Here is a 57671-nt window from a genome sequence, read left to right on the forward strand (position 1 = left end):
TAGAACTATCTTTTAAGCTGCTGCTCGTAAGCTGGCGGATTCTGTGCCTGCGAAGCAGAATTGCACAGAATATGACAGTAGAGCTGTCTGCTTCAAAAGCTTGTTCTACAGACATTTACAATGAATTCTTGAAAATTACATATAAAACTAAAGACAAAATATTAATGAATAATATATCCATTATGATTGAACAATACTTGTTCTTTTTATATAGGATTCCAGAAACTTCATACAACTGATCAGTAATTATTCTTTCCATTTTTTTAATACTTAATGTTCTAGTTCTTTTCATTAGTTTAGATTTTGAGTTTAATGCTACATGCTCAAAATAATATAGGGAATAGTTATTCTTCTTATAATGCTTTGCATACCTTGGCTTAAGGATTTTATGTATAGAAAGAAATAGGATAGTAATTATAGAAATACAGAATATTAACCCAAAAAGAAATGTTGATATGCTAAAAAAGGATAAGTTATAGAAACTAAATTCTAAACTGTTAAAAATAGTAATGAATACAGAAATCTCTATTCCACATAATATAAGTACAGATCCTACTTTTTGATCTGTAAATCTTATTAGCTCTTGGGTATTATTGTAACTATTTAATAAAAAATCGATATCTTTCAATTTAAACTAACCTTTCATTCCATCATCTATCCATTTATCAAATGTTGATTTAACAATATTTGCATCATAAATAGTGCCATATTTATTAGTATTTCTTTTATTGAACCAATTTTTTGCCTCTTCCCCTGAATCTTTAACCATTTGATCAATTATATTATCATATGTACAATAAGAAATTACTATTGATTTATATCCATCTCTATTACCAAGAGATGATAGATTAGAAGCTTTTGTAACAGCATCGCCAATCCAAACTTTGCTATTGATACCAGTATCTTTTCTTCCAGCTTTAACAACTAGTTCCTTAGAAGTAGAGATACCAATTCCGACCTTGATGTTAGGAAAATCTTTATCATCCAGTAATTTATTAATCATTTTCATAAACGTATTGATATAAAATGACATCTGCAAAATATCATAAATATCGCTTTTCTGTGGTGTAGTGAATATTGAATATACACAGTCTCCCCTTATTCCAATTTCACGTAGATTTTCATTTTTTCTTAATATTTCTATAATTTCAGAAGAAAACGACCTTATTATTTTTGAAACCTTCTCTTTATCCTCATCAGTAAATAAATCAGAAGAATCCCTAATATCGATAAATATAGCAGTAACCCAACTATAGTAAGAGTTTGTGTATGTAAATTGATCATCGCCTGGCAATTTATCTACTTCGTTTACCTTCATTTTATTGTTGAGTATATTCTTTATTCTCGTTTTACCTTCTTTGTAATCGTAATCAGCCAATTAAACTTCCTTTTATTGTTCTACTGCGAGATATAATCTCTAACTTATATATTTCCGCACAATGTTTTTTTAATTAATATTTCTTATATATTTTGGATTATTTTTCAGATACTTTAGTACCCATGGCTGAATTGTATAAGGAAAACTTTGTAACGAACCTGGAATTCCTAATTGAGATGATCTAAAAATCAATCCCTTTGCTTCTAAACTTCCAGTTGTACCCTCACAAGGAGTCGCATGTATTGATGATAGATTTTCCTGTAAATACCGATTCATAAAGGATTTCTCATCATTTGATAATGATTTTATATGTGAACGTAGTGATTTGAAATAAAGTTGTTGCTCAATTTGATTTTGAATTATAAATCCTATGCTCAGGATAAAAAATATTGAAAAGATGGGTTTCAAAACTACTATTATTTGTTCAATTCCCATTTTCTCTAACACAATATTTGGGATAAGAAAAATTATAAAAAAATATAATAATATATAAGTTAATGAGACATGAACTGAAGGTTTAATTCTGTTAAAAAGGTTGATAATAAATTCTTTCAAATTAACAATCCTCATCTTCTTTAGAAAATGGATTTAACACAATAACTTCCTTCTTTTTAAAATCATATGTCATTATCAACTTGCCACTATACATAATATTCCCATTTTGTTTTATTACGTCTAAAACCCGAGTTTCATTCATCAAGCAAGATTCTATATATTTAGAAATAACTTCATTGGCAATTTGAAAATCTTTAAAATTAATCTCGCTTGGGAAAATAAATTTAAAATGAACCTTTGGTTGTACTTCATATAAAATAGAAAAATGATTTGAATATTTCTTTCTCACCTTTTTGGGTGAATCGGTTCCAGTATAAGTTTGAATGTTAACTATTTTATTTTTTCCTATTATTTTTTTACCCAAGCTATTAATTCCATTTTTCAATAGATAATAATGATCTTTGCCCATTTCACTAAAAAACGATTTCAAATATGGTTGTAAAATTATGACTGAAATTAATGAAGGCATTAACCACTCTATACCTGCATATGGACCTTTTTCCTGTTGTTTATATATTAGGATATCTAATTCTGAGTCTTGTAGATGTTTCTCAAAATCATCCGCCAATAGAGAAGGTAATTTTTCATTATAGATAAGAGCGATATCTTGTTTTGAAAAATCAATCTTCTCGTGATCAATAGAATCTAATTTATGGATCATTATTTGATATATCTCCTATTTCTCTTTTGTTCTGTAGAACTATCTTTTAAGCTGCTGCTCGTAAGCTGGCGGATTCTGTGCCTGCGAAGCAGAATTGCACAGAATATGACAGTAGAGCTGTCTGCTTCAAAAGCTTGTTCTACAGACATTTACAATGAATTCTTGAAAATTACATATAAAACTAAAGACAAAATATTAATGAATAATATATCCATTATGATTGAACAATACTTGTTCTTTTTATATAGGATTCCAGAAACTTCATACAACTGATCAGTAATTATTCTTTCCATTTTTTTAATACTTAATGTTCTAGTTCTTTTCATTAGTTTAGATTTTGAGTTTAATGCTACATGCTCAAAATAATATAGGGAATAGTTATTCTTCTTATAATGCTTTGCATACCTTGGCTTAAGGATTTTATGTATAGAAAGAAATAGGATAGTAATTATAGAAATACAGAATATTAACCCAAAAAGAAATGTTGATATGCTAAAAAAGGATAAGTTATAGAAACTAAATTCTAAACTGTTAAAAATAGTAATGAATACAGAAATCTCTATTCCACATAATATAAGTACAGATCCTACTTTTTGATCTGTAAATCTTATTAGCTCTTGGGTATTATTGTAACTATTTAATAAAAAATCGATATCTTTCAATTTAAACTAACCTTTCATTCCATCATCTATCCATTTATCAAATGTTGATTTAACAATATTTGCATCATAAATAGTGCCATATTTATTAGTATTTCTTTTATTGAACCAATTTTTTGCCTCTTCCCCTGAATCTTTAACCATTTGATCAATTATATTATCATATGTACAATAAGAAATTACTATTGATTTATATCCATCTCTATTACCAAGAGATGATAGATTAGAAGCTTTTGTAACAGCATCGCCAATCCAAACTTTGCTATTGATACCAGTATCTTTTCTTCCAGCTTTAACAACTAGTTCCTTAGAAGTAGAGATACCAATTCCGACCTTGATGTTAGGAAAATCTTTATCATCCAGTAATTTATTAATCATTTTCATAAACGTATTGATATAAAATGACATCTGCAAAATATCATAAATATCGCTTTTCTGTGGTGTAGTGAATATTGAATATACACAGTCTCCCCTTATTCCAATTTCACGTAGATTTTCATTTTTTCTTAATATTTCTATAATTTCAGAAGAAAACGACCTTATTATTTTTGAAACCTTCTCTTTATCCTCATCAGTAAATAAATCAGAAGAATCCCTAATATCGATAAATATAGCAGTAACCCAACTATAGTAAGAGTTTGTGTATGTAAATTGATCATCGCCTGGCAATTTATCTACTTCGTTTACCTTCATTTTATTGTTGAGTATATTCTTTATTCTCGTTTTACCTTCTTTGTAATCGTAATCAGCCAATTAAACTTCCTTTTATTGTTCTACTGCGAGATATAATCTCTAACTTATATATTTCCGCACAATGTTTTTTTAATTAATATTTCTTATATATTTTGGATTATTTTTCAGATACTTTAGTACCCATGGCTGAATTGTATAAGGAAAACTTTGTAACGAACCTGGAATTCCTAATTGAGATGATCTAAAAATCAATCCCTTTGCTTCTAAACTTCCAGTTGTACCCTCACAAGGAGTCGCATGTATTGATGATAGATTTTCCTGTAAATACCGATTCATAAAGGATTTCTCATCATTTGATAATGATTTTATATGTGAACGTAGTGATTTGAAATAAAGTTGTTGCTCAATTTGATTTTGAATTATAAATCCTATGCTCAGGATAAAAAATATTGAAAAGATGGGTTTCAAAACTACTATTATTTGTTCAATTCCCATTTTCTCTAACACAATATTTGGGATAAGAAAAATTATAAAAAAATATAATAATATATAAGTTAATGAGACATGAACTGAAGGTTTAATTCTGTTAAAAAGGTTGATAATAAATTCTTTCAAATTAACAATCCTCATCTTCTTTAGAAAATGGATTTAACACAATAACTTCCTTCTTTTTAAAATCATATGTCATTATCAACTTGCCACTATACATAATATTCCCATTTTGTTTTATTACGTCTAAAACCCGAGTTTCATTCATCAAGCAAGATTCTATATATTTAGAAATAACTTCATTGGCAATTTGAAAATCTTTAAAATTAATCTCGCTTGGGAAAATAAATTTAAAATGAACCTTTGGTTGTACTTCATATAAAATAGAAAAATGATTTGAATATTTCTTTCTCACCTTTTTGGGTGAATCGGTTCCAGTATAAGTTTGAATGTTAACTATTTTATTCTTTCCTATTATTTTTTTACCCAAGCTATTAATTCCATTTTTCAATAGATAATAATGATCTTTGCCCATTTCACTAAAAAACGATTTCAAATATGGTTGTAAAATTATGACTGAAATTAATGAAGGCATTAACCACTCTATACCTGCATATGGACCTTTTTCCTGTTGTTTATATATTAGGATATCTAATTCTGAGTCTTGTAGATGTTTCTCAAAATCATCCGCCAATAGAGAAGGTAATTTTTCATTATAGATAAGAGCGATATCTTGTTTTGAAAAATCAATCTTCTCGTGATCAATAGAATCTAATTTATGGATCATTATTTGATATATCTCCTATTTCTCTTTTGTTCTGTAGAACGCCCGCATCAGCTGCAACTTTGTCCCATAGGGTTGGCGCCCTTTTTGAGAATTCAAAAAGGGTGACAAAAAAGTTGTCAGTTGCATGCGATTGTTAGATTGCAACAATTAAATCAATATTTTTTCTATCAATGAATTTATGTCTTTATCTTCTATCTCTTTTATTGTTGTCGTATGAAACATTGAATGATGTACCTTATTAAAGAGTTCAAAAAAATTACTTAAATCAATACCGAATTTTGTTTTTGGTGGAGTAATATTTTCTGAGAATTGTATCATCTTCCATTCACCGTAATTACTGCCATCAATTTTCTGTAAAATCAAGTTAAATCCGAATTCATTATCACCAATCTTAAAACTGGTTTCAGCAAGACCAATTTGAATTATATTTTTTTCTATAAAAAAACTATCTTTTGGTTTTTGCATTATAAAACCTTGATTTCTTTGCTTTTGAAATTCTATTGATCGCTCTTTCTGCTCTTTATCATTTCTTTCAATTGCTTCATTATTCATGAATTCTATTTGTATGCTTTTGTTACCAAAAGAGATTGTCATCTTTCTTGTCGTTGAAAGTTCATTATACGATTGTTCTTTTATAGTCAATTTACCATCTTCAAGGCGTTCATTAATGGAATTAACTTTATTCTTAAATTGATTAAGTAGTTCGCTAATTTCGAAATTAATAAATTTTATCCATTCTTTCTTTTTTTCTGCTTCTTGTTGAGTTTTCAATTCAATTGCCTTGCTTTTCTGTAATGCAATATTTCCTAATTGAGCTAATCTTTCAGTGTCATTTTCATCCGTTTGATGTATTGATTTGGCACTATTAATAGCATCTATAATTTCATCAATAGTCTTATACCGTTGATTTGGCCTTTTATTTGACATTTTTTGTATGATCTGATCAAGTTTAATTAAGTTTCCATTTCGATTTTTTGAAATACTAGGAAATGGCGTAAAAAGGTGACATTCTCTCCACTCTAGTTCAGTATTTGCATTATAGGGTAGATGTCCTGTAACAATCTCAAAAAAGATAATTCCGAGGGAGTAAATATCCATTAATAAAGTATTAGAATCCCCAGTCCAACATTCAGGAGACATATATGGAATTGTTCCGCCCCCTTTAAAAGAACGAGTACGAGTTTTTTCATCAATATATTTAGCTAAACCAAAATCTGTTATGAGTAATGAATTATTCGAATCGACGAGAATGTTTTCTGGTTTAAGATCTCTATGAACGATATATTTATGGATCTCTCTCATTCCATTTAAAATATCGAAAAACATATCAAAACATCTATCTATTGATGTCTTTTCATTAATCAATGGTCGAAGATTACCATTCTCAAAATAGTCTTGGATCATAAAAAGATAATCATTTCCGTCTATTTCTATTTTTCCTGATTTTAATGATGAGACAACATTCATATGAGAAAATTTCTCACTTATATCTAGTTCCGTTTTAAGTAAAGATTCATAATCTGGTAAATCAATGAAAACTAATTTAATGACTATATCCTTACCTGATTTTTTTTCCTTTCCCTTATATATTTCTCCCATACCACCTTTTTTAAAGAAAGTAAAATCTTCATATATATTACCATTTTCATCATTAATTTCCGGAATAGTCATTTTTCCTCCAATCTGATACAAATTACATTTTTATTAGAAATAGTTTCTTGTCAATCTAACTACCAATTTACATGCGCTGGTGGCCTGGACGAAGGCCAGGTATTGGCGCCATTGTTGCCAGATAATTCATATGGAAACCAGACAAATTAACTGACTCATAAAAACCATCTCTCAGCAAAAGAACTGCAACAATGGTGACCATAACCAGTGTCAGGTACAATTTCTTGTTCTAAAGCCCATATCTACTGACCCGAGGCCATATCAGGCAAGGATCTTAATTCAACGTTTAGGCGAAGGCGAATTCCACATTCCTCTACTCCTGCCAGCCGCAGCCGGATAGGTTCCGCCAGGAATCAGTTCAACCTGGAAAAGCAGGCAATAAATTCACAATCCCACACAATATAACTTCCTCAAACCAAAAAATAATTAATAGCCTTTAGAACATAATTTCTTACTTGTTCTCTATAATTCCAGGGCCCCACTGCTCCAACCCTATCAACATGAAATATTACCGTATAACTCTGATATAAGTGCAACATATGCAATGATATTAACTTCTTATATTGATTCGGTATAATACTGGAATGCCTCTGTTATTTTACAGTGATTTCAGAATTTTCATATCAACCAAAAGGTACAAGTTGATGTCTAAAACCATAAAATATTGATCAAAAGACCATAATTTCCTGTTAATACATATGAACACATACCCAATTGCCCAAAGCTGTTTTTAGATCTGATAATTCTAAAAAACGTTTGAAGCAGGGTGATTGTTTTCCTTCTTAAACAGTTAGGGGGTATTTACAAATGACCTTTACTGAATATCTTGAAAAGAACACAAACATAAATCCCGGGGCCATTCCTTATTATCAGCAGTGGATTGTTCTGTATCAGAACTACATAAAGAAATCAGGGGAAAGTATGGTTGGCTTTCAAAAATCTCTGATGCATTTATACCAGGCCTGGCAGATTGATCAGGCCGTAGATGCTGTAAAATATTATGATTATTTTACATCCAGTCTGGAACATTCAAAGAAAATCTTGTCAGTTAATAAGGGTATTTTGCAGTGGGACTCTGCTAAGAAACAGATGCAGGAAGTGCTCCGTCTCAGGCAGAAATCTTATCAAACAGAGAAAACATATATGCACTGGTTAGTCCGCTTTTCAGAGTTTTCTGAGAAATCACCGGATAAATTGGAGAGCAGGGATTTAAAAGAGTTCATATCCTATCTGGCTGTTGAAAAAGCGGTCTCTCAATCCACTCAAAACCTGGCATTTAATGCCCTTCTTTTTTTCTATAGAAATATTATTGAGACTTCTGTTGATGGACTCGAGACAAGTATAAGATCAAAGATTCCGGCAAAACTGCCGGTTGTAATGGATAAAGGAGAAATAGAGGCCGTTTTTTCTCATCTCCCCCCTACTCACCTTTTGATGGGAGCTCTCATCTATGGAGGAGGACTGCGTCTCAATGAATGTCTTTCTCTACGCATCAAAGATCTGGATCTTAAAAAACACTGTATTACTGTTGTCCAGGGAAAAGGGAATAAAGACCGTCAGACTCTGCTACCCACAAAACTGATACCCTCCATTGAAGAGCAGATGAGTGTTTGCAAGTCTGTATACTGCAGCGACAGAAGGGAAAACAGGCCGGGTGTTTCCATTGCACCGGCCTTAAGACGTAAATATGTGAATGCTTCAACAGATTGGAATTGGTTCTGGTTGTTTCCATCAAGGGAGTTCAGCTTCTGCCCTTATACCTCACTGCCATTACGGCATCATATTCATCCTTCTACTCTGCAGCGAAGTTTTAAAACCGCCCTTAGAATTGCAGGAATACAGAAAAGAGCTACCATTCATACACTGCGCCACAGTTTTGCGACCCATCTGCTGGAGGCCGGATATGATATTAGAACGATACAGAGTTTGCTGGGACATGTCTCAGTAGAGACAACAATGATTTATACCCATGTAGCCGGCAAGAATAGAATGGGAGTTATCAGCCCCTATGATCGTTGAGAAAAAAACCCCGGATAGAACACTACCCGGGGTCAAGTTTTTTGTATAAAGAGAGAGCTATTATTTAGCGACTTCTGTGAGAGAAGAAACAAGACCTGCCAGGTTTTGAATGTCTGAAGGGATTATAATCTTAGTAGACTGACCATCAGCTACTTTTACAAGGGCTTCAAAACTTTTCAGCTTGATGACAGAATCATCAACCTGAGCCTGTTTAAGCATGGCGAGACCCTTGGCAGTAGCCTGCTGTATAGAGAGGATAGCTTCTGCTTCACCTTCTGCCTCACGGATAGCAACTTCTTTTGCGGCTTCTGCACGTAGGATAGATGATGCCTTGGCACCCTCTGCTTCCAGGATGGCTGAGGCTTTTTTACCTTCAGAAACAAGGATTGCAGAATTCTTTTCACCTTCCGCACGGATGATGGACTCACGTCTTTCACGCTCGGCTCTCATCTGTTTTTCCATGGCTTCCTGAATGTCCTGGGGAGGAAGTATGTTCTTAACTTCAACACGGTTGACCTTGATGCCCCAGGGGTCTGTGGCTTCATCCAGGATGGCACGCATCTTAGTATTGATAATATCTCTTGATGTAAGAGTCTCATCCAGTTCCAGGTCACCGATGATATTTCTCAGAGTTGTGGCTGTGAGGTTTTCAATGGCTGAAATAGGACGGTCGACACCATAGGTGAAGAGCTTTGGATCTGTAATCTGATAGTAGACAACAGTATCAATCTGCATGGTAACATTATCTTTTGTGATAACAGGCTGGGGATCAAAGTCTATTACATTTTCTTTCATTGAAACCTTGTTGGAAACTCTGTCTACCAGAGGGATCTTCACATGAAGTCCTACTTCCCAGGTACTCTGATAGGCACCAAGTCTCTCAAGAATAAATGTCTGAGCCTGAGGAACGATTCTGATATTTTTTATTAAAAGAATCAGAAAAAAGACTAGAAAGGCAATTAATAACCATGATGTATTCATCTATATACTCCTTAATATGTAAAGGCAGAATTATTCTGCCGAATTACCTACGATTAATGTGACACCCTCAATACGGATCACCTGAACCTGCTCATCAACTGTGTACTTTTTTTCTTTATCTTCAGGCCGGGCTGTCCAGATCTGTCCACCGACTTTGACCTGTCCGGGATTGTCCTGTGATACAGGGATTTGTACGATACCCTTCATTCCAATCATTCGGTCGCTGTTGGTTCTCTCTTTTCCCAGCTTCATCTTCTTGACAGCAATGGGTCTTGTGAACAAAAGCATAATGATTGAGAGAACAAGAAAGACTGTTATCTGCAGAGTGGTTGAGGGAATGAAGAAGGCTAAAATCATTGAAATAAGGGCAGCAATGGCCAGCCAGACTGTTGTGAGTCCCATTGTAAGACCCTCTATGACAGTCATGATCACGGCGATTGTCAGCCAGACCCAGGGCATGTTGTTTACGATTTCTAAAGGCATTGATATTTCCATATCTCTATTCTTACTCTCCTAGGGATATTAGTCCAGTTTTTTTTAAGACTTATAGCTAATGAATATTCAACATTATGTGATATTCTGTTCATAACCTACTGCATTTCGGGAAAAGTTTCATCTATGAACAGAAAATATTTATTATCAATAACGGCTCTTGTTCTCTTTTCTTTCTGGCTGCTATTTCCACGATTCAGCAAGGACTGGAATATACTGGAAGATGATGATTTGCTTTCAGGAAAAAAGGACTATCTTAATTCTCTTACAAGGGGTTCCCGATCACCCAATGTAATCATCATTATGGCCGATGATCTGGGGCGTAATGATATGGCCCTGTATGATGAAGTTAATGGATTCAAGACTCCCAATCTTGAGGCTCTTGCAGACACCGGTGTCTATTTCACCGATGCGAATGCCAGCTCTCCTGTCTGTGCCCCCTCCAGAGCCGGTATGCTCACGGGAAGAGTTCAGAACAGATATGGTTTTGATTCTCAGCCGATGCAGCTCTACCCTACTTTCCCGCTTCTTTATTACAGCTTCAAGTACCTTGTGGACAGCGATGAAATGCATCCTGTCCCCATGGGAAAGTTTCCGTATAAAAGGGAGATGGAAAAACAAGGTGTACCTCAAAGTGAACTCTATCTTCAGGAAGTCCTTAAGCAGTCGGATTACTCAACAGCCTTGATCGGAAAGTGGCATCTTGGTTACGGGGAGAGCCAGCATCCTTTAAACAGGGGATTTGATAAGTTCTACGGTTTTCTTGAAGCCTTCACATATTTTGCAGATCCCGATGATGAGGGGATTGTGAGCTATGAACATGATCTTTTCTGGGAGAAACATATCTGGAATAAGAAGAGAAAAGGTCCAAGTGCCATTCAGGAAGATGGTGTTGTCATCAATGAAAAACGTCACCTCACCGATGCCATCACAGAGGAATCCCTTGAGTTTATCTCATCCCATCTTGCTGGGAATTCTGAGAAGCCCTTCTTTGTACTCGCTGCCTACAATGCACCCCATACTCCCTTTCAGGAGTTACGTGAGTATTATGATCTGTTTCCTGAGATAGAGGATGAGAACAGGCGAGTCTACGGGGCCATGATCAAACATCTGGATGATGCCATAGGCAGGCTTTTGCAGGGTCTCGATGATATGGGACTCAGAGAGAATACTCTGATTATCTTTGCAAGCGATAACGGTGGTGCCAGTTATACCCTGGCCACAGAGAACGGCGAACTGGCCGGGGGGAAACTAACTCAGTTTGAAGGGGGGCTGGAAATTCCATTTATCATGAGTTGGCCCGGTAAAATACCCCGAAATACGAACTATGACAGCCCGGTGACCCTGATTGATACCTATTCTACGGTTCTTGAAGCCATTGAGATTGATCTTCCGGAAGACCGGATACTGGACAGTGTGAATCTGATTCCCTTTGTTCTTGGTGATAGTAAGGAAGAACCCCATGATGCTCTGTTCTGGAAAAGCGGATTTAACCTTTCGATCCGTAAAGATGGCTGGAAGCTTATGTATAATAAAAATAATGGGGAATATCAGCTTTATAATCTGATCCTTGACCGCTCTGAATCTCAGGATCTTTCATCCCGATACCCGGAGCATTCCCAGGAACTTCTAAAAGAGGTCCTGGAGCTGGAATCTCAATGTAAACCGGCCATGTGGCCCAGGGTCATGGACTTTGAAATCGAAGTAAACGGAAAAACCTACCTATTTGCCACATGAGACAGTGCATAGACATGACCGGGTTTCAGATTGAGTATATCTTCAGAGACCGAAGGGAGCAGACTCTCCAGGAACTTAGAAATTCCAGACATCCGGATTCCCTGGATACTGCCTAATACATCATCCATATTCAGAGGCTCTTCCTTGTGGTACTCCACTCTGTAATCATCAAGCCGGGCTAGAAGCGCCGCCGATTCAATGGCCTGATTCAGTGTCCCTGTATGATCTGCAAGCCCATTGGCCAATGCTTCGTTTCCGGTCCAGATTCTCCCTTCTGCCAGAGGCTTAAGAGAGCCGACCGACATGCTTCTGCTCTCGGCCACAAGGTCTAGGAACTGAGTATATGTCTGGTTTACTGTGGTCTGGAATACCGACCGGGACTGTTCGTTCAGTGGCTGATCAAGTCTTCCCTGTCCACTCATCCAGGTTGTCCCGACCCCATCGGAATGGAGATTCAGAGTCCCCTCTGTAAATCCTGAGATTTGAGGAACCATAGTAAATACACCGATGCTACCCGTGATTGTGCCGGGTGCCGACCATATTTCATCGGCTGCAGAGGCAATCCAGTAACCACCGGAAGCCGTAACGCCCCCCATCGAGACGACAATGCGGGTACCCTTCTTTTTCATTTCAACAAGCTTTCTGCGGATCAACTCCGAGGCAAAAGCACTGCCGCCGCCTGTATCAAGGCGAAGTACCAGGGCTGCTATATTTTTATCTTCAGAAATACGGTCAAGAGTGTTCACCACAGTGTCTGAGCCGATAGACCAGGGTCTCGATTCACCGCCGTGAATCTGACCGGAAGCCGTAAGGACGTATACTTCTTTTTCTCCCGGAATGGCTCCATCCTGTACAGGATGGTAATCTCCGCCCCAGATCATATCTTTACGCTCAGAACCTGTGAGTCTGACCAGCTCCTTATCCAGTTCAATGGGAGTGAGGATTCCATCTATAAGAGAAGCCTTCAATGCAGCCTCGGCTTCACTGTTCTCAGCTCCCTTAATCATATCCGGATATTGTGCTATCCAGTTTTTCAGATCATCAGATGAAAGCTCCCTGTTTATGGCCAGAGTACTCAGATACTGGTCCCAGAGCTCATCAAGCCAGCGCTGGTTCTCCCTCTTCATATCCCGAGACATTTCCGAGGCTATGTAGGGCTCACCGTATGACTTGAACTCTCCCGCATGGAAATAGGCCATCTCAAGATTCCATTTCTCCATGGCATCGGCATAATAAGTTCTGTAGACCGAGTATCCCGGGAGGCTGACGCTCCCCATTGGATCCATATATACCTCATCAGCCGTCGAAGCCAAAAGAGCGGCATAAAGATTGTAATATGATGACCATGCAATAATCTTCTTATTCGTTGACTTGAAATACTGAAGATCAGATTCAAGTTCCTGCAAGGCTGCCAGAGAGGCATACTGCAGTCCTGAAAGATCCAGAAAAAGACTGCTGATTCTCTCATCCTTCGCTGCTGTTCTTATCGATCTTGAAAGATATAACAGGGGTGTTTCTGTGACATTGCCCGTAAATGAGCTCATCCAGTCAGCCATGGGCTCTGAATCATTACGCTCAACGATTGTGCCCACCGGCTGAAGCATCAATACCGATCCCTGAGGAATATTGACCCTGGAAGGAATAAGAGAATATATGACGGCAACCACAAGACCCCAGAATATAAGATTGAGAATCAGTTTGCGGATAAAGTCTATTGATGAGAAAAATATGGAGAAGAATCCTCTTCTTCCTGAAGTTTTATTCATGCTGCAGGGCTCCCTGAAATTCAAAACTCTTATTTAGAATATAGAAAATATCTCTGTCAGTCTCAACAAAAACTATTCTATTTTATGCATTCATTCTAATATTTATACGGATAAATTGATCTTTTAATGATTTTCCTGTAATAATATTCATAAATCTAAAAAGAAAGACCTTAGGAGATCTCATGGCAGAACGTACAACGCCAATCAATCTGGTAGAAAATGCATATAAAAAGACCCGGAGCAATCTGGTAACCATAAGAAAACGTCTGGGCAGACCCCTCACACTTTCAGAAAAGACTTTTTACGGTCACCTGAGAGATCCTGAGAATCAGGACCTTACAAGGGGCAAAAGCTTTCTCCTTCTGCAGCCCGACAGGGTAGCCATGCAGGATGCAACTGCTCAGATGGCAATCCTTCAATTTATGCTCAGCGGCAGAAAAGAGTCCGCCGTACCTGCCACAGTTCACTGTGACCACCTTATCCGTGCATACAGCGGAAACGATGCAGACTTAAAAAGAGCTAATGAGGAAAACAAGGAAGTCTATGAATTTCTTGCCTCAGCCTCAAGCCGTTACAATATAGGTTTCTGGGAACCCGGTGCAGGAATCATTCATCAGATTGTTCTTGAAAATTACGCCTTTCCCGGTGGTATGATGATCGGAACAGACTCTCATACCCCCAATGCCGGTGGTCTGGGAATGGCTGCAAGCGGTGTTGGCGGTGCAGATGCTTCTGATGTAATGGCCGGACTGGCCTGGGAAGTTAAGACTCCTGAGGTTCTGGGAGTTAAGCTCATAGGAAAACTTCAGGGCTGGACCTCTCCAAAGGATGTAATTTTCAAACTTCTTGAAAAACTGACTGTAAAGGGCGGAACCAACAGGGTTGTTGAGTACTTCGGTGAGGGATGCGAGAGCATCAGCTGTACCGGTAAGGCCACCATAACCAATATGGGCGCCGAGCTTGGAGCAACCTGTTCCCTCTTCCCCTACGACAGCAGAATGGCCGCCTACCTGAAATCCACAGACCGTGCAGATCTTGCTGCGGCAGCAGATAAAAGTAACGATATTCTCTGCGCCGATCCTGAAGTAGCTCAGAATCCTGCAGATTACTACGATATGCTTATCGAGATAGATCTCAGTACACTTGAACCCCAGATTTCAGGACCCCACTCCCCCGATGCGGTAACGGCAATTTCTGAAATGAAAGCAAAGGCGAAGGATCAGGACTGGCCCACAGATCTGACTGCAGCCCTTATAGGCAGCTGTACCAACAGCTCCTACGAAGATATTGACCGTTCTGCCTCCATTGTGAGACAGGCTCTTGAGATGGGTGTTAAACCCGCACTGCCCCTGATGGTTTCACCCGGCTCACAGCTGGTTAAGGACACCATTGCCAGGGATGGTCAGCTGGCGACACTTGAAGAAGGGGGTGCCGTAATGCTCAGTAACTCATGCGGCCCCTGTATCGGTCAGTGGCAGAGAGAAGATATCCCCAAGGGGACCAGAAACTCTCTTGTAAACAGTTTCAACAGAAACTTCAGAGGAAGAAACGACGGGAATCCCGAGACCCTCTCCTTCCTGGCCAGTCCCGAGATGGTAACCATTATGGCTATAAGCGGTAAGCTGGATTTCAATCCCTACACCGACACACTGGTCAATGAAAAAGGTGAAGAGGTCAAGTTTGATGCTCCCAGGGGTGATGACCTGCCCCAGAAAGGTTATGAAGACAACAAGGCAGGTTACCAGGCACCCAGAGGCGGTGATACAAAGGTTATGGTGGCAGACGACTCTCAGAGACTTCAGCTCCTGACACCTTTTACACCCTGGGATGGTTCTGACTTCGAATCACTCCCCCTTCTGGCCAAAGCCAAAGGTAAGTGTACAACAGACCACATCAGTCCTGCAGGCCCCTGGCTGAAGTTTAGAGGCCATCTTGATAATATCTCCGACAACATGCTCAGCGGAGCTACAAACGCTTTCACAGATGAAGTAGGAGTGGGTAAAAACCTGAACAGCGCCGCTAGGGGGATAACTTTCTCCGACAATGCACGGGCCTATAAGAAAGAGGGTCTTCAGTTTGTAATCGTAGGTGATGAAAACTATGGCGAGGGAAGCAGCCGTGAACATGCTGCCATGAGTCCCAGACTCCTTGGCTGTGCGGCAGTTCTGGTAAAAAGCTTTGCCCGTATCCACGAAACCAACCTGAAGAAACAGGGAATCCTGGCGCTGAGCTTCAAAGATCCCTCTGACTATGACAAGATTCAGGAAGATGACAGGATCTCGGTTAAGGGGCTGACTTCACTCTCTCCCGGATCTGAACTGGAAATAGTCCTGAATCATGCAGATGAGAGCAGTGATAGTATCGTTGCAGTTCATACTCTGAATGACGAGCAGATCCGCTGGTTCAAATCAGGTTCGGCACTGAATCTTTTAAGATCAGAATCCTGAAAATTGACTGATATTTAATGAAATAAAGCCCGGCATTCGCCGGGCTTTTTTATTGCTGATCAAAGACTGAATAATAAAAAGTTTATTGAAGAGATGCGAATTTTTTAAGCGATTTCAACTGATCCTCATTACCCATGGCTATCAGCTCATCTCCCTGATTTAACTGGATAGATGCAATTGTGCTGCGGTTTGACTGATTACTTCTCAGATTTCCATCAGAATCAAGAATCCCGATAATAACAGCACCCGTGTGCTGACCGATATTACTTTCTCTCAATGTCTTACTGATCAGACCTGAATCAGTACCCAGATGACAGGATTCAATATGGACATCATCCTTTCCTCCTGCTGCTATGGTATCCAGAAAGCGGCTCACCGAAGGTCTGATACTGACTGTTGCCAGACGGCGCCCTGCTATTACCTTAGGAGTAATAACCCTGTTGGCTCCTGCCTTCTTAAGTTTGGATACAGTCCTTTCATGAGAGGCTCTTGAAACAATATTCAGTTTTGGATTCATTTCACGGGCAGTGAGCACTGTAAATACATTCTGCGGATCTTCGGGCAGACAGCAGATCAGTCCCCGGGCCTTGTCGATCCTGGCCCTGGACAGTACTTCCTCTTCCGAAGCATCCCCGTCAATCATCGTATAGGAGGGATACTTCTCTTTGTCAATATCTGTAATATCCCAATCCACGATGACAAAGGGTATTTTATTCTTATTCAGCTCTTCGGCAGTTTCTCTACCGACCTCTCCAAATCCGCATATTATAAAATGATCTTTAATCTGACCCAGGAAATGCTTCATGCGTCTCTCCCTCATTGTATGGAGTAATTGTCCTTCAAATAGAAAGGACATAAGTGTGGTGATGATATAACCGATAATCAGCAGACTCACAAGGATGAGACCCATGGTAAAATACCGGCCCTCTGTGGACAGAGGATGAACTTCGGCAAAGCCGACGGTGGATATAGTGACGAATGTCATATAGAGGCTGTCTGCAAAGTTCCAGTTCTCTAAATTCATAAATCCGAAGATTCCTGAAAAGATGAGAAATATGATCAATGCCAGTGCCAGTAAAAATCGCTGATATGGTGTCATAACATTACCTGTAAATTTTCTACCCTTTTCTCAACTCTCTGATCCGAAATCTTTTCCCGGGTTTTCATCTCCTGGGCAAATAGGAAAACTTTATACTCCTGGAAATACCACCAAAGGGCATCCACTTCTCTTTTACGTTCCGGGCTTATCCACTCGGGCATCTTATCCAATGTTTTCAAATATCGATTCCAGAATCTTGAGAACTGTTTTTCCCTCTCTGCATCCCTCTGGGGATCAAGAATACCCTTTTCCGATCGTACCCTGATAAGCTTCATATGTCTGATCAGCTCATGGAGCCTCTCTGATTCATACTGATCGATAAAATCTCTGGGAATCAGATCTTCAAGGTCCTGTCGCCGGGCTTCGATAAAAGCCTTACTCCTGCCCTTACTTTCGGCCTGTGAAAGGAAAAGCCTGGTCTCCTTAAAGCCCTGAATAATCCTGCTGCACTGGCTGTAGACCTCTTCAGCCCTTTGAAAAAGCTGTGGAGCCAGATCTGCTCTGGCTTTATCAAAATCCTCTTTTGAACGAATACTGTTATCACCGGCTTCAAAAAAGATCTTGTTCCATATCCGCTTTTCCATCTCCTTCAATCCGCCAAAATAGGCAGCACCCTCAGTGAAATGAAAATCAGATGAAAGTTCCTGCTTGAAAGATCTGATCTCTTTAGCAAAGCTCAGACGCAGCAGCAGGGATACTCCCTTGCTGTGAGTATCGGCGGCTTCCTCTTTATTCTCCAATAGGAGTATGGCAGCCGTCTCATCACCGCAGTCCTTAAGGGCTGGATAGAGGCGGTACATATAGCCCTTCTTGCCCTTTTTACTGATCTCCTCGGGAAGATCCCGGAACTCCCAGGTTTTAAGGTTATTCTGCTCCCACTCTTTCCGGCTGTTCCGGAGAATATTCTTATCAACATGGGCGTCATATTTTTTATAGAGAACTTCCGTATCACGGGCAGTTTCAATAACCTTACCCCGCTCGTCTGTTACTGCAATTCTTATTTTCAGATGTTCAGGAAGAGCGTCTTCATCCCAGTCTGTCAGTGGAACATTGATACCCCATTCCGTATAAAGAAACTCACTGAGAGTCCGTGTCAGCTTCTGATCATCCTGACTCTCCATTTTCTTCACAATTTCATCCACTGTGGCATTGATGGGTGTCAGCTGTTTTCTGGTTTTCTTAGCTAATCCCTTGATCAGAGCAGCAATTCTCTCTTTATGAAGCCCCGGTATGGCCCAGTCCAGCTGAGTCGCCTGTACCTGAGTGGCTTCTCTGGCGGGAATCTGAAGGGTGACACCGTCTGTTTCCTTGCCTGGTTCAAAGCTGTACTCCACCGACACATCTATGTTTCCAATGCTCAGGGAGTCTGGAAACTGGGCCAGTATATTTTTATCGGTCTGCCCTTTCAACAGATCTTCTTCACTGATCACAAGATAGTCGGGGCCCTTGTCTATCAACAGCTTATTCAGCAGACCCAGGTCATAGACTTCTGATCCCAGACGTTCCTTATAGATAAGAAACAACTCTTCATCCGTAACAAGGAGATTACGCCGACGGATCTTATTCTCCATATTAACAATGGAATCAATAAGGTTATTGTTGGCTTCCAGAAAAGGAAAAGAGGATGTATCACGGACAGCCCCTTCCAGAAAGGCACCCCGAATCATCATATCTGTGGCTTCCGATGGATTAACAGGTCCATATGGGATCACATCTTCGGAAATAATAAAGCCGAAAAGACGCTTCTGCCGCTGTACCATTACAGCACCCTTGTCCTGTGTCCAGATGGGACTGTGATAACTTTCTGTGATCAGATGTGCCGAGAGATCCTCAAACCACGAGGACTCTACATTGGCTACTATACGCCCGAAGAGCTTGGAGGTCTTCACTATTTCCCCGCAAACAATCCACTCACCGGCTCTCTTTCCCCCAAAGAGTCCGGAGCCGGGAAAAATCATAAGCTCACGGTTTCTTGTAGCCCTGTAGTAGACCTTCTCCTTCTTCAGGGCTATATGGGAGAGGAAGCCCGCAAGTATTGATTTATGTATGGCGGGATAGAAGTTATCTTCATTCCCCTGGTAGGCTTTAATTTTGTATTCCTTCTCTTCAAGGAGAATTTTCAGCTGTCTGTAGATGTCCTGCCATTCCCTCATTCGTCTGAAGGACATGTAGTTTTCCTTGCAGAACTTCCTTAAATTCCCTGTTTTTTTTGTATCATAATTTTTTTCGAAGCTACGCCATATATTTAAGCGGCTCAAATAATCCGAGTTATCATCTCTGAATTTTGCATGAGCCTGATCTGCAGTTCCAACCTTGTCCTGAGGGCGTTCCCGGGTATCATGGACGTTCAATGAAGCAGCAATAATAAGAACTTCTTCCATGCACTGCTCTTTGTCAGCCTGAAGAATCATCCTTGCAAGACGGGGATCAAGAGGAAGGAAGGCCATGATTTTACCCATTTTGGTCATTCCATAACTTCGCTTTTTACCGCTTCCCCGGTTCTCTACGGCTCCAAGTTCCATCAATGTTTTATATCCGTCACTGATGCCCGTAGAGGATGGGGGATCTATAAAGGGAAACTCTGCAGGATCACCCAGACGGAGAGAAAGCATCCGCAGAATTACTTCTGCAAGATTAGTTCTGAGAATTTCGGGAGGGGTAAACTCCTGTCTGCTTACATAGTCATCTTCCGTAAAAAGACGGACACATATTCCGTTCTCCACACGTCCACAGCGCCCTTTCCTCTGATCTGCACTGCTACGGGATATGGACATCACCGGCAAAGCGAAAGTACCCGTAGAGGGGTAATACTGGGCCAGACGGGCAATACCCGTATCAATAACATATCTTATTCCCGGTATGGTCAGGGAAGTCTCGGCCACATTGGTTGAGATAACAATTTTTCTTGTAGGCGCCTGTGCAAAAACCCTCTTCTGATCGGAGGAAGAAAGCCTGGCATAGAGGGGCAGTATGGTGGCGTGTCTCTGCTTACCTGCCAGAAGATCACAGCACTCTCTGATATCCTGCTCTGTAGGCATAAAGATAAGGATGTCTCCCTTGGAGTCCTTATAGATCAGCTGATTGGCGGCCTGTGCGGCACGCTCTGCCAGAGAACCCTCATCACTGAGATCGCTGTCATCATAACGGACTTCTACGGGAAAAGTACGTCCCGAGACCTCTATCACGGGAGCATCATCAAAAGCCTTTGAGAACTTCTGAGTATCTATTGTTGCCGATGTAATGATCAGCTTGAGGTCTTTCCTCTTCTTAAGCAGCTGCCGTAGATAGCCCAGAATGAAGTCAATATTCAGACTCCGCTCATGAGCCTCATCGATGATAAGGGTATCGTATTCATTGAGATAGGCATCTCCCTGGGTTTCGGCCAGGAGAATACCGTCGGTCATGATCTTTATGGTGGATGTGGGTTTATCCCTGTCCTGAAAACGGATCTTGTATCCAACAGACTGACCGGGCTGTTCTCCCAGTTCGTCAGCAATACGATCGGCCACTGTGAGTGCGGCGATTCTACGGGGCTGGGTACATCCGATCTTTCCCTCTATCCCCCTGCCCGCAGCCATACAGAATTTTGGAATTTGAGTCGTTTTTCCACTTCCGGTTTCACCGGCCAGAACTATGACCTGATTATCCCTGATGGTCTGGATAATCTCATCCTTCCGTGCCGTGATGGGCAGATCGTAATTCCAGTTATACCGTGGTTTTCTAAGCTGTCTTCTCTGTTTCTCTTCCATGGAGGAGAGAATTCTGGATTTAATTTTTATCAGACCCTGAGATTCTTCTGTAAGTGTATTGTTATTCAGCCTGAAAAGTTCCCGATTCAGAGAGTGGTAGTCACAGGAGCGGACTCCCTTCAGCTCTTTTTTCAAAGGGGCTAAAAGAGGATTAAGCTGCTGTTGTGGTCTCCGGGGCTTCCCAGCTGATTTTTTCTGTGTATCAGACATAATCACCCATACTATTCAGATTCCTTCTCCCGGACAAGTGCCGCTTCCTGAAGAATGTCCTGAAGTACTATAAGGAGTTCCCCTTTACTGCCTACATTACATTTACGATAAATACTTTTTACATGACTCTTCACCGTATCAAGGGAGATATAAAGTTCACCGGCAATCATCCTGTAGGTTTTCCCCTGGATAAGAATTCCCAGAACATCCTTCTCTCTGCTGCTGAGTTTAAAAATTCCGGCGATCTCTTCAAGAGAATCCTTTAAGGCTGTATTTTCATTGCGGATGGTATCAAAGTAGACCTGCTGCTGATTCACAAGGCGGCTGATGATTCTGGGCCTGCTGAGTACGGCAATTGAAAATGTGATAAGCAGCAATGTGAACATAATCTGATTATTAAACTCCGGCCAATTAAAAATATTCACATCAAGTGAATCTGACACAGGAATAAGAGAATACAGATACAGAAGATTCATCAGAACAATGCTCTCCACTCCCGCCATGACAATCAGATTGATCTTCAGCCGCAGGGAAGCACAATAGATGATAAACAGCAGAACCGGCAGCAGAGGAAATGAATATCCCTTTGAATGGAAAAATGACCAGGATGAAGCCAGAATGATTTCCAGTGAAATGATGAAATAAGGATTCAGAAATCTTTTATTTTTTTTTAAAAATGTAAGGGTCAGATAATTGATCAACCCAAGAAAAAGTGGAATTAAAATGGTGATTGTATTACTGTGCTGCAGAACAGACCAGAGAAAAAGAAAAAGGAGAAACAGAGTGCGGAGTTTCCCGGCCTCTTCCTCTCCTCTTCTGCTCTCTGTCTGATGCAGATAATCATTGAGGGATCTCATAATTCAACATTATAGTCTGAAATCCCCCAATGGATATCTATTTTTCTCAGCTTTTATTTGATTTTAACAGCCGTTCCATAGACTATGACTTCCGCCGCCCCCTGCATGACTGCACTGGAGGCATAACGTATATTTACGACTCCCTCGGCTCCCATTGCCTCGGCTTCTTCAACCATTCTTTTTGTAGCCAGTGCCCTTGCACCATTAAGCATTTCCGCATAGGCAGTGATTTCACCGCCTACAAGTGTTTTCAGGCTGCTCATAATATCTTTTCCCATATGCCTGGACTGAACGGTACTCCCCTTCACTATCCCCAGCATCTCCAGATCCTTTCCTGAAATTGTTTCAGTATTGACTAAGATCATCTTCATCCTCCTCATCTATTTCTCTTTTTCTGTGCACTGCGGTAACAATCATCATGATCATAATGGGAACGATGATTAAAACAGTCAGCCCCATAAACCCTGCCTTCAGCCAGGCCGGTATTGTATAATCCTGTCCTACTCCCCAGATCGAAGCCATAAGTGTCCAGATCATCAGAAGCAGAAACATAATGGTTATCAGCCAGGTCAGAAAATGCTTTCTTTTTTTCATAAGTGGCCCCCGTAGTTTTGATATACTGATTATCATCCCCCGCAGTTGATTTGGCCATTACCCGATCAGTGTGAATTTGATCTAATATATCAATTCACCCTGCCGGGTGATATTGCAAAACACTTAACACTGGTATAGTATAAATATCATGAGGAAAATCATTCATGTAGACATGGATGCCTTTTATGCATCCGTTGAACAGAGGGACAATCCTTCCTACAGAGGGAAGCCGATTGTTGTAGGAGGACCCCCCAACAGCCGGGGTGTTGTATCCACCTGTTCCTATGAAGCCAGAGTCTACGGTATACATTCGGCCATGCCTTCTACACAAGCCTACAAACTATGTCCCCATGCCATATTTGTATCCCATCATAATTTCTCAAAATACAAGGAAGCATCCGATATTATCAGAGAGATATTCCTCTCCTACACGGACCTGGTAGAACCTCTGAGCCTGGATGAGGCCTATCTGGATGTTACTGAAAATAAGATGAACAATCCCTCGGCTACCAGAATTGCCGAAGAGATCAGAGCCAGGATCTACAAAGAGACAAACCTGACTGCATCTGCGGGGGTTTCCTATAATAAATTCATAGCCAAAATTGCATCTGACATCGACAAACCCAATGGCCTGACAGTAATTCTCCCGGAAGAAGCCGAATCATTTCTTGCAAAGCTTCCTATTAAAAAGTTCTGGGGAGTCGGCAAAAAGACAGCAGAACATATGAACTCCCTGGGCATCGAAACCGGGGCCGACCTTAAAAAACTTGAAATGTATGAATGTCTGGATTACTTCGGTAAATCAGGGAGTTATTATTACAATGCTGTACGGGGAATCGATGAGAGAAACGTAGAGCCCGAACGAACGCGTAAATCCCTTGGACGGGAAAATACATTTCCCTCTGATCTCACAGACCCTGAGGAAATAATGAAGGAACTGGAAGAAATTTCGGCCCGGATTGAAGAGGACTTGAAACAGCAGAATCTACAGGGACGTCAGCTCACCCTGAAAGTCAAATATCATGACTTCCGTCTCTGTACCCGCTCTATTCAGAGTCCCATGGTACTGGAGAACAAGGAAGACATACTCAGCCTGGTACCGGCATTACTGAATAAAACAGATGCCGGTAAAATTCCTGTTCGTCTTCTCGGCCTTTCCCTTGGAAAACTTCAGGGTGATCTATATAAAGAAGCCGATCCGCAGATGGAGCTGAATCTCTTTGCAGCAGACTCTGGATGCACACAGGGAAAATCATTATAGTATGCCCCTATGGGACAATATATATTTGCACAGGCCGCCGTTGCCATATTTGCCATCACCGGTGTATTAGGAGCTATCCGTAAGGACAGAGACATTCTTGGGCTCGTGGTTCTTGGTCTTATTACCGCCATAGGCGGTGGAACAATCCGGGATACCATCCTGGATGTACCGGTTTTCTGGATTGCCGACAGTACCTATATTATTGTTGCCGCAGCCGCTTCGGCCCTGACATTCTTTCTATTGAAAATTTCAACAATCAATGATGCCCGTTACAGGATTCTCCTCTATTTTGATGCCCTGGGAGTGGCTTATTTCTGTATTCAGGCTTTTGAAAAGACAATCAGCCTGGGACACAGCTTTCCACTGGCTCTGATGATGTCCTTTATAACAGGAATGGGCGGTGGTGTGATGAGAGACGTTCTCACAGGACGTCCTAATCTTCTAATCACAACTGAGCTTTATGCAACTCCCGCTCTTTTAGGGAGTATCTTGTATGGTATTTTGAGAATGGTCGATGTTGATATTCAACTGGCTGGAATCATATCCGTCAGCTTTATATTTATCTTCCGCTCTCTGGCGGTCTTTTACAGACTTCATATGCCCAGATGGCTGGTGAACAACAGGGATTCATGAATCCTCCTGATGAGTTCTGTATATCTCAAGAAATTCATCCATAGAATCCTGAAAGCATTCATAAAGATAGGGATCAAAAGAACCCTTCATCTCTACTTCCATAATATTCAGAGCTTCTTCAATAGAAAATGCCCTTTTGTAAGATCTTTTTGAAGTTAAAGCATCAAAGACATCCGCTATCGCCGCTATTCTACCGGCAAGAGGAATCTCACGCCCCTTCAGCCCTTCGGGATAACCGCTGCCGTCATATTTTTCATGATGGCCACTGATAATATCCTCTGCTACCTTCAGAACAGATTGATTCAGTATCGATCCTATTCTAAGATTCATTCCCTTAATAATTTTCAAACCACTGTTAACATGCTGTTTCATAACTTCAAACTCTGTGGATGTCAGTGGTCCTTTCTTTAGAAGTACATTATCGGGAATACTGATTTTACCAATATCATGGAGAGGGGCAAACCAGAGAATTTCCCTGGGGAATCCAGGTCTGATGGAAAAGTCCTTTCTGGATAAATTTTTTGCAATTGTAAATGAGTACAGTGACATTCTGCTTATGTGTTCCGAGGTCTCATTATCCCTTTCATTCATAAGACCGACAAAAGAATTAGCTGACTCTGCAATCAGTTCCTGTGAAAGATACTCATGAAAGAAGCGATGCTTTAATCGTTTTGCAATCCGTTGAGCAACCTTCAAATGGAATTGATTATAAACATTACTTTCACGACTGGAGATAAATAGAAATCCCACACATCGCTGATTGGATTGAAGGGGTATGGTCATGCTGGAGCGGATACCCTCTTTTAAAATAAGTTTAGTAGATTCAGAAACACTATTCTGTCTGGCATAAGAGGGCAGATCATTCATAATTCGACCATTGCCTGTATGAATCATCTTATTCAGAGAGGTATTGGATAGGAATTCAGAATATCCCGGTTCCAGCCAGACCTTTTGATATTTCACAAAGGCAGACTCTGCGGTTACCCGGCCGTCACTGTCATTAAATGCAAGGGCAATTCGATCCATTGGAATCAGTTCATCAAGGGCGGAGGCCAGATATTCAAGTATTTCGGAAATACTGCCGTAGGATTCTATTGTGTCGATCTTCTGATCTAATTCTATATCCTTATCAATCCTGTAAATAGCATGACTCAGGGCCAGTATCTCTTCTGGTGCATCATCAGGAACATTAAAGGAGTCAAACAGTTCCATATTCAACCGGGAATCGATCATATTGATCCCTTTTTGAATAATAACTAATGAATCATTAATTGATGATTTAATAGAGCTATAGAAAAAATAGAATACAATAACAAGAAAAGAGATCAAACCTAATAAGATGTAGACAACCATAAGGAGTAGATGAAGGTATGTGTTTGTACGTCCCCGGATGGACGCTGCATACTGTCGGAATTGATCCATATACAAGGTTTTTTCATCCTCAGTTGTGTACATTGGCTCTGGAAGATAGTGCTTATAAACAAGAAATCGGCTGGGTGATAGTTTTCTAGACTCCAGGGATGTGCTTATCTTAATAACATCTTCATAAGCCTCATGAACTCCGTCACTCACAGAGTATGGACTGGCCGTTACTGTTGTTGCGACTCTATTCAGCTTTGCAAATAACAGGGAAGAGTCCTTCTCAATTTGAGTGCTGGAGATTCTGAAGAATAATAAAACTAATATGGAACAAATGAAAAATGTCAGTATGAGATATAAAAAACGGTCCTGTTTTATGCTTTGTTTATAAATGCTTTGTTCTTTTCTAATATTTTTTAATTTTATCATAAGTTTTACAATATTAAATATATGGATATAATTAGTAAAGAGCATAAGGATAACAGGTTAAAAGTATGATAGAAAAAATTTATCTTGCCTCAGCCTCTCCCCGTCGTAAACAGCTTGTTAAACAGATGGGAATGGAGTGTAAGGTCATTGAAGTGGATGTAGAAGAACCTATGGATCAGAAGCTCCATGCGGTTGAACTTGCAAAAAATCTTTCAGAACTGAAGATGAATGCCTGCCTTGAACATCCTGAACTCTACCCTGATGATGCTGTAATCCTCACAGCGGATACTCTGATTGCCCTTGATGATGAAAAAATCGGTAAAGCTGAAACACGGGAAGCCGCAGCAGAGATGCTGAGAGGCATACAGGGACGCAGCCATCAGGTGATTACAGCCTTCACGATCTACTCCGTTTCACAGAGAAAGATGATTACAGACTATGAAAGCAGTGATGTCAGCTTCAGCCCCATGTCAGAAGAAGAGATAAACAATTATCTGGACACAGATGAATGGAAAGGTGTAGCCGGTGCTTATAGAATACAGGAACAGGGAGGGAAGTACATATCTTCTCTCAATGGCACGTTTTACAACGTCATGGGCTTGCCAATAAACAGAATCTATGGCATCTTGAGCAGGCTGTAATTCAGCAAAAAATTTCCGGTTGCTAATATGTCTTTTCCCCATAGGGATTAAGCGCAGAAAAAGTAACTGAGATCAAGCGAAGGACCACATCTATTTACTTAGAAGTGGAATAGGAGACTACATGGCTGTAGTAACAATGAAGAACCTGCTCGAGTCAGGTGTACACTTTGGTCATCAGACCAAACGCTGGGATCCCCGAATGAAGAAGTTTATCTTCTCTCAGAGAAACGGGATTCATATTATCGACCTTCAGAAGACAATCGTTGCAATCCGCGAGGCTTATGACGTTGTAAGAAAGAATGTTCTTGACGGAAAATCCGTTCTTTTCGTAGGTACCAAAAAACAGGCTCAGGCTGCTATTGCAAGAGAAGCTGAACGTTGTGACATGTTCTATGTTAACAACAGATGGCTCGGTGGTATGCTGACCAACTTTTCAACAATCAAAAAATCACTCCACCAGCTCAAGAGAATTGAGAAGATGGAAATTGATGGAACTTTCGAACAGCTGACTAAGAAAGAAGTTTCAAAGCTTCTGAAACAGAAAGATAAACTCGAAAAGAACCTCGGTGGTATTAAGAACATGTCTGAACTCCCCGGAGTTATGTTCATCATCGATACAAAGACAGAAGCAATTGCTGTTGCCGAAGCTAAGAGAATGGGCATTCCCATCATCGCGGTTGTCGACACAAACTGTAACCCCGAAGGTATTACCTATCCTATCCCCGGTAACGATGATGCGATCAGAGCTATCAGCCTGTTCACACAGATCATTGCCAATGCTGTTGTTGAAGCCGACAACGAAATTGGACTGGAAGTAATTGAAAGCCTTCAGGAAGAGGAACAGCCTGCTCCTGAAGAAGCTGCTGCTGAAGCTCCTGCTGCTGAAGCTCCTGCTGCTGAAGCACCTGCTGTTGAAGCTCCTGCTGCTGAAGCACCTGCTGTTGAAGCTCCTGCTGCTGAAGCACCCGCAAAAGAAGCAACTAAAGCTCCTGCTGAAGCAGCTGCCGAAGAAAAACCTGCTGCAAGTGACAGCGATGTTGTATACACTACTGAATAATTAGGAGACTAAAATGGCAGTATCACCAGCTGACGTAAAAAAATTAAGAGACAAAACTCTGGCAGGAATGCTGGATTGTAAAAATGCACTTGTTGAAGCAAACGGAGATTTTGCCGAAGCAGAAAAGATCCTTAAGAAAAAGGGTCTGGCCAGTGCAGATAAGAGAGCCGGACGTTCTACTGACGCCGGTGCTGTTTTCACATCAATTGTGGGAAGCACAGCCGCAGCCATCGAGCTGAACTGTGAAACAGACTTTGTTGCCAAAAACGCTGTATTCAGTGACAATGGTAAGAAAATCGCTGCATATGTTGCTGAAAACAAAGTAAGTGAAGTAAATGCAGGTGTGGAAGAGCTCGTAAAAGAGACTATTTCCATACTGAAAGAAAACATGGGTGTGAAAAGAATTTCCACCATGGAAGTAAGCGATTCTGACTGTGTTGTAGATTACCTCCACAACAACGGACAGATCGGTGTTATGGTAAAACTGAGTTGTGACAGCGCTGAAACAGCCGCTAAAGACGAAGTGAAAGCTCTGGGAATGGACCTGGCTCTGCATGCAGCAGCCTTCAACCCCTCCTACCTTAACCGTGACGCAGTAGATGCTTCATACCTTGCCGATCAGGAAGATATTTTTAAGGGACAGGCCGCTACACTGGACAAACCCGAGAAAGTTATTGCCGGTATTATCAAGGGTAAACTGAACAAACATCTTTCACAGATTTGTTTTGTAGACCAGGCTTTTGTTAAGAATGACAAACTGAGCTGTGCTCAGGCTTGTAATGAAGTTGCTAAAGCTGTTGGTGGAAAAATTGAACTTTCTGAATACATCTATATGATGGTTGGTCAGGAAGCATAATCTTTTCATACAAACGCCCCCTGTGTTATCATAGGGGGTGTTTATTATTTATAAGCATTGATCTATGCGTAATTTATATAAATTACGTATCATAAGGGAGTGAATATGGATACTGTAAAGAAATCAGCAGAAGACAGAATGAGAAAAACTGTTAAGGCACTTAAAGAAGAATTTAACACAATCAGAACAGGTAGAGCCTCTGCCAGTCTCTTTGACAAAATCAATGTGGAGTATTATGGAACTCCCACACCCCTCAATCAGGTGGCAAATATCTCCATACCCGAAGCTAGACTGATAGTCATTCAGCCCTTTGACAAAAATGCCCTGGGTGATATTGAAAAAGCTATCCAGACATCTGAGCTTTCATTAAATCCGAATAACGACGGAAAAGTAATCCGTATCAATATACCTCCCCTAACTGAGGAAAGACGTAAGGACCTGGTTAAACAGTCCAAAAATGTCGGTGAACATAGCCGTGTATCTGTCAGAAACATTCGTCGTGATGTAAATGATCTGATCAAGAAAGGTGATTTTACCGAGGATGAGCAGAAAAAAGGGATGGATGAAGTTCAAAAGCTGACCGACCAGTACATCAAAGAGATCGGTACCATTATTGATGATAAAGAAAAGGAAATAATGGAGATTTAATGGCTTCACAGGAAAGTATTCCATCCCATATAGGGATAATAATGGACGGTAACGGCCGCTGGGCAAAGCAGCGCGGTCAGATCCGCTCCGCTGGTCATCGGGAAGGACTTAATGCGGCAAAGGCAATTGTCAAAGCCGCATCGGATATGGGCTTACAAAACCTGTCTCTCTATGTTTTTTCCACTGAGAACTGGAAAAGAACCGAAGATGAAGTCTCATTCCTTATGGTTCTGATTAAAAGTTACCTGAAAAAGGAATATCAGTTCTATAAGGATAATTCCATTCGTGTCGTTCACAGCGGAGACCTGAGCCGTCTTCCTGAAGATATTCAGAAAGAGATTAAAACCGTAAAGGAACAGACCTCTCATTTCACAGGTCTTACAGTCAATCTTTTGATTAACTACGGTGGTCAGGATGAAGTAGTCAGATCTGTGAACAGTCATATTAAGACGAATCCGGGACAGGCTATTACTGCTGAAATACTGTGGTCGTCTCTGGACAATCCTGATCTTCCTCCTGTGGATCTTCTGATCCGTACGGGTGGAGAAAAAAGGATCAGTAACTTTCTTATCTGGCAGACTGCTTATTCCGAGCTTTATTTTTCTGATAAGCTTTGGCCCGATTGGACAGGAGAAGATCTGCAGCTAGCTGTAGATTCATTTTCGAACCGCGAAAGACGATTCGGCGGAGTTAAATAATGAATAATACCCAGAAAAGATTTCTGCTCTTCGCGGTGGCACTGCCTGTATTGACCATTCTTATACTGATATCCTATGCAAACCATCTGGCTATTAACCTTGTGGTACTGCTGATCACCATGGTCGGAACCAATGAAATGGCTCAGATGCTCAGAAAGGCGGGAATATCTGTTCCTGTTAAGACTCTGACAGTAGTATCAGCTCTTCTCCCGGTTCTGACATACTTTATAACCCTGGGAATACTTCCGGAAAATATCTTACTGCTCTATTTCCTGATTGCAGGACTGTTTGTACTGATCTTACCTATATTCACCATGGGGAAGGCCGGTTTCAAAGGGCTGATAGAAGCAGCTGCAGGCTCATTGCTAAGCTTATTTTATCCCGGATATTTCCTTACCTACATAATTCGCTTTTCAGGATTTGAATCTGCCAGTTTTATACTGATAATTTTTATGCTTATGGTTTATTTCAACGACTCCTTTGCATGGTTTATGGGTGTCTTCTTCGGTAAGAACTCCAAAAGAGGAATTTTTGCTGTAAGCCCGAATAAAAGCCTTATCGGTTTCGGAGGCGGAATTTTTGCCTCACTTGTTGTAACCATCAGCAGCTGGTTTATTTTTCCTAATATAATGCAGGGACCTTTATGGACCGTTATTGTTCTCGGTGTAATTGCCGGAGTGACAACCATCCTTGGAGATCTTATTGAATCGGGTATTAAAAGATCTGCAGGGGTCAAAGACTCAGGCAATATCATAATGGGCAGGGGCGGACTCCTGGACTCTATTGATTCTCTTTTACTGACTGCACCGATTTTCTATTACTTCCTGCAATTCACTACCCTATAGATCAGGTTAAAACATGAAACGAGTACTGATACTGGGATCGACCGGCTCAATCGGTCAGAGTACCCTTGAAATAATACGTTCCCATCACGAAGAATTCCGGCTTGTCGGTCTTCAGGGACACAGCAATGAGCAGAAGCTTCTCAAAGACGCAGCTGATTACCCTGATGCAAGTCTCTGTCTCAGCGCTAAGAAACCCGGCAGTGAGAAAATAAAATATCACGGATCTCAGGGCATTCTTGATCTGATAAAAGATTCTGATGCAGATATTGTAGTTAACGGCATTGTCGGTGCCAGTGGACTGATGCCCTCGGTTCAGACACTGAAATGCGGTATTGATCTGGCACTGGCCAACAAGGAGTCCATGGTACTTGCAGGACCCCTTATCAAACACCTTGCTTCAGTTCACCGCTGCAGGCTCCTGCCTGTAGATTCTGAACATTCGGCAATATTCTATCTCCTTGAGAATAGAAAGGCTGCAACCATATCTGAGATTATACTGACTGCCTCAGGCGGTCCCTTCCGGAACAGAGAGATTGATGACTTTGATTCAATAACCAAGAAGGATGCTCTGGCTCACCCGACATGGGATATGGGTCCGAAAATTACAATTGATTCGGCAACCATGGCCAATAAGGGTCTCGAGGTTATAGAAGCACAACAGCTTTTTGATTTTGATGTAGACAGAATTAAAGTTCTCATACATCCCCAAAGTTATGTTCATTCCCTGATCAGAACTAAAGACCTGGCCCTTTATGCGCAGATTTCAGCACCTGACATGAGACTTCCTATTCAGAATGCACTTTTTTATCCAGTTATGAAAGAAGTTCCCTGGGCCTATCTGGATCTTGCAGGTAAAACACTTGAGTTCCAGGAACCGGATTTCAGGAAATTCCCCATGCTGAAGTATGCCTTTGAATGTGCAGACCTTAGAAAATCATACTCTATTGCCTATAACGCTGCCAACGAGATTGCGGTAGATGCATTTCTGGGAGACAGAATTAAATATAAATCAATTGCCGAAGTTACCGAGCATACCCTCCAGAAAGACTGGAGCAATAAATACAACACTGTAGAAGAAATTCTAGCAAGTGATAGAAAAGCACGAAACACGGCAGAAAAATTTGTCAGGAAAATAACGATATGACCATAATGAAGATTCTATTCGGTCTGGTTGGATTATCCATTGTAGTGGTAGTCCATGAGGCCGGACATTTTATAGCCGCCAAACTTTCAGGCATCAAGGTTGAGGCCTTCTCCGTCGGTTGGGGTAAGGTTCTCTATTCAAGGATGTGGAAAGATACGGAATTCAGGATTTCTCTCTTCCCCCTCGGAGGATACTGCAAGATGCAGGGTGAACAGGCAATGATACAGGCCTGGGAGAGCAAAGCAAAAACCATTGATACCGACGAAGGTGATATGTATGCCGCCAGCTGGTGGAAGAGAATCATTGTGTCTCTCAGCGGTCCGTTTATGAACCTGATTTTTGCGGGGATTATCTTCTTCGTAATCAGTTTCATAGGTTATAACATCCACTTTTACCCGTCTCGTATTGTCCTTGCCTCTGAGTATACTCAACGCAGTGACTACCCCGCTGATCAGGCCGAACTGCAGAGCGGAGATCTGATTACTGCAATCAATGGTAAAGAAATTGAGCGCTTTGATCAGCTCCAGAGGATGATTGTCGTCAATCCTGATGAGGCCATTACCCTTACAGTTAAAAGAGACTCAAAACTAATGAACATCGATGTCACTCCCGAACTAAATAAGGAGAGCGGTGCCGGTTATATGGGGATTTATCCCTGGATCGATGCTGTAATCCGTGAGTTCAGTGATGAATCACTTCTCAGGGACTACGGTGCCATGGCCGGAGACAGAATACTGGCGGTCAATTCAAGACCCGTTTCTCATGCCCTGGATGTTTCTGCCTCACTTAAAGAGGGAGAGCTTGTTCAGACCATGACCATTTTGCGGAATAATCAGAGAATTACCCTGGATATGTCCGGTGGGATGGAATTAGGCCTGGGTGGAATCAAGTTTGATTACCTGACATACCGGACACCGGCATTCAAACTCATCTCATCATTTAAAAATGGAGCCCTGGAAGCCTGGGAATCAACTAGAAACTCTGTTAAGGGACTTGCACTTCTATTCAAGGGTATCAATCTTCAGTCAGCCGTTTCCGGCCCCCTGAGGATCACCTATATGACCGGAGATCTGGCATTCTCAGGATTCAAAGCCGGTATCGGAGAGGGGCTGCTGAGCTTCTTCCGCTTTATTGCTTTGATTAATATTGCCCTGTTTATAATGAACCTTCTTCCCATTCCTGTCCTTGACGGCGGTCAGATACTTCTGTTTCTTGTAGAAGGCCTGTTTAAAAGAAAACCTAATCCAGCGGTACTCTATAGATACCAGATGCTGGGTACGATGATAGTATTTGCACTGATAATTTTTGCAACCATGAATGACATACTCTTTTTTTCAAGGAACTGATTAATGAAAAAATTAAAAATTACCATACTGCTTTTTATGCTTAGTGCTTCTCTGCTTCCCGCACAGAGAATGATAATTGATTCAGGGCATAATAAATCGGTAACTGCTCTACACTATCACAATCAGTCAAACTCACTGATATCCGCCGATGATTCAGGATTGGTAAATATCTGGGATCTTGAAAGTGACAAACTTGAATATCAACTGGATACGGGTCTATACGGCAGTATTGAACTGAAGCTTCATCCGGAAAAAACTGAGCTGGCAATTCTTGTCAACAGACCGGGTTACAGCGCTCTCTCGGTATGGAATTGGAAAACAGGCAAAAATCTATTTACCAAAACACTCTCAACTCGTCCTATTCAGTTTGATTATTCAGGAAAGGGAAAATTTCTTTTCCTTGCTCGTGTAGGAAATCCGAGTATTGTTTTATATGACAGTCAGTCCGGCCGTGAATACTCATATCTGAAAAGATTGAGCGGTCTCTTCAGCTATGGTTATATCGGTTCTACAGAATCTACTATCATGACCTACAGCAACTCCGGATACTTCAGATATTTTGACATCCGTACATCCTCTCTTAAGAATGAAGCTCCCACCATGGAAGATTTAAGTGATATACAGGTACTTCAGACCGAAGGAAAACGTTATATTCTTGCACGTAAAGAAAACTCAATCTTCATGATTGACCGCCTCAGCGGAGATGTCAAAGATGCAATGACTGTGGAAAATATGCTCTCTTTCTCCATTGACCAGAACAGAGGTGTCCTTTCTGTAGTAAAGCAGTCTGAAAGCGGAAGACTCCGAATCAGTCACAGCTCCACCAAAGGTGCGTTTTTCTCTCCAATTGCTTCGGAAAATTATCTTAACAATGCAAACAGAACACTTGAAGACATGACTGCCGATACAGGTTTTTTCAGAATAACAGACAGATTCAGAGCCATAGAAACCATAAATAACAGGGTCTTTTTATCAGATGCTTCAGGTAATATCTGGGAGCTTGATAAGACTACTTTCAGTCCCATTGTCTACAAGAAAAATGAGCTGGCACATATACAGGATATTGAATTCAACGGAGACACACTCTATATACTCAGCGAAAATGATCTTTATACTCTTGAGAGTAAGTTTTTCGGGGCCAGTGGAACATACAGTACGAACCGTCTGAATGACCTGAGTATGGCTTCCATGAAGAATCCCATTATGGGTAACTCTAAATTAGAGAGTTATGAAGATGGGAAACTTCTTATATGGTCCAGTGAAAATAATGGTAAGGGATATGTTCTCTACGATCCGGAGAACAATGAAATTATTGGAGAAAATAACAGTTACTCCGCGGCTCTGGATCAGGTTAAGGTCAGAAACAGTCAGGTTCTTGCTCTGGAGAGCACTGGAGAGGCCACTTTAAGCAATCTTCAGACAGGAATTAGAGAATTCGGGTTCTCGGCTCTTGGAATGGTTAGTCTGAATTTCCTTGATGATTCCACATTGTTGGCCGGCAAATCACTGATGAAAACAAGTAAGAATCCCCTTTTGACAGTTCAGCTGGACACAGGAGAGATTACACCCTTTGATGATAACCGTTTCCTCATTTACAACATATTAAGTCCTGAGAGGGGCAACAGCATCTATACAGCGGGCCTTAAACTGAAAGAAGACGGTACAATTTCAACAGAGATCAGAAGTCATCAAAAAGAGAACCCTTCTGAAGTCACTACCATCTACAGTAAGAAGGGAGAATGGATCAATTCAATATTAACTGTAGATTCATCCTCCTATACTCCCACACTCTATGGAAGTATTACGGGTCGGGATATTATAAAAATCAGGGGGACTCAGAGACGGACCTGGAGTTATGATAGAAATATTGAAAATATGTTTTATCATCAGTCGGTTCTCTATATCATTAACAGTGACGGATCTCTGACCCTCTTTGATCCTCAGAAAGGGATAAAAATTCTGGATTATTACCTGCTGAGTGATGAAAACTGGATATCCATCAATGCGGCAACAGGTTCCAAACCGGTCATAAGCGACAGAGCGGCGGCTTCAAAGATTAACAGCTTTTCCACGACTACTGGACGATCGGTGGGGAGCAGCTTCAGTATTAAAACTTTAGCAGCTCCGGAATCCTGAAACCCATAAGCCTTAGACGTTAAGGCAAAAAAAACCCCGCTGTTTACCGGCGGGGTTTTATTATCTCAATTGAAATTATCAGGATTTACTGTGCAATGGATTCTGGCTTATTTTTTCAATAGCCATAGACACAACTGTCTCAATATCCTTTATAAGGACTTCTGTCTCCGCTTTGGTAAAAAGACTGCCAAGAAGTGAAACAGTATAACGTGGTTTTATCTGATTAAGGGTATAACATGCCATATCCTGTACACAGTCTGTACATTTACAGATGTCATCATCAGAAATAGAAGAAAGCTGCTTCTCAAGCTCATTGTAAGCAACATCTTTAACTTCATTTTTAATCTCATCAAGATTATAATTTTCAATAAAAGTCATTCAAACTCCTAATTACTGTGTGCCAGAGGAACAAACTTGGTAAAATGGGGTATAAAAGCCATTTTAACAACACCGACGGGACCATTTCTCTGCTTGGCAATGATCAGTTCTGTCTCTATATTTTCAGGTGTTCCTTCATGACTGTCAATCCCTCTCTCTCTATGGAGGAACATAACCACATCGGCATCCTGCTCAATTGCACCTGATTCACGGAGGTCTGCCAGGCCGGGGGCCTTACCTTCGGTCTGACGTCCTACCTGGGACAATGCAACTATAGGAATATCCAGTTCACGGGCAAGTGCCTTGAGAGACCGGCTGACCTCGGCCATCTGTTCATGCCGCGGGATTCTTTTATCTTCAAATGTAATGAGTCCAAGATAGTCAACAAATATAATTTTCACATCAAATTTACTGACCATTCGACGCGCCTGGGCTCTCAGGTCCAGAAGCTTCATATTGGGAGTATCGTCTATCCAGAGGGGGGCATCATAGATGCTGCTGGCTGCATCAGTCAGACTGTTGAAGTCTGAAGGTTTAAGCAGTCCGGTTCTGATTTTATTTGAATTAATGTTAGCCTGCAGGGACAGGAGTCTCTGCATAACCGACAGTGTTGTCATTTCCAGTGTAAAAAAGCCACAGTTAATTTTCTGTTTTATGGCGATATTGGCGGCAACGGTCAATGCAAAAGCTGTTTTACCTACCGAAGGACGGGCTCCGATAACAATCATTTCTGATTTTTGGAATCCCGTAGTCATGGCATCCAGATCATCAAATCCGGAAGGTACACCAGTGAAATCACCTTTTTGAGAATAACGCTGTTCGATGGCGAATATGGCTTCTTTTATTACATCGCCGGCAGACTGTATGGAATCAACTGATCTTTGATCGTTGATATCAAATACCTGTCGCTCAACTTCCTCAAGTATCTCGGAAGTATCTTTAGATTCATCATGTGCCTGTGCGTGAATTTCTGCAGAAATTGTCAGGAGCCTGCGGCGAATGCTGCATTCCCGGACTATTTTTGAATAGTATTCAATATTTGCTGTAGTGGGTACTGAGGATGTGAGACCGCTGACATAGGCAGCGCCTCCTGCTCTTTCCAGAAGAGCCTCAGACTTAAGCTCTTCAATTAATGTCAGAAGGTCAACACCACTGCCTTTTTTTTCAAGCTGTTCAATAGCATTGAAAATATGCTGATTTCCTGTTCTGAAAAAATCCCCGACTCCCAGATACATACGTACAATATCCAGAGCATCGAGGTTGAAATTTATTAAGAGTGCCCCCAGTACAGCAGATTCTGCATCTTCATTATACGGAGGCACTTTATCTTTCAGGGAAACTGATTCCATATGTTCCTTGAATTTATTCGACAGATTCTTCGGCAGATACTTCGGGAGCGGCTTCTTCAGCAACAGCTTCTTCAGCAACAGCTTCTTCAGCAACAGCTACTTCAGCAACAGCTTCTTCAGTAGAAGCTTTAACTTCTACTTTAGCCTTAGGTTTAGCTTCGGGTTTAGAACCTTCAACCTGGACACCTTCGATGACAACTTTCAGTTCGGCAGTTTCACCACCGTAAAGTTTGATTTTTACTGTAGAATTACCTGTAACTTTGATGGAATTACCATCAATTTCAACTTTCTTCTTTTCAACAGTAAGACCAATCTTGCTGAGCTCTTCTACGATTGTAGCAGCTGTAACAGCACCGAAAAGCTTTCCTTTATCACCGGCAGGCATAGAGATGTTCAGAACTTCTTTAGCCAGACGCTCTTTGATACCCATGGCATCTTTTCTTTTTGTATCTTTTCTTTTTTCAATAGCCATTTTTTTCTGTTCAAACATGTTCAGATTGGCTTTGTTAAAAGGTACGGCCAGTTTCTTGGGGATAAGAAAGTTTCTGGCATAACCGTCAGTTACGACTTTTACATCACCTTCTTCACCAAGGCTGGAAATATCCTGATTTAATATAATCTTCATGGATTTACTCCTTGTCAAATATTCTGTAATTTACCCAGAGTTCGGATACACCGAGCCCTGCAATCAATATCAATAAGGCCAGATTAACACCCGGCATAACAATCAGAAAACCTGTAGTCATCAGCAGTATACGCTGCATCTGAACAGATAATCCTTTTTTATTCATCAAACGCTTTATTATCCCAAGTCCGCGAACTGCATAACAGCCTGCGGTGATCAGAACAATATTGCTGACCCCATAGGAAGGCACTCTCCCCAGCAGATCGATTCCCCGTACTTCCATCAGCCTATCAACAAGATATAGCGTCAGTGGTACGAAAAGAAACCAAACCCAGACTTCCGGAAGTTCCCAGCCTTCTGTTTCTGTATCAGAATCCGTTCCATTTCTGCGTTTCATTAAACTCTGTCCCAACCAAAGGGAGAAAGCAATGAAAAAGAAGTACCAGACAAGTCCGAAACTTCCAACCATATCCTGAAATATAAGGAACAACGTTTCTCCGTTCATCAAACTATCTCCCTCAAGACCGGATGCCGTGAGATTCAGCTCATTGCTGATACTCAGGATCTGGTTCAAAGAAAGAATAATCTGATCTTTTAATCCACCTGCAAAAGGCAGAAGAAGCATGCTTAAGACAGCAGTTCCTGCTGTAACAAAAGCAATTCGGACCGGAAGAGTTATTCCCTTCAATTCAAAATTACAGATATAGAGTCCTGAAACTACTAGAAACAGGATGAATCCGTCTACATATAAAAATCCCAATGCCCCGAGAGGCCTCAGAATCATTGCCCTGAAGGCAAGAATCAGAATCACTGAAAACAGGGATGAACTCAGAAAACGTGACCTATTGCTGTCCCTTGCAGAAAACTGCAGTGGAACGGCAAAAAAAGGTGACAGTATCCCTAGATTATACAGCACAGCTGTTGTCAGGGATATTCCTGTAATTTTTCTGATCTGACCGGTTTCCAAAAAAAAGTTCCTGATTATTTAGAAACGTAAGGAAGAAGAGCCAGTGCTCTTGATCTCTTAACTTCTGTTGTCAGCATTCTCTGGTGTTTTGCACAGGTTCCAGTGATTCTTCTAGGAAGAATCTTTCCTCTTTCTGTTACGAAACGACGCAGTGAATCGGGTTTTTTGTAATCAACTTCCAATCCATTCTTACAAAACTTACATACTTTTTTCTTGTAAAAAGTTCTTCTGGGTCTCATACCCGAACCTCTGTCTCCACCGCTTCTGTCTCCACCGGTTCTGGGACCAGCAGGTCTGGCATCTGCAGTATTTCCCTGTGTAGCAGGTGCTGCTGCATTCTGTGTATCTTCAGACATGTTTTTCTCCTTCGTACATCAATTTTACTTTCCATCTCATAGTCATTCTCTTCCACGGCTCAGGGCCGAGGGACTTAAAATGGAATATCATCCTCAAAGCGTTCTTTCTGAGCCGGTGGCACTGAATTATTCTGTTCAGGCTTATTGTATGACTCAAAAGGTTGAGAATTTTTCGGGGGTGGCGTTCCCTGGTTGTTCTGATGGGAATTATCTCCCATCTGCCCCCTGTCGCTTCTGCTACCCAGAAGCTGAATATTTGTGGCTTCGATTGTGACTTTGCTACGCTTCATGCCGTCCTGCTCCCAGCGTTCCTGCCGGAGCTGACCTTCAACAGCAAGCTGCGTTCCTTTGCTAAGGTACTGACTTAAAGATTCCGCTCGTTTACCGAACAGAGTAACATCAAAAAAGTTGGCCTCATCAACCCATTGATCACCCTGTTTCCGTCTACGATTAACGGCCATGCCCATTTTAGCAATGGCCCATCCTGTATTTGTGTACTGGAGTTCTGCATCTCTTGTAAGTCTACCGACTAGAATAACGCGATTTAAATCTTCTGCCATGGGAACTCCTTATTATTTCTCTTTTTTTACAAAAAGATACTTGAGAAGAGATGTCTCTAACTTGAGAGCATCTTCAATCTTAAGGATTCCTGCGGGATCGGCGTCAATATTGAACAGGTGGTAATGACCACGCTCTTCTTTTGTAACGGGATAAGCAAGCAATCTGTCACCCATATCTTCTTCTGAAGTAATGGTAACTCCGTTCTTTTCAAAAATGGCTTTAACATTTTTCAGACCGGTTGCATAGTTGTCTTCCTTTACGCGGAAAACTGCTGTAAATTCATAGGATCTCATTCTATCCTCCTTACGGACATTAATGATTTGCTCATACCGAGCAAATAAAGAGGCTGTGGAAAAATAACATAAGAGCTAATTGATGTCAAGCTAAATGCCCATCTTGCCGACACATATAATACACAATATTGTATCGGAGTGAAAGATGAGCGAGAAGGTTCATTATGAAGATAATCTATTTTACCTGCATACTGAAATTACAAATATCCAGAACGGCCTGAAACTATCTATCGACAGCGAGTTCTTCGCATCGAGGATAGTACAGCAAATTTTTGCCGTTGATACCGTATTAAACAGACATTATACCCTGCTCAAAGAGAATCCTTATCTGATAAGACGGAACGACTTTCTCTTTTCAATTCAGAAACTGAAAACCAAACTGGCGGCTCTAATCGAGTTTGCAGAGGAAAAAAAAGGTTTTTTTTCTGAAAAAGACAGGGAGAGGTTTCCCGAACTGAAACGGAAAATGGCTTTACATCTGGAGGATGTACAATCCATACGCCGGGAAATCAGTGAAAACCTTCGAAATTCAACAGAGGACAATTCAAGTCTCTCATCAAGTGAGTACGAGTTATTAATGCAGCAGGGGGAAGACTGAGCTCCCCCCTGACCACATGTTATGCATATTTGTGTTTGAGACCAGCCCTTGTGTTATAGGCTGTTAATTATCAGGCAGGAGTATATTCGTTTCCGACTTTTCTTGCTCTCACAGGTGTATCCAGATCAATTCCAAGTTCCAACCCCGTTTCTACCAACAGATTCCATCCGGCTGCAAGTTCTACGTAATCCTGGAAATCACCGGCATCCGGTATAACCACAGAGTGGGTAAAAGATGTCTTACGCGCAGCTATTGAGATAATTTTGACCCCCACAGCGTCTGTCAGACATTTAATGAATTTTTCCTCTTCCTCTTCAAAGGGATCTACTACAATCAGTACGTCATCTGAATTCATAACCTCTTCAATACCGTGAGCGGCATATGTACCCTCGAGAAAATCAGATTTCTTTCGGGTAATTTCGTTTGTTTTAAGAGTCAGTTCTTCTGCGACACCCGTATTCCTGCCTGCAAAATAGATCATGCCGGCACCGGCGATAAGCTTCGTAACTTCAGGATCAATTTCCAGTGTCAGTGCTTTTTCCACAGCATCAGCAACTCCGGCAAGATCCTTTAGATCCTCTCCTTTAAGACCGGCACGAACCGCATCGTAAAAAAGAGCCTGTTCGGCAACACTTTTTGTGGCCGCTACTGCGTCTTCTCCGCCGCAGTTCAGAACAAAGGTGGATTTGCAGTAACTCTCAAGTGTTGAATCTTCAGAGGCTGTGACACCGTAGAGACCGGTATGTCCGGCTTTTTTCAGCTTATCAAAGAGCCTGATCAGCTCCTTGGTTCTTCCTGAGTTGGATGATCCGAAAACAGTTTTATTTTTCAGATCATAATCCATGGCCTGTGTGGAACCTTCGGTGATAAACCTGGTGGATTCACCCTTCATCAGTGACTGGGAAATGGCTCTTTTCGCCGGGAAAATACGGCTGGAGCCCTCTCCTGTCAGAAGGACCTCATTGCTGGCCTTTACATCATCCACATAGACATCAAGATTGGGAATATCAAACTCCCTGATGACCCGTGGTGTTTCAAGCATTTCACGGCACAGTGCAAATTTCTGATATTTTTCGTTATTATTCATTCTTATTTCCTTATATGATCAAGGCTGCATTACAGGCTTGAGGGTTTTGTAATTAAATTTGATTTTAAAACTTCCTGAATCAGGGGATCTTTCTGAAATCCGCCGCCAAGGTGCTGCCAGAAACATTCGGCGTATTCCACTCCCACCATCTGACCGAGTTCCGCAGAGAATTTTTTCATTTCTCCAAAAAAATCATCAATTTTATGCATATGTTTCATCAGATCCATCTGTGAGAGATGGCATCCCAGCATCTCAAGTTTAGTATCAATTACCGAGCTGATATCTATAAAGAAGTGAGGATCGGGTATGGGAAAGCCAAGGGGATCAGAGAGGCTCATGGGAGCACTGTGATACAGCAATGGTGTCACAGGCAGAGGCTTCTCTTTTGAAGGGACATTGGGGAGAGCTGACACTATGGCTGCGGCATCACATATTAGCGATGTTGCCCGGTGATCAGGATGATAATCATTGGAAATATGAGTGATAATTATCCCTGCCTCAACCTTCCGGATGATATCCACCATCTTGATCCTGATATCTTCATTATCAAAAACATATCCATCCCGCTGATCCAGACAGTAATAGTCGGCATTGACTACATCCGCCGCTTTTTTAGCTTCTTCCTTTCTGATGCGGATTGTCTCTTCTTCGTCACCGCTCATACCGCCCATCCCTCCGGCAGTCATTGTGACAATGGAGATTTTATACCCTGCATCTATGAGAAGTCTTATGGTTCCGCCGCACCAGGCTTCTGCGTCATCGGGATGAGCCTGTACAACTAGTACATTTTTATTAAAATCTGTCATCACTTTCTCCTTTGAATATCAGGCCTCAGGGGCCTTTATAAATTTCTTCTCCAATGCCACAAACTCAGGAAGATCCGAGATAAGCGGCCTTATATAGCTCATAAACTTTTCGCTGACATCATTGCCACGTTCATTGATAAAATCACGGGGCATTGCCCTGGCTCTGACAGCAACATCAGAGAGAGCTGCCTGGCCGAGTGTAAATTTATCATTTTCATCCCTTTCAATGGTCACCATAACCCCTGAGGTACCCGATGCTGCCAGCCTGACCGCCTCTTCACCACAGGCAAAGGCAAAGTCAAGGTCTTCTGCTTCGGCCCTGTCAAAGGCGCTCATAATAAGAGATTCTGTTATCTGGAATTCCCCCCTGGCATTATCCAGGGCTTTAGAGAGAATTTTATGTACATTGAGAGCCACACTTGCACCGCCCATAGCACCGAACTCGGTGTTATTGAACTTATCCTTTGATTCGGCAGCACTCACAGGAGTTCCATCTTTATAAAGAAGACCTTCACTCACAACAACCGATACCCAGCCGTATTTTTCAACACAGGCCTTGGCATCTTCAATCATTTTATCAGGATCAAGGGGAATTTCAGGACAGTAGATAAGATGAGGTGCATCCCCTTCCTTTTTTCTGGCCATGGCGGTAGATGCAGCCAGCCATCCGGCATCTCTTCCGATTGTCTGGTAAATTACAAACTGATCCACTTTTTTCATATCTTTTGCCAGCACCCCGGCCTGCTGTACATTGAGTATATTGCTTCTGGCAGCGGAGGGAAATCCCGGAGTGAAATCAGTACCGAAAAGATCGTTGTCCACGGTCTTTGGAATCCCTATACCCCGCAGTTCATAACCCTGCTCACGGCAGTAGGCTTCTATACGGTGAACCGTATCCATGGTGTCATTCCCTCCAATCAGAAAGAAAAAACGGATATCATATTTTTTAAGGACCTCAAGAATACGGGGGAAATCGGCATCAACCAGCTTATGCCGGGATGAACCGAGAGCCGAAGAAGGTGTTTTCCTCAGTCCCTGAATGACCTCGGGACTCTGAGCACTCAGGTCGAAGAACTGTTCATTCATAAATCCTTCAATTCCATAATTCATACCAAGAACATGAGTAATTTCTTCCTGTTCCATGGCCTTGACTATAACTCCGGCCAGGCTTGAATTAATAACAGATGTAGGACCGCCGGACTGTCCGATAACGGCTTTACCTTTAAACATGTGAACCTCCACTAATTTTTTTTTGTTCTATAAGAATCTCTTCCCATGCCCCTTTGTAAGCGGCTTCATCATCAAATCCGGGAAGAGTGAAAATTGTCTTGATAAAAAAGGATGCGGCCCCCTCGGCAACCTCCCAGATTCCCTTCTGTGAGAATTTCCAGTTAAAGGGAATTACTTTTTTAAGAGCCGGCTCCAGAAGAGTCTTATGAAGATAAAAATCACCGCCCAGTATCAGAAGTTCAGGATCAAGTGTTGAGATAACAGGACTGAGAGTACGGAATAAGAGAGAGGTGTATTCAAGGGAAGCTACGGTATTCTCATGCTTATCGCTGTTCAGGATTTTCAGAAAATCATTTCTCAGTGAGTCTATGACTGGAGAAACCTGAAGCTCCCCTGCGGAGTAAGAGGAGCCGTGGTAGACCTCTCCGCCTGTAACCACACCTATACCGACTTCCTGATCCCATGTTTGACTTTGAGGATTGGAATGGAACTCAAGGAGCATACACAAAAGATTCCCTTTGAATTCCTTTCGGTCTCCAATCTCACCCCATGCGAAACAGTTGGCATCATTTTCAAGCAACACAGGGATCTTCAGCTCTTTCTCCAGTACTTCCGCCAGAGGATAATTATTAAGTTCCAGAGGCAGGGATTCCAGAGCAATACCCTTATGAGGATTAATCCTGCCGGGCAGTCCTATACCGACTCCGTAAATCCTGCAGTGATGCTCTCTCTCAAGCTCAGGGATCAGAGTCAGCAATTCATCCTTAAAATTATCAATTCCGTGATCCAGAAGTTCAACCTGCCCCTGATGCAGAGTTTTACCTGTGAGTGTCTGTAGACTGAAGCGCATAAAATGATCCTGCCACTCAATACCTAGAATGGGCCGTTCAACGATAGAGAGGCCGATGGGAATACGGCCAACCCGTTCTCCGGCTCTGGCGGATTTCTGCTCAGTAATAAGTTTGAAATCAAGAAGATCATTTACTATATGTGTGAGGGTGGAACGATTCAGTCCCATAGAGTCTGAAGCCTCTATACGGCTTATACCGGGTCTGTTGCGGATGAGTTCAATGGTTCTGCTGCGGTTTATCTTCCCTTCCTGAACCTTATTGCTGGTCATAATCCACTCCTGAAATAAATTCATTTTCATTTGTTGATTGTTTCAACAAACATAATATAAAGGTTTAAGACCATTATTGTCAAGTTAAACAGATCTCATTGTTATTTGGGTAATGACAGGCTTCTCATGTTCGTTTTCAGAATCAGTTTAAGGATTTAGTTCAACAACAACCTGTAATTTAACATTACAATGTTTCATAATTATTTCTTTTTGTTGAAATTATGTCATTATTAGTATTTTAGTTTAACTTCCTTTTTTCATTATTCTCTGTTAACATGTTCTTATTTGTAAATAAAATACTTTAATAATATCAAGATAATTCGGGAGTCAGCCCATGAGGACCTCAAAAAAGTCCATTTATAACCTAGCAATCCAGCAGATATTGAAACTTATCTGGGATTACGGTCCAATCAGCAGAGTGGATCTGGGAAAAATTTCAGGGTACTCCAAATCAACCATTACAAAAAACTGTGATGCCATGATAGCTCAAGGCATCATAAAGGAAGAATCAATACTTAAAGATGGTATAGTTTCTAAAAGAACAAACCTTGTAATAAATCAGAACTATGCAATCGTTGCAGGGGTTGAGCTGGGAGCTGCCTCCTGCTGTGTCGGAATATCAGATTTCTCAGGAAAACTGATATCCAAAAAGAATTTTGTCATTGATTATGATTCAGGACCGGAAACCATACTTGATACAATAATTTCATCTATCAAAAACCAGATTATCCCATACAGTGATAAAACTTTTTTAGGTATCGGCATGGGTGTTCCTTCTCCTGTAGATTTTGAAAGAGGTGTTGCTGTACATCCTTCTTTCATGCCTGGCTGGCATAACTACCCTGTTAAAAAATATCTTCAGGATACTATGGGCTGCGATGTGTATGTAGACAATGAAGTACACTCAATGGCTTTGGGTGAGAATTATATTTCGGAAGATTTAAAGAGTAGTAATCTCCTTTTTATAAAAGCAGGATTCGGTATAGGTTCAGGGATTCTCATAGATGGAAATATATACAGAGGCAGTACAGGGATGGGCGGCAATATAGGCCATATCACAATTGATAATAATGCAAACCTTTGTAAGTGCGGAAAAAAAGGATGCCTTGAATCAGTAGTCGGAGGGGATGCTCTTATCAGTCTGGCTGAAAAAGAACTGGCCGGTGGAGTGCAATCCAGGTTATCCGAACAGCTTAATTCCAATGGGAAATTAATTGTAAAAGATATATATAATGCCTTCAAAGCAGGAGATCCCTTATCTTCACAAATTATTCAGGATGCCGGCAAAACACTTGGAAGAACAGTGGGTAAAATGGTCGTATTCCTTGATCCGGACTCTGTTATCATCGGCGGAGATTTATCAGATTTTGGATCACCCCTGATTTCCAGTGTATATCAGGGAATTCTTGAGGAGAGCAGTCAATGGCTCAGCCGGGATTTTATTGTCAGAAAATCATTGAATTCCAAGGATGTCGGCATGATAGGTTCTGCAATTCTATGCATAGACCAGCTTATACAGCATAAAATATTATCCTGACAGACAGAGCATCCGGAAAAGGCTGCACCAAGCGGCAGCTCTTCCCGGATTTATCTCTTTTATTTTAGATTATCAGCTCCGCCTGGCCGGACTCTATAGATCTATAGGCAGCCTGTACAACTTCAACAGCCTTCAATCCGTCTTCTCCACTGACCCTGGGTGTTTTTCCAGTACTATGGGAAAGAATAAAGTCATCAATCATCATACTGTCCGCATTGCTTCCCCAGTATAGCCACTCGGGCTGTGATTTTTCAGAATACAACTGCATGGTCTGCTTGAATGCGTCTACATTGAGATTTCCCTTCTCACCAATCAATTCAAAACGGAGACCACCCCATATGGGGTATCCCTGCGGTCTGGACCAGCTGCAGTCGATTGAGATAAAAGGACCGTCTTTAAAGGATATCATAACCAAACCTGCTGTTTCGACTTCAAGATCAGGATCATCAGCATGAAGATTTCGATTGGAGCGAGCAAAGATTTCATGAACTTCCTTTTTAAAAATCCAGCGAAATATATCCGTTAGATGCACAAGGTGATCTGATACAGCACCTCCCCCCGCCAGCTCTTTATCAACAAACCAGCTTCGCAGGTTCCTGGGCAGTTTTCCCTGATTACAGGAGTTGACACAATAAACCTGCCCCAGCCCGCCGCTGTCCATCAGTTTTTTAGCCTCAACAACGGGAATTGAATACCGCATGGGAAAAGCAGTCATCAAAAGTAATTTTTTCTCATTAAACAGATCAACCATAAACCGGGCATCCTCAACAGATGTAGCCAATGGTTTCTCACAGAGAACTGAACAGGCAGCCCCGGCTGCGGACTCTGCAAAATATTTATGCCTGGCATTTTCACTGCATATGATCACAGCCTCAGGTTTCTGAGCATAGAATGCCTCCAGCTCTTCAAAGAAAGGGATTTGGAACTTCCTGGAAATCTCTTTTCCACGTTCTAAATCATCATCAAAGAATCCTATAAAATCAACATCCTCTCTGCTTTTAAGAATATCAGCATAAGATTCGGCATGTATGTGGGCAAAACTCAGTATTCCGATTCTCATGACTGAACCTCCTCAAGCTCAGGAATCATGATGTTCCGGCCTGTTTTTGAAGACTCCAGAGCTGCAAGAGCAATCTGCAGTGCAGCCAGAGCATCACTATCTTTGACAGGAAGAGGGGAATCCCCCTCAAGGTGATCATAAAAAGCCTGTATTTCTATTTCATAGGGACTATTTTCCAATGGACTCAGAGGAACTGCAACTTTACCGGCGGTATCCTTTTTCCCGGCATGCATATGAAGGGATATGGGAGCAGAGTCATCAGAATTGTGTGTTAAGAGTCCCCGGGAGCCGGCTATCTCAAACTTTGTATGAAACTCAGGTGCGGGATAAGACCATGATCCCTGAATATGACTGAGAACTCCCGATTTATGCTCCAGAATAACGAGGGCATGATCACAGGCCAGTTCGGGATTATCACTCTTTATAGTTTTTGCATAGACTGAGGTGACCTCACCTGCTATCCAGCGGGCATAATCCAGATCATGCAGACAAAGATCCAAAAGAATCCCCCCTGATTTTTCATAATCAAGAAACCAGTTATCCTTGGACTTTCGAGGCGCAAAAGACTCACGGGAAAGCCTGATGAGACCCAGTTTCCCCAAATCTCCTCTCTGAACTGCTTCTCTTGCATCTATGTAGTCAGGAAAAAATCTCAACACATGGCCCGGCAGCAGTTTAACACTATTCTTTCGGCATTCCCGGACCATTTCGACCCCCTGTTCCAGAGTCCTGGCCAGGGGTTTTTCACAGATCACATGAATCCCGTTCCGGGCACTTTCCATTACAATCGGGTGGTGCAGAAATGTAGGAACACAGACATCAATCACATCGATGTGGGGAATCATATCCTTTAAATCTGTATAAAAGGGAACACCCAGTTTATCGGCCAAAGGGGCTGCCAGCTCTTTGTTTTTATCAAGAACAGCAGTGATTTCTGCTCCTGTTTTTTGCCATGCAAACCCATGAATAGAGCCCATTACTCCGGCTCCGGCTATACCAATTCTCATATGGGAGACTCCTCTATCAGCTTTTGATTGATCCGGCAGTCAAACCGCTGATCAACTGTTTTGAAAAAATTATGTAAAGAATAATTACAGGCACTATGGCCATGGTCAGTGCTGATAATACAGAATTCCAATCTGTTACAAACTGTCCTAAAAACATCTGGGCCCCGAGAATCAATGTCTTTGTTCCTTCACTTGGTGCCAATATCAGGGGAAACCAGAGATCGTTCCATATGGGCATCATGGTAAATACAGCAACTGTAGCCAGAGCAGGTCTAACCATGGGTAATATGAGAAAGAAGATGCGGTATTCTGTTGCTCCGTCTACCCGACCCGCATCTTTAAGACCCGATGGAATCTGGATCATGAACTGCTGCATAATAAAAATAGTCAGAGGCAATCCCTGAGCCGTATATACCAGGATAAGAGCCAGAAGAGTGTTCACCAGTCCCAGAGAGACACAGAGTCTGAGTATGGCAACAGTTCCTAATCGAATAGGTATCATAATACCCAGAGCAAGATACAGTCCCAGATACTTATTCCCTTTAAACTTATATTCTGACAGGGCCCATGCTGCCATAGCCCCGAATAGAATAATTAAAGCAAGACTGATAAGTGTAACAATAATACTGTTACCGAAATAGGAGAAGTAATTTGACCGGAGCAGAACCGTGTTATAGCCCTTCAGGCTGAAAGTTTCGGGAGTGGGAAAGGCGAGGGGTGATGCAAAAATGGCCTTTCTTGTCTTAAAAGAATTACTGATCACTAAGAGTATGGGAAAGAGAGCCAGTGCAGAGAAAAGGATCAGTGTCAAATACTGTATGACCCGACTGGCAGGCCCGGAATTATATTTTCTTCGTTTCATGTCCCTCTCCTTCAATACTCATAGCTAGTTACGCGCCGCTGCCAGACATAGGTGTAGAGCAGAACAAATGCCAAAATAATCAGAAACATCATGGTTGCGACTGTAGCACCCATGGTCGGATTACCAAGTTGAAGCTGATGACCGAAGAAAGTTCTATAGAAAAGATTTCCAAGGAGATCCGTGGAATAGTCAGGTCCCGCCAGAACGCCCTGAGTCGTATAAACAAGATCAAAGGCATTGAAATTACCTACAAATGTTAAAACGGAAACAATTCCTACGATTGGAAGTATGAGGATGAATTTTATTCTCCAGAAAACCGTCCAGCCGCTTGCTCCATCCACAGTCGCCGCTTCAACAAGCTCGTGAGGGATACCGAGAAGTCCTGTATAGAACAACATCATCGGAATACCAATAAACTGCCATACCGAGACTAGTGAAAGAGTTGTGAGTGCATATTTTTCAAGACCCAGCCATGGCAGAAAATACTTTTCAAGACCAAAGAGAGCCATTCCTGTTTCAGCAACTCCCCAGAGAGGGCTCAAAATAAGTTGCCATGCAAATCCAACAATGACTACGGACAGCGTGGTTGGAAGAAAAAGAATAGTTCTGAATGTTGTACGTCCTTTCAGTGATTGATTGACCAGAAGAGATGCCAGTAACAAACCTACAGGGTTTTGAACCAGTGAATGTACAATAAAAAATTTCACATTATTCCATAAAGCTCCCCAGAAACGTGGAGCCCAGAGATCATCTGTCATGAGTTTGATAAAATTAGCAAAACCTGTAAATGACTCATTACCTGCCTTATCAGCTGTAAAAAAACTGAGTCCTAAAGAACTCAGAAGCGGATAAATCATAAACATTGTATAGACTAAACAGGCCGGAGCCAGAAAGACTAATATATATGTCCTGAACTTCTGTTTCTGTTTATATTGACTGTTAGGGGGGGCTTTGCTCATGCCGCTGTAACCTCTCGTTTTATCAGATGTGAAAAAGCCGACCTTACGGCCGGCTGTATTAAATGAAGGATTATGGTTTATACCATCTATCAAGACCGTCCTGAACAGTCTTAGCTGCTTCTTCAGGAGTCATAGTTCCATTGATAACCTTTGCTGTATTTACCCACAGTTCACTTTCAAGGTTTGGCTCTCCTCTGCCGAGGATCTGATATGAGTTTCTAATTGTTGTCTTAGCAATCTGACGCCATCCGATAATCTCAGAAGCCAGTGCATCATCCAGGGTCAGTTTGAAATCACCCAGACTGAAGAAACCGGGCAGAGCATTGCTGTATAGTTCTGCGAACTCTTTTGTTGTCATCCAGGTCAGGAAAGTTTTACAGGCTTCAGGATTTTCAGTAGTAGAATTCATACCTAAAGCAATGTCTGTATGGTCGCTTATGTAGAGCTCATCACCTTTATTTCTAACAGGTGCAGGAAAGGCTCCCATATTGAAATCTGCCTGTTCATTGAATACACCGATTTCCCAGGAACCTGCAGGATAGATTGCTGCCTTACCTAGAGTAAAAAGGTTCTGTGAATCAGGATAAGACTGAGCTTCAAATCCTTTAGACATATAGGGAGCCCATTTTGCAAGAGTTTCCCATACAGCTACATACTGATCGTCTGTGTATTTTTCTTTACCGCTGATTAGGTTATTTCTACCTGTTTCACCCTTCCAGTAGTTAGGACCGATATTCTGAAATCCCATAGTGGCTACGTCCCAGAGGTCCGAAGTACCGATGGCTAAAGGAACATAACGGCCGTCTGCCTTTACTTTCTCCAGAATATCAAAGAATTCTGCTTCAGTTTCGGGTTCTGTCAGTCCCAGCTCACTAAAGATATCTGCATTGTAAATGAAACCATGGATAACAGATGCCATGGGAACAGCAAATACATCGCTGCCGTCGTCTGTGATCCATGCGCTTTTTGCTACAGATGAAAAATTGTCTATTCCATCCAGATCATTGAGGGTAGCAAGATTTCCCTGCTGAAATAGAATAAGGGAGGCATCAAAGGGTCTAGCAGTGATAAGATCACCCGCAGTTCCACCTTCAAGCTTGGCATTCAATGAAGAATTATATTCTGCCGGGGGTGTAGGAGAAAAAACAACTGTTATGTCAGGATAATGTTTATTAAATGCAGGGATCAGTATATCTTCCCAGATTGCTAAATCATCATTCCTCCAGCTTTCAATTGTGATAGTCACCTTATCAGATGCTCCGGCAGCTCCATCCTGGGCACCAGTTGCAAACAAGGCAGCTGTGAATACCATTGAACTGATAAAAAAAAGTAGAAACATTTTTTTCATATCAAAACTCCTTTAGTTTTATCCGGTAATTCCGGATATTTTTAATTTTAACTTCCTATTTCCATTATTGTCAAGATTTGTTTCAAAATGAAACATTTATTATCTATTTTACAACTTTTATTTTTATTCAGTACCCCACTCTTCAGTAGTATTTACCCTGAATAAAACGTGATTTATGTTATATCAGTGATTCAAGACAGTTTAACCAGAATTTAGGATAATCCTCCCAGAACACAAAATTACATCCCCAATGGGGAGCAGGATCAGACATATAAGCCAACACTCTCCCCGTTCCGAAATCACCAATTGATACAAGGGGATCACTGCTCCCCTTTACATTAGCGAGAACTGTACAGTTTTCTCTGGGAAGAGTTTTATTATATCCAAGGATAGGGGGGAAAGAATTGAAATCTATTTCATTAAAAAAATCACAACCTTCGTCAGTTAATGAAAGGGTGAACCCTTCTGTACTTTCCACAAGATCTTCGAAATCAAGACATTTTACCGGCAGAATCTCTGACAGCCTGCTTCGATTCCACCCCCCTTTACCCATCTCACCGGAAAAAGAGAGCCATCCGCCTAAAAACATCATTCTTTTTCCTGAATGAACTGCCTCAACAGTAAGACGGACTCTATCTGGAAATGTTAAGGGAGCCTTACCGAATTTCTGCCTGTCAAAAAAAATCGGTGATAATTGAAAGTTTTTTAATTCTACATCGCTGAAAATAATCACATCATAATCTTCAAGAACTTTTTCGTATTCACCGGGAGCCATTTTATAGAACTCCCAGGTAGGAATTGAATCAACCTGGTGTTCCCCGGTAGATTCCAATGCCTCTTTCAACCATTTACCATAATTGACAATATCCAGACCCTTATGAGCATAATTAAAAGGTGTCTCTGCAAAAACAGGACCGCACATCACTGCCCAATCTCCGAAATAACAAACTCTAGCCATAATATTCTCCTTAGATAGTAAAACAATTACTATCTATATTATCAGAGCTGATTCGAGTTTTTGTATTTATCATTGAGTACAATTTATTTATCAGATTTATTTATCAGATCAATGAAAATATGAATTAAGATGAGTTTATGTTATTCTTATATCATGACAAACAACCTGTTCCCATGTGGAAGCTGTCCTATTGAAAACATTACAGGTGTCTGGCGATTTCAGAGACCGGCCCTGCACAATAATAAAACAAGTTCTCTTCCAGGCCATCTGCTCCATTATATTATTGATGGATCCTACACAGTAAGAATTGGATCAAAAGTATACTATCCGCAAAAAGGAAATACTCTCTATTATTATGGAGGTGAAGAAGTCATTTGGGAAGGTAATGATTCGGAGGTAGATTTTTATTCCGTTGGATTTACAGGAACAGGAATCCCTGTTCTCTCCCCTGATGAAAGAATAATAAATACAGCTGCTGGAACGAATGAGAAATGGGATAATCTCTGGGACATTTCTAATAATGTGGATCTCAATAATGGAGCACTTTTATCCTATTCCATACTCCTAGATATTCTCGCTTCTATTTTCTGGAATAATAAGAAACAGATCGTACAGACAAACTCAAAAAACTGGCAATCAATAGAAAATATGATACGAAGTGAAGGATTATATCATATACCTGTTGAACAGCTTTCAGAAAAAGCGGGGCTGAGCAGGTCATCCATTTACAGTTTGTGTCGAAATGAAGTCGGGTCAACTCCCAACCAGCGGCTGAAAGACATTAGAATTGAAGAAGCTAAAGGACTATTGAAATATTCTGAAATGCGTATTGGGGAAATATCTGATTACCTGGGTTATAAAAGGATTCATGATTTTTCACGGGAGTTTAGAAAAGAATCCGGTATATCAGGAAGAGAGTACAGACAAATGGTTCAGAATCAGTGCTTCAATGAGCATTAATCCATGCATCACCTTTTATCACTCTCAATTCTGATACCCATATTCCCCCCAAATCGAATTTAATTATTATTCTCCCGAAAAAGACAATTGGTCCATCATATCCTTCAGCCCCTTCATTTCATAATTTCTGAAAATCTCTCTGTCTTCATCCATCGCAGCAGGCGCCTTACCGAAGATAAGAGCTGCTTCAAATATCTCGTAGAAAACTGATGCATCCAGTTTATGTTTCTCGGCCAATCTGAGGCTGCCGGCAATTCTGTCTTTTGCAGACAGTTTTCTTTTAAGATCCCGACCTACTCTCTCTACCGTATCCCCAAGGGATCTATTCTGGAAACGAAACAGAAGATCATCTACATGTTTTTCAAGATCCTGAATTGTGAATACAGAGGGATATTCTCTGCTTAATGCATGAGCGCTTGTCATCATGGCAGATCGAAGCTGATTGAAGATGGATTGGTGTTCCAATACTTCCCAGATCATCGTAATTTCAGGATATTTTTTTCTCCCCAGATAAGCTGCTGCGGAATGACCCATATTATGAATGAATAATTTCCTGTCTATATATGCCTGTATCGGACTGACCAGCTGTATATCAGCTGAAACAGGCGGAGGGTTAATGAATCCCTCTCTGTCGAGTATAAGAGTGTTATACTCCTCAGCAAAAAGTCTTAGAGGATCTTCCCTTCGGTCTTTTTCAGTCAGAAGAGGTACCATCTTGCCTATACTGGTTTCAATCAGACCCAGATGGCTGTTCAAAGGAAAATCCTCTCCCAGCTCTTCCCTGAAAATACCAGTGCAGATTGCAGCTGCAGCAGGAATATTTTCTGCCAGTATCAGATCCATTGGAGCATCGGCTCCCCTCTCTTCCCTTCTCATAAGCTCTTTTGCCAGTACTCTGCATACAGAGATCATACCTCTCATCCCTACAGAAGAGATCAGAAGATCAGCATCTTTCAATGCACTGAACAAAGCAGTCTCATCTGCTGCATCTATTGCTGAAAAATCCGTAATTGTAATGACTCCATCGCCCCCGGATTTTCGGATCACAATATCATATTGCTTTTTCCGGTTAAGCTGCTTAATGAGAGAACTGTTTAGATCGACGATACTGACCCTGAACCCGGCCTTCTGTAATACGGGAGTAATAAAGGATCTGCCTATACTGCCTCCCCCAAAGAGAACTGCATTCTTCATTCTGACTCTCCTTCAGGGCTGGTGTTTATTCCCGGTAAAGTATTTTTGATATAATCTTCTCTTATGGTACTCAATCGTTCTTCCTTCTCACCGGGATAGATCTCATTGAAACATCCTCCCATTGTATATAGAGCAAGACCTCCGGCTGCTATTCCTTCCACTGCTGCTTTTTGGAGATCAATACTGCGGGAAGTTTCAAGTTGCCTTGCAATGGAAACCAGAACTCCTCCCATAAAATTATCCCCGCAGCCCGTAGTGTCACCCCTGTTGTCAGGATGTTTCTTCAAATCTAAATCTACAAAAGGACTAACCGGAAGGGAATATAGAGAGCAGGATTCAAAAACAGGGCTGTTTTCGGCAAAAAGCAGTACATCCTCATTTCCACGGGTAATTATGCATGCCCGGATGCCGCTTTTAATAAAAAAATCCAGGACAGATTCTAAATTGTCTTCACCTGACAGTCTCAATGCTTCTTCATAGTCACAAATCAGTAGATCAATAAAGGGATAAGCGGGTTCATCAGAGTTTCCAAGGGGCCAGGGCTTATCCGGCGCTGCAGACTCATTCTTGAAATCATAAACTGTACCGACGATATTGAGCCCGCCTCTCTCATGCACATCCCTGCAAAGTGATCCAAGAACATCATGGAGCGGAGGAACAAGGGCCGTACCACCCCAGAGAACTATATCCGAACTGAAAAAATCTTCATTCAGCAGCTCAGGATTAAATGCTGCTGCCGCACCGAGTCTGTTTATAAATGTCCTCTCTCCTGCAGAATTGTTGTATGAGGGATCTGACAATACAGAGCTCGAGGGATGAGCGCCTTCACTCTCAATGCCCTTATATGAGAGTGAAAACTTTTCAATAAAACTTTTCAGAAAATTAAAATCATCACTATGATTTATAACACCGTAAAAGCTGCAGTTCCAATCTTTAAGCAACTGAGCAGCATGTACCATAGGAACAATTCCGGGACCGCCCAGATTAACAGCATCAGGGACTGCCCCTGAGGTCAATTCATGGAGAATAGAATCTTCATCCTTTCCGGCAAAGACGGCAAGATCTTCTGCAAAGACAAGATTTCCCGGTATAAGTCCTCCATCTCCCGCCTTGAGGGAGCAGTATTTTATAAATGTATCAGAATCAAAGGAGCAGTCCCTATACAAATAGTCAAGAAGACAGCATCCGGCTCCGGAAATTCTCTTTTTCATAGGGTCCCGTGCTCCTGGAATTGTTTATAATCATTTACAAGAAAATGACCTATCTCTTCATCCTCTTCTATATCAGGAAAACGGCCCACATCTTCATAAAAACGGTTGTCCGAATTATCATCATTGACCTTACTGACTTCTCCGCACAATACATCTCCGTCTTCGGCAAAGAAGCGGTGATAGACATGAGTTTCCAGACAGAGACTCTGCCCCGGATTCAGAGAAATATACTCTCCACCATTGATTCGGTATCTTCGATCATCTATATACACATCAAAAGCCTCATCACTGAGCTGTTCATCAGATGTTGCCTTATGGAGCTGAAACATCAGTTTCCCTCCCCCCCTATTAATGATATCTTCCATCTTATTCCAGTGGAAGTGAAAGGGGGTTTCCTGGGAGTCTCCCACAATCATGATCTTCTCGGCATAAGTTTTCCCGGGGTTGGATACACCGCCGTTGCGCTGTGTAAACATGATAAGCCCTCTCTTGGAGAAGTCAGATGATCCAAAATCTGTAATATCCCAGCCCAGCTGACAATCAAAAATACGCTGACAGTCGGACCTTGATTTTTTCCAGTCACTCTCATTCCAATATGCCCATTCGGGCAGAGACCAGGAATGATCCTCCATAAAACTGATACTCTGTGAGACAATTTGATTTATACGGCTTCGTTTCATGACAGCTCCTTGACAGTATGCAATACTAAAACAATAATATTGCTATATTAAAGTGAATGACATGCATTTTATTGCTGTTTTATAGGAATATATTGCTTATATGAGTTTTTTAAATGAAACAATTCATCCCAGAGGCCTCAAATATGAAGAGAAGGGGCTGAATCAGGACAATCCTGTCCGCTGCCTCAGTCATAACAGTAGGATCTCACACAATATCCGCCTCCACTATCATGACAGCCTGGAGATAAATCTTCTGAGATATATAAAGGGTAATGTACACATGGAAGAGAGAAGCTTTGCACTGTCAGATACAACACTGCTTATTATTCCACCGGGCACTCTCCATTCGTATCAGACAAAAGGTTCCGATCATGAATCTTCCCTCTTTAAGGTCTGGCATTTAAATCCTGAGTTTTTTAAGTATCTGGATACAGAGATGATAAATCAGCTGATTCGGGGGATAAAGGGAGTGATAATCTCCGGAGATGCAGAAGAAAAACTGATAGAGGTTCTGAATATTCTTGAAAAAGGGAACATCCTTGAACAGAATGCGGCGATGCTCAGACTATTCACACTGGTTCCTGAAATAATGACAGAAGAGAGGATAAAATCTCAAAGAGACGATTTC

The 57671-nt window shown here is 41.4% G+C and carries 54 protein-coding genes (1 of these 54 running past the window's edge); 18 read left to right on the top strand and 36 right to left on the bottom strand.

All coding sequences use genetic code 11. The features are described from left to right. Positions 1-634: 634 nt before the first annotated feature. The 7 genes from DV872_RS16170 to DV872_RS16205 all read right to left on the bottom strand — a co-directional run bounded on the left by DV872_RS16170 (position 635) and on the right by DV872_RS16205 (position 6893). Entirely contained in the window at positions 635-1378 is a 744-nt protein-coding gene (locus tag DV872_RS16170; protein ID WP_114630990.1) for an adenylate/guanylate cyclase domain-containing protein, read from the bottom strand. Between the two features lie 69 nt (positions 1379-1447). Then, positions 1448-1933, bottom strand: coding sequence for a super-infection exclusion protein B (locus tag DV872_RS16175; protein WP_158547008.1), 486 nt, complete (start codon positions 1931-1933; stop codon positions 1448-1450). Position 1934: 1 nt separating this feature from the next. Further along, positions 1935-2594: a hypothetical protein gene (locus DV872_RS16180; protein WP_114630992.1), complete on the bottom strand. Its 660-nt coding sequence runs from the start codon at positions 2592-2594 to the stop codon at positions 1935-1937. Between the two features lie 668 nt (positions 2595-3262). Next, on the bottom strand, positions 3263-4006 hold the full coding sequence (locus DV872_RS16190) for an adenylate/guanylate cyclase domain-containing protein (RefSeq protein WP_114630990.1): 744 nt from the start codon (positions 4004-4006) through the stop codon (positions 3263-3265). 69 nt (positions 4007-4075) lie between these two features. Beyond that, a complete protein-coding gene (locus tag DV872_RS16195; RefSeq protein ID WP_158547008.1) occupies positions 4076-4561 on the bottom strand; it encodes a super-infection exclusion protein B in 486 nt (161 codons plus the stop codon). Between the two features lies 1 nt (position 4562). Then, complete coding sequence (locus DV872_RS16200) at positions 4563-5222, bottom strand: hypothetical protein (protein WP_114630992.1); 660 nt, start codon at positions 5220-5222, stop codon at positions 4563-4565. Positions 5223-5369: 147 nt separating this feature from the next. Continuing rightward, positions 5370-6893: a serine/threonine-protein kinase gene (locus tag DV872_RS16205; RefSeq protein WP_114630993.1), complete on the bottom strand. Its 1524-nt coding sequence runs from the start codon at positions 6891-6893 to the stop codon at positions 5370-5372. 807 nt (positions 6894-7700) lie between these two features. Here DV872_RS16205 and DV872_RS16210 point away from each other — a divergent pair. Then, positions 7701-8912 carry an integron integrase gene (locus DV872_RS16210; protein WP_114630994.1) on the top strand — a complete coding sequence of 404 codons (1212 nt, stop codon included), beginning with the start codon at positions 7701-7703 and terminating at the stop codon, positions 8910-8912. Positions 8913-8972: 60 nt separating this feature from the next. On the opposite strand, the gene DV872_RS16215 is transcribed toward DV872_RS16210, so the two are convergent. Both DV872_RS16215 and DV872_RS16220 read right to left on the bottom strand, forming a co-directional pair. Then, entirely contained in the window at positions 8973-9893 is a 921-nt protein-coding gene (locus DV872_RS16215) for an SPFH domain-containing protein (protein WP_114630995.1), read from the bottom strand. Positions 9894-9923: 30 nt separating this feature from the next. Beyond that, positions 9924-10388: an NfeD family protein gene (locus DV872_RS16220; protein ID WP_114630996.1), complete on the bottom strand. Its 465-nt coding sequence runs from the start codon at positions 10386-10388 to the stop codon at positions 9924-9926. A 123-nt stretch (positions 10389-10511) separates the two neighbouring features. Here DV872_RS16220 and DV872_RS16225 point away from each other — a divergent pair, with 123 nt between their 5' ends. Further along, entirely contained in the window at positions 10512-12122 is a 1611-nt protein-coding gene (locus tag DV872_RS16225; protein WP_114630997.1) for a sulfatase-like hydrolase/transferase, read from the top strand. Here DV872_RS16225 and sppA read toward each other — a convergent pair. Then, positions 12104-13888, bottom strand: coding sequence for a signal peptide peptidase SppA (gene sppA / locus DV872_RS16230; protein ID WP_114630998.1), 1785 nt, complete (start codon positions 13886-13888; stop codon positions 12104-12106). The two genes, DV872_RS16225 and sppA, sit on opposite strands and share 19 nt — an antisense overlap. A gap of 182 nt (positions 13889-14070) precedes the next feature. On the opposite strand from sppA, the gene DV872_RS16235 reads away from it, so the two are divergent. Beyond that, positions 14071-16335, top strand: a complete 2265-nt coding sequence (locus DV872_RS16235; protein ID WP_114630999.1) for an aconitate hydratase — start codon at positions 14071-14073, stop codon at positions 16333-16335. 82 nt (positions 16336-16417) lie between these two features. Here the strand turns inward: DV872_RS16235 and DV872_RS16240 are convergent, their stop codons facing one another. From DV872_RS16240 to DV872_RS16260, 5 genes are read right to left on the bottom strand one after another with little or no spacing between them, the layout of a single operon-like run. After that, positions 16418-17434 (bottom strand): TrkA family potassium uptake protein, encoded by a 1017-nt coding sequence (locus DV872_RS16240; protein ID WP_114631000.1) that lies wholly within the window; start codon positions 17432-17434, stop codon positions 16418-16420. Then, positions 17431-21393 (bottom strand): ATP-dependent RNA helicase HrpA, encoded by a 3963-nt coding sequence (hrpA, locus tag DV872_RS16245; protein ID WP_114631001.1) that lies wholly within the window; start codon positions 21391-21393, stop codon positions 17431-17433. Before hrpA ends, DV872_RS16240 begins: the two co-directional genes overlap by 4 nt. An 11-nt stretch (positions 21394-21404) precedes the next feature. Next, positions 21405-22250 carry a helix-turn-helix transcriptional regulator gene (locus DV872_RS16250; protein ID WP_114631002.1) on the bottom strand — a complete coding sequence of 282 codons (846 nt, stop codon included), beginning with the start codon at positions 22248-22250 and terminating at the stop codon, positions 21405-21407. A 53-nt stretch (positions 22251-22303) separates the two neighbouring features. Beyond that, positions 22304-22615, bottom strand: coding sequence for a YbjQ family protein (locus DV872_RS16255; protein WP_114631003.1), 312 nt, complete (start codon positions 22613-22615; stop codon positions 22304-22306). Further along, positions 22596-22844 (bottom strand): hypothetical protein, encoded by a 249-nt coding sequence (locus DV872_RS16260; protein ID WP_114631004.1) that lies wholly within the window; start codon positions 22842-22844, stop codon positions 22596-22598. The genes DV872_RS16255 and DV872_RS16260 overlap by 20 nt, the downstream gene beginning before the upstream one ends. 148 nt (positions 22845-22992) lie before the next feature. On the opposite strand from DV872_RS16260, the gene dinB reads away from it, so the two are divergent. Beyond that, a complete protein-coding gene (dinB, locus tag DV872_RS16265; protein WP_114631005.1) occupies positions 22993-24105 on the top strand; it encodes a DNA polymerase IV in 1113 nt (370 codons plus the stop codon). 9 nt (positions 24106-24114) lie between these two features. After that, positions 24115-24738: a trimeric intracellular cation channel family protein gene (locus DV872_RS16270; protein ID WP_114631006.1), complete on the top strand. Its 624-nt coding sequence runs from the start codon at positions 24115-24117 to the stop codon at positions 24736-24738. Here DV872_RS16270 and DV872_RS16275 read toward each other — a convergent pair. Further along, positions 24733-26526, bottom strand: coding sequence for an HD domain-containing phosphohydrolase (locus tag DV872_RS16275; protein ID WP_158547009.1), 1794 nt, complete (start codon positions 26524-26526; stop codon positions 24733-24735). The two genes, DV872_RS16270 and DV872_RS16275, sit on opposite strands and share 6 nt — an antisense overlap. Before the next feature lie 65 nt (positions 26527-26591). Between DV872_RS16275 and DV872_RS16280 the strand changes: the two genes are divergently transcribed. From DV872_RS16280 to DV872_RS16320, 9 genes are all read left to right on the top strand, one after another. Beyond that, positions 26592-27167, top strand: coding sequence for a nucleoside triphosphate pyrophosphatase (locus DV872_RS16280; RefSeq protein WP_114631008.1), 576 nt, complete (start codon positions 26592-26594; stop codon positions 27165-27167). 121 nt (positions 27168-27288) lie between these two features. Further along, positions 27289-28224: a 30S ribosomal protein S2 gene (gene rpsB / locus DV872_RS16285; RefSeq protein WP_114631009.1), complete on the top strand. Its 936-nt coding sequence runs from the start codon at positions 27289-27291 to the stop codon at positions 28222-28224. Positions 28225-28237: 13 nt separating this feature from the next. Beyond that, a complete protein-coding gene (gene tsf / locus DV872_RS16290) occupies positions 28238-29080 on the top strand; it encodes a translation elongation factor Ts (RefSeq protein WP_114631010.1) in 843 nt (280 codons plus the stop codon). 105 nt (positions 29081-29185) lie between these two features. Further along, positions 29186-29728, top strand: a complete 543-nt coding sequence (frr, locus tag DV872_RS16295) for a ribosome recycling factor (RefSeq protein ID WP_114631011.1) — start codon at positions 29186-29188, stop codon at positions 29726-29728. Continuing rightward, positions 29728-30426 (top strand): polyprenyl diphosphate synthase, encoded by a 699-nt coding sequence (gene uppS / locus DV872_RS16300; protein ID WP_114631012.1) that lies wholly within the window; start codon positions 29728-29730, stop codon positions 30424-30426. The genes frr and uppS overlap by 1 nt, the downstream gene beginning before the upstream one ends. Continuing rightward, positions 30426-31271 (top strand): phosphatidate cytidylyltransferase, encoded by an 846-nt coding sequence (locus DV872_RS16305; RefSeq protein ID WP_114631013.1) that lies wholly within the window; start codon positions 30426-30428, stop codon positions 31269-31271. Before uppS ends, DV872_RS16305 begins: the two co-directional genes overlap by 1 nt. Positions 31272-31284: 13 nt before the next feature. Next, positions 31285-32415, top strand: a complete 1131-nt coding sequence (dxr, locus tag DV872_RS16310; protein WP_114631014.1) for a 1-deoxy-D-xylulose-5-phosphate reductoisomerase — start codon at positions 31285-31287, stop codon at positions 32413-32415. Next, entirely contained in the window at positions 32412-33761 is a 1350-nt protein-coding gene (gene rseP, locus DV872_RS16315) for an RIP metalloprotease RseP (RefSeq protein ID WP_114631015.1), read from the top strand. Before dxr ends, rseP begins: the two co-directional genes overlap by 4 nt. A 3-nt stretch (positions 33762-33764) precedes the next feature. Beyond that, positions 33765-35897 carry a WD40 repeat domain-containing protein gene (locus DV872_RS16320; RefSeq protein ID WP_114631016.1) on the top strand — a complete coding sequence of 711 codons (2133 nt, stop codon included), beginning with the start codon at positions 33765-33767 and terminating at the stop codon, positions 35895-35897. Between the two features lie 78 nt (positions 35898-35975). On the opposite strand, the gene DV872_RS16325 is transcribed toward DV872_RS16320, so the two are convergent. The 7 genes from DV872_RS16325 to rpsF form a co-directional block, all read right to left on the bottom strand. Next, a complete protein-coding gene (locus DV872_RS16325) occupies positions 35976-36275 on the bottom strand; it encodes a late competence development ComFB family protein (RefSeq protein ID WP_114631017.1) in 300 nt (99 codons plus the stop codon). Between the two features lie 8 nt (positions 36276-36283). Beyond that, entirely contained in the window at positions 36284-37624 is a 1341-nt protein-coding gene (dnaB, locus tag DV872_RS16330) for a replicative DNA helicase (RefSeq protein WP_114631018.1), read from the bottom strand. Between the two features lie 13 nt (positions 37625-37637). Further along, positions 37638-38249: a 50S ribosomal protein L9 gene (gene rplI / locus DV872_RS16335; protein WP_114631019.1), complete on the bottom strand. Its 612-nt coding sequence runs from the start codon at positions 38247-38249 to the stop codon at positions 37638-37640. A gap of 4 nt (positions 38250-38253) precedes the next feature. Continuing rightward, the gene (locus DV872_RS16340; protein ID WP_114631020.1) at positions 38254-39216 is read right to left on the bottom strand and encodes a hypothetical protein; all 963 of its coding nucleotides are present in this window, start codon (positions 39214-39216) and stop codon (positions 38254-38256) included. A gap of 14 nt (positions 39217-39230) precedes the next feature. Continuing rightward, positions 39231-39572: a 30S ribosomal protein S18 gene (rpsR, locus tag DV872_RS16345; protein ID WP_114631021.1), complete on the bottom strand. Its 342-nt coding sequence runs from the start codon at positions 39570-39572 to the stop codon at positions 39231-39233. 74 nt (positions 39573-39646) lie between these two features. Beyond that, positions 39647-40132: a single-stranded DNA-binding protein gene (locus DV872_RS16350; RefSeq protein WP_114631022.1), complete on the bottom strand. Its 486-nt coding sequence runs from the start codon at positions 40130-40132 to the stop codon at positions 39647-39649. Positions 40133-40144: 12 nt separating this feature from the next. Next, entirely contained in the window at positions 40145-40426 is a 282-nt protein-coding gene (gene rpsF, locus DV872_RS16355; protein ID WP_114631023.1) for a 30S ribosomal protein S6, read from the bottom strand. A gap of 145 nt (positions 40427-40571) precedes the next feature. Between rpsF and DV872_RS16360 the strand changes: the two genes are divergently transcribed. Further along, the gene (locus DV872_RS16360) at positions 40572-41024 is read left to right on the top strand and encodes a hypothetical protein (RefSeq protein WP_114631024.1); all 453 of its coding nucleotides are present in this window, start codon (positions 40572-40574) and stop codon (positions 41022-41024) included. Positions 41025-41094: 70 nt separating this feature from the next. Here DV872_RS16360 and DV872_RS16365 read toward each other — a convergent pair whose 3' ends face one another. From DV872_RS16365 to DV872_RS16380, 4 genes are read right to left on the bottom strand one after another with little or no spacing between them, the layout of a single operon-like run. After that, on the bottom strand, positions 41095-42111 hold the full coding sequence (locus tag DV872_RS16365) for an SIS domain-containing protein (protein WP_114631025.1): 1017 nt from the start codon (positions 42109-42111) through the stop codon (positions 41095-41097). Between the two features lie 29 nt (positions 42112-42140). Next, a complete protein-coding gene (locus DV872_RS16370; protein ID WP_114631026.1) occupies positions 42141-42917 on the bottom strand; it encodes a PIG-L deacetylase family protein in 777 nt (258 codons plus the stop codon). Positions 42918-42935: 18 nt separating this feature from the next. Further along, complete coding sequence (locus tag DV872_RS16375; protein ID WP_114631027.1) at positions 42936-44147, bottom strand: diphosphate--fructose-6-phosphate 1-phosphotransferase; 1212 nt, start codon at positions 44145-44147, stop codon at positions 42936-42938. Continuing rightward, positions 44140-45267, bottom strand: a complete 1128-nt coding sequence (locus tag DV872_RS16380; protein ID WP_158547010.1) for an ROK family protein — start codon at positions 45265-45267, stop codon at positions 44140-44142. Before DV872_RS16380 ends, DV872_RS16375 begins: the two co-directional genes overlap by 8 nt. Before the next feature lie 334 nt (positions 45268-45601). On the opposite strand from DV872_RS16380, the gene DV872_RS16385 reads away from it, so the two are divergent. Continuing rightward, positions 45602-46804, top strand: a complete 1203-nt coding sequence (locus DV872_RS16385; protein WP_114631029.1) for an ROK family transcriptional regulator — start codon at positions 45602-45604, stop codon at positions 46802-46804. Between the two features lie 64 nt (positions 46805-46868). On the opposite strand, the gene DV872_RS16390 is transcribed toward DV872_RS16385, so the two are convergent. From DV872_RS16390 to DV872_RS16415, 6 genes are all read right to left on the bottom strand, one after another. Then, positions 46869-47864, bottom strand: a complete 996-nt coding sequence (locus DV872_RS16390; RefSeq protein WP_114631030.1) for a Gfo/Idh/MocA family protein — start codon at positions 47862-47864, stop codon at positions 46869-46871. After that, complete coding sequence (locus tag DV872_RS16395) at positions 47861-48871, bottom strand: Gfo/Idh/MocA family protein (RefSeq protein ID WP_114631031.1); 1011 nt, start codon at positions 48869-48871, stop codon at positions 47861-47863. Before DV872_RS16395 ends, DV872_RS16390 begins: the two co-directional genes overlap by 4 nt. Positions 48872-48887: 16 nt before the next feature. Continuing rightward, on the bottom strand, positions 48888-49733 hold the full coding sequence (locus tag DV872_RS16400; RefSeq protein ID WP_114631032.1) for a carbohydrate ABC transporter permease: 846 nt from the start codon (positions 49731-49733) through the stop codon (positions 48888-48890). An 11-nt stretch (positions 49734-49744) separates the two neighbouring features. Further along, a complete protein-coding gene (locus DV872_RS16405; RefSeq protein ID WP_216664407.1) occupies positions 49745-50785 on the bottom strand; it encodes a carbohydrate ABC transporter permease in 1041 nt (346 codons plus the stop codon). Beyond that, complete coding sequence (locus DV872_RS16410; protein WP_199563496.1) at positions 50763-52040, bottom strand: ABC transporter substrate-binding protein; 1278 nt, start codon at positions 52038-52040, stop codon at positions 50763-50765. Before DV872_RS16410 ends, DV872_RS16405 begins: the two co-directional genes overlap by 23 nt. 178 nt (positions 52041-52218) lie before the next feature. After that, positions 52219-52998: a glutamine amidotransferase gene (locus DV872_RS16415; protein ID WP_114631033.1), complete on the bottom strand. Its 780-nt coding sequence runs from the start codon at positions 52996-52998 to the stop codon at positions 52219-52221. Between the two features lie 153 nt (positions 52999-53151). Between DV872_RS16415 and DV872_RS16420 the strand changes: the two genes are divergently transcribed. Continuing rightward, the gene (locus DV872_RS16420) at positions 53152-53958 is read left to right on the top strand and encodes an AraC family transcriptional regulator (protein WP_158547011.1); all 807 of its coding nucleotides are present in this window, start codon (positions 53152-53154) and stop codon (positions 53956-53958) included. A gap of 66 nt (positions 53959-54024) precedes the next feature. Here the strand turns inward: DV872_RS16420 and DV872_RS16425 are convergent, their stop codons facing one another. Genes DV872_RS16425 through DV872_RS16435 form a run of 3 tightly spaced genes read right to left on the bottom strand, consistent with a single transcriptional unit; the run spans position 54025 to position 57043 of the window. Beyond that, positions 54025-55152 (bottom strand): mannitol-1-phosphate 5-dehydrogenase, encoded by a 1128-nt coding sequence (locus tag DV872_RS16425; protein ID WP_114631035.1) that lies wholly within the window; start codon positions 55150-55152, stop codon positions 54025-54027. Beyond that, the gene (locus tag DV872_RS16430; RefSeq protein ID WP_114631036.1) at positions 55149-56363 is read right to left on the bottom strand and encodes a carbohydrate kinase family protein; all 1215 of its coding nucleotides are present in this window, start codon (positions 56361-56363) and stop codon (positions 55149-55151) included. The genes DV872_RS16425 and DV872_RS16430 overlap by 4 nt, the downstream gene beginning before the upstream one ends. Continuing rightward, a complete protein-coding gene (locus DV872_RS16435; protein ID WP_114631037.1) occupies positions 56360-57043 on the bottom strand; it encodes a D-lyxose/D-mannose family sugar isomerase in 684 nt (227 codons plus the stop codon). Before DV872_RS16435 ends, DV872_RS16430 begins: the two co-directional genes overlap by 4 nt. 100 nt (positions 57044-57143) lie before the next feature. On the opposite strand from DV872_RS16435, the gene DV872_RS16440 reads away from it, so the two are divergent. Continuing rightward, a protein-coding gene (locus tag DV872_RS16440) for an AraC family transcriptional regulator (RefSeq protein WP_114631038.1) crosses the window boundary here: on the top strand, positions 57144-57671 show its 5' portion. 312 nt of this gene lie beyond the right edge of the window; only the first 528 of its 840 coding nucleotides appear in the window; the start codon lies at positions 57144-57146; its stop codon lies beyond the right edge, outside the window.

Origin of the sequence: Oceanispirochaeta sp. M1 (genome assembly GCF_003346715.1) — a bacterium.
In the GTDB taxonomy this organism is placed as follows: domain Bacteria; phylum Spirochaetota; class Spirochaetia; order DSM-2461; family DSM-2461; genus Oceanispirochaeta.

Coding starts and splice junctions, on each gene's coding strand:
- rplI (WP_114631019.1), bottom strand. CDS start 38,249: ATGAAGATTATATTAAATCAGGATATTTCCAGCCTTGGTGAAGAAGGT.
- DV872_RS16180 (WP_114630992.1), bottom strand. CDS start 2,594: ATGATCCATAAATTAGATTCTATTGATCACGAGAAGATTGATTTTTCA.
- dinB (WP_114631005.1), top strand. CDS start 22,993: ATGAGGAAAATCATTCATGTAGACATGGATGCCTTTTATGCATCCGTT.
- DV872_RS16250 (WP_114631002.1), bottom strand. CDS start 22,250: ATGAGATCCCTCAATGATTATCTGCATCAGACAGAGAGCAGAAGAGGA.
- DV872_RS16415 (WP_114631033.1), bottom strand. CDS start 52,998: ATGGCTAGAGTTTGTTATTTCGGAGATTGGGCAGTGATGTGCGGTCCT.
- DV872_RS16375 (WP_114631027.1), bottom strand. CDS start 44,147: ATGTTTAAAGGTAAAGCCGTTATCGGACAGTCCGGCGGTCCTACATCT.
- DV872_RS16365 (WP_114631025.1), bottom strand. CDS start 42,111: ATGAATAATAACGAAAAATATCAGAAATTTGCACTGTGCCGTGAAATG.
- DV872_RS16225 (WP_114630997.1), top strand. CDS start 10,512: ATGAACAGAAAATATTTATTATCAATAACGGCTCTTGTTCTCTTTTCT.
- sppA (WP_114630998.1), bottom strand. CDS start 13,888: ATGAATAAAACTTCAGGAAGAAGAGGATTCTTCTCCATATTTTTCTCA.
- DV872_RS16370 (WP_114631026.1), bottom strand. CDS start 42,917: ATGACAGATTTTAATAAAAATGTACTAGTTGTACAGGCTCATCCCGAT.
- DV872_RS16210 (WP_114630994.1), top strand. CDS start 7,701: ATGACCTTTACTGAATATCTTGAAAAGAACACAAACATAAATCCCGGG.
- DV872_RS16240 (WP_114631000.1), bottom strand. CDS start 17,434: ATGACACCATATCAGCGATTTTTACTGGCACTGGCATTGATCATATTT.
- DV872_RS16410 (WP_199563496.1), bottom strand. CDS start 52,040: ATGAAAAAAATGTTTCTACTTTTTTTTATCAGTTCAATGGTATTCACA.
- hrpA (WP_114631001.1), bottom strand. CDS start 21,393: ATGTCTGATACACAGAAAAAATCAGCTGGGAAGCCCCGGAGACCACAA.
- rpsF (WP_114631023.1), bottom strand. CDS start 40,426: ATGAGATCCTATGAATTTACAGCAGTTTTCCGCGTAAAGGAAGACAAC.
- DV872_RS16215 (WP_114630995.1), bottom strand. CDS start 9,893: ATGAATACATCATGGTTATTAATTGCCTTTCTAGTCTTTTTTCTGATT.
- DV872_RS16260 (WP_114631004.1), bottom strand. CDS start 22,844: ATGAAAAAAAGAAAGCATTTTCTGACCTGGCTGATAACCATTATGTTT.
- uppS (WP_114631012.1), top strand. CDS start 29,728: ATGGCTTCACAGGAAAGTATTCCATCCCATATAGGGATAATAATGGAC.
- DV872_RS16255 (WP_114631003.1), bottom strand. CDS start 22,615: ATGATCTTAGTCAATACTGAAACAATTTCAGGAAAGGATCTGGAGATG.
- DV872_RS16270 (WP_114631006.1), top strand. CDS start 24,115: ATGGGACAATATATATTTGCACAGGCCGCCGTTGCCATATTTGCCATC.
- dnaB (WP_114631018.1), bottom strand. CDS start 37,624: ATGGAATCAGTTTCCCTGAAAGATAAAGTGCCTCCGTATAATGAAGAT.
- DV872_RS16275 (WP_158547009.1), bottom strand. CDS start 26,526: ATGATAAAATTAAAAAATATTAGAAAAGAACAAAGCATTTATAAACAA.
- DV872_RS16425 (WP_114631035.1), bottom strand. CDS start 55,152: ATGAAGAATGCAGTTCTCTTTGGGGGAGGCAGTATAGGCAGATCCTTT.
- DV872_RS16350 (WP_114631022.1), bottom strand. CDS start 40,132: ATGGCAGAAGATTTAAATCGCGTTATTCTAGTCGGTAGACTTACAAGA.
- DV872_RS16360 (WP_114631024.1), top strand. CDS start 40,572: ATGAGCGAGAAGGTTCATTATGAAGATAATCTATTTTACCTGCATACT.
- DV872_RS16390 (WP_114631030.1), bottom strand. CDS start 47,864: ATGAGAATCGGAATACTGAGTTTTGCCCACATACATGCCGAATCTTAT.
- DV872_RS16305 (WP_114631013.1), top strand. CDS start 30,426: ATGAATAATACCCAGAAAAGATTTCTGCTCTTCGCGGTGGCACTGCCT.
- DV872_RS16320 (WP_114631016.1), top strand. CDS start 33,765: ATGAAAAAATTAAAAATTACCATACTGCTTTTTATGCTTAGTGCTTCT.
- DV872_RS16325 (WP_114631017.1), bottom strand. CDS start 36,275: ATGACTTTTATTGAAAATTATAATCTTGATGAGATTAAAAATGAAGTT.
- DV872_RS16380 (WP_158547010.1), bottom strand. CDS start 45,267: ATGACCAGCAATAAGGTTCAGGAAGGGAAGATAAACCGCAGCAGAACC.
- DV872_RS16200 (WP_114630992.1), bottom strand. CDS start 5,222: ATGATCCATAAATTAGATTCTATTGATCACGAGAAGATTGATTTTTCA.
- DV872_RS16420 (WP_158547011.1), top strand. CDS start 53,152: ATGACAAACAACCTGTTCCCATGTGGAAGCTGTCCTATTGAAAACATT.
- dxr (WP_114631014.1), top strand. CDS start 31,285: ATGAAACGAGTACTGATACTGGGATCGACCGGCTCAATCGGTCAGAGT.
- rseP (WP_114631015.1), top strand. CDS start 32,412: ATGACCATAATGAAGATTCTATTCGGTCTGGTTGGATTATCCATTGTA.
- tsf (WP_114631010.1), top strand. CDS start 28,238: ATGGCAGTATCACCAGCTGACGTAAAAAAATTAAGAGACAAAACTCTG.
- DV872_RS16395 (WP_114631031.1), bottom strand. CDS start 48,871: ATGAGAATTGGTATAGCCGGAGCCGGAGTAATGGGCTCTATTCATGGG.
- DV872_RS16235 (WP_114630999.1), top strand. CDS start 14,071: ATGGCAGAACGTACAACGCCAATCAATCTGGTAGAAAATGCATATAAA.
- DV872_RS16280 (WP_114631008.1), top strand. CDS start 26,592: ATGATAGAAAAAATTTATCTTGCCTCAGCCTCTCCCCGTCGTAAACAG.
- rpsB (WP_114631009.1), top strand. CDS start 27,289: ATGGCTGTAGTAACAATGAAGAACCTGCTCGAGTCAGGTGTACACTTT.
- DV872_RS16220 (WP_114630996.1), bottom strand. CDS start 10,388: ATGGAAATATCAATGCCTTTAGAAATCGTAAACAACATGCCCTGGGTC.
- DV872_RS16400 (WP_114631032.1), bottom strand. CDS start 49,733: ATGAAACGAAGAAAATATAATTCCGGGCCTGCCAGTCGGGTCATACAG.
- DV872_RS16430 (WP_114631036.1), bottom strand. CDS start 56,363: ATGAAAAAGAGAATTTCCGGAGCCGGATGCTGTCTTCTTGACTATTTG.
- frr (WP_114631011.1), top strand. CDS start 29,186: ATGGATACTGTAAAGAAATCAGCAGAAGACAGAATGAGAAAAACTGTT.
- DV872_RS16435 (WP_114631037.1), bottom strand. CDS start 57,043: ATGAAACGAAGCCGTATAAATCAAATTGTCTCACAGAGTATCAGTTTT.
- rpsR (WP_114631021.1), bottom strand. CDS start 39,572: ATGTCTGAAGATACACAGAATGCAGCAGCACCTGCTACACAGGGAAAT.
- DV872_RS16205 (WP_114630993.1), bottom strand. CDS start 6,893: ATGACTATTCCGGAAATTAATGATGAAAATGGTAATATATATGAAGAT.
- DV872_RS16385 (WP_114631029.1), top strand. CDS start 45,602: ATGAGGACCTCAAAAAAGTCCATTTATAACCTAGCAATCCAGCAGATA.